General features: G+C 58.4%; 46 protein-coding genes and 1 other RNA gene (1 of these 47 running past the window's edge). 30 read left to right on the top strand and 17 right to left on the bottom strand.

Going from position 1 to position 57,671, the window contains the following annotated elements; all coding sequences use genetic code 11:
* Window positions 1–272 precede the first annotated feature (272 nt).
* Window positions 273–680 (top strand): GFA family protein, encoded by a 408-nt coding sequence (locus tag LC059_RS17120; RefSeq protein ID WP_226705093.1) that lies wholly within the window; start codon window positions 273–275, stop codon window positions 678–680.
* Between the two features lie 109 nt (window positions 681–789).
* Entirely contained in the window at window positions 790–1,485 is a 696-nt protein-coding gene (locus LC059_RS17125; protein WP_226705094.1) for an aspartate/glutamate racemase family protein, read from the top strand.
* Window positions 1,486–1,516: 31 nt separating this feature from the next.
* On the opposite strand, the gene phnE is transcribed toward LC059_RS17125, so the two are convergent.
* The 6 genes from phnE to selD all read right to left on the bottom strand — a co-directional run bounded on the left by phnE (window position 1,517) and on the right by selD (window position 7,229).
* On the bottom strand, window positions 1,517–2,320 hold the full coding sequence (gene phnE / locus LC059_RS17130; RefSeq protein WP_226705095.1) for a phosphonate ABC transporter, permease protein PhnE: 804 nt from the start codon (window positions 2,318–2,320) through the stop codon (window positions 1,517–1,519).
* Window positions 2,317–3,171 (bottom strand): PhnE/PtxC family ABC transporter permease, encoded by an 855-nt coding sequence (locus LC059_RS17135; RefSeq protein WP_226705096.1) that lies wholly within the window; start codon window positions 3,169–3,171, stop codon window positions 2,317–2,319. Before LC059_RS17135 ends, phnE begins: the two co-directional genes overlap by 4 nt.
* Before the next feature lie 18 nt (window positions 3,172–3,189).
* Complete coding sequence (locus LC059_RS17140; protein WP_226705139.1) at window positions 3,190–4,026, bottom strand: phosphonate ABC transporter ATP-binding protein; 837 nt, start codon at window positions 4,024–4,026, stop codon at window positions 3,190–3,192.
* Window positions 4,027–4,031: 5 nt separating this feature from the next.
* A complete protein-coding gene (locus LC059_RS17145; RefSeq protein WP_226705097.1) occupies window positions 4,032–4,922 on the bottom strand; it encodes a putative selenate ABC transporter substrate-binding protein in 891 nt (296 codons plus the stop codon).
* A 91-nt stretch (window positions 4,923–5,013) separates the two neighbouring features.
* Complete coding sequence (gene mnmH, locus LC059_RS17150) at window positions 5,014–6,138, bottom strand: tRNA 2-selenouridine(34) synthase MnmH (protein ID WP_226705098.1); 1,125 nt, start codon at window positions 6,136–6,138, stop codon at window positions 5,014–5,016.
* Entirely contained in the window at window positions 6,135–7,229 is a 1,095-nt protein-coding gene (gene selD, locus LC059_RS17155) for a selenide, water dikinase SelD (RefSeq protein WP_226705099.1), read from the bottom strand. Before selD ends, mnmH begins: the two co-directional genes overlap by 4 nt.
* Before the next feature lie 214 nt (window positions 7,230–7,443).
* Here selD and LC059_RS17160 point away from each other — a divergent pair, with 214 nt between their 5' ends.
* Window positions 7,444–9,516, top strand: coding sequence for a protein-disulfide reductase DsbD family protein (locus tag LC059_RS17160; protein ID WP_226705100.1), 2,073 nt, complete (start codon window positions 7,444–7,446; stop codon window positions 9,514–9,516).
* Between the two features lie 31 nt (window positions 9,517–9,547).
* Window positions 9,548–10,180: a thioredoxin family protein gene (locus tag LC059_RS17165; RefSeq protein ID WP_226705101.1), complete on the top strand. Its 633-nt coding sequence runs from the start codon at window positions 9,548–9,550 to the stop codon at window positions 10,178–10,180.
* A 67-nt stretch (window positions 10,181–10,247) separates the two neighbouring features.
* Here the strand turns inward: LC059_RS17165 and bioA are convergent, their stop codons facing one another.
* The 3 genes from bioA to LC059_RS17180 form a co-directional block, all read right to left on the bottom strand.
* Window positions 10,248–11,519 (bottom strand): adenosylmethionine--8-amino-7-oxononanoate transaminase, encoded by a 1,272-nt coding sequence (gene bioA, locus LC059_RS17170; protein ID WP_226705102.1) that lies wholly within the window; start codon window positions 11,517–11,519, stop codon window positions 10,248–10,250.
* A gap of 233 nt (window positions 11,520–11,752) precedes the next feature.
* Window positions 11,753–14,206: an ABC transporter permease gene (locus tag LC059_RS17175; protein ID WP_226705103.1), complete on the bottom strand. Its 2,454-nt coding sequence runs from the start codon at window positions 14,204–14,206 to the stop codon at window positions 11,753–11,755.
* Window positions 14,206–14,946: an ABC transporter ATP-binding protein gene (locus LC059_RS17180; RefSeq protein ID WP_226705104.1), complete on the bottom strand. Its 741-nt coding sequence runs from the start codon at window positions 14,944–14,946 to the stop codon at window positions 14,206–14,208. Before LC059_RS17180 ends, LC059_RS17175 begins: the two co-directional genes overlap by 1 nt.
* Before the next feature lie 57 nt (window positions 14,947–15,003).
* On the opposite strand from LC059_RS17180, the gene LC059_RS17185 reads away from it, so the two are divergent.
* The 5 genes from LC059_RS17185 (at window position 15,004) to LC059_RS17205 (ending at window position 20,480) form a co-directional block, all read left to right on the top strand.
* On the top strand, window positions 15,004–15,729 hold the full coding sequence (locus LC059_RS17185) for an arylesterase (protein ID WP_319005130.1): 726 nt from the start codon (window positions 15,004–15,006) through the stop codon (window positions 15,727–15,729).
* A gap of 318 nt (window positions 15,730–16,047) precedes the next feature.
* On the top strand, window positions 16,048–16,977 hold the full coding sequence (gene ttcA / locus LC059_RS17190) for a tRNA 2-thiocytidine(32) synthetase TtcA (protein ID WP_226705105.1): 930 nt from the start codon (window positions 16,048–16,050) through the stop codon (window positions 16,975–16,977).
* A gap of 834 nt (window positions 16,978–17,811) precedes the next feature.
* Complete coding sequence (gene putP / locus LC059_RS17195) at window positions 17,812–19,287, top strand: sodium/proline symporter PutP (protein WP_226705106.1); 1,476 nt, start codon at window positions 17,812–17,814, stop codon at window positions 19,285–19,287.
* A gap of 65 nt (window positions 19,288–19,352) precedes the next feature.
* A complete protein-coding gene (locus LC059_RS17200) occupies window positions 19,353–19,865 on the top strand; it encodes an O-acetyl-ADP-ribose deacetylase (protein WP_226705107.1) in 513 nt (170 codons plus the stop codon).
* A gap of 150 nt (window positions 19,866–20,015) precedes the next feature.
* On the top strand, window positions 20,016–20,480 hold the full coding sequence (locus LC059_RS17205) for a DUF962 domain-containing protein (RefSeq protein ID WP_226705108.1): 465 nt from the start codon (window positions 20,016–20,018) through the stop codon (window positions 20,478–20,480).
* 55 nt (window positions 20,481–20,535) lie between these two features.
* Here the strand turns inward: LC059_RS17205 and LC059_RS17210 are convergent, their stop codons facing one another.
* From LC059_RS17210 to LC059_RS17220, 3 genes are all read right to left on the bottom strand, one after another.
* Window positions 20,536–23,712, bottom strand: a complete 3,177-nt coding sequence (locus LC059_RS17210) for an efflux RND transporter permease subunit (protein ID WP_226705109.1) — start codon at window positions 23,710–23,712, stop codon at window positions 20,536–20,538.
* 16 nt (window positions 23,713–23,728) lie between these two features.
* Window positions 23,729–25,042, bottom strand: coding sequence for an efflux RND transporter periplasmic adaptor subunit (locus tag LC059_RS17215; RefSeq protein WP_226705110.1), 1,314 nt, complete (start codon window positions 25,040–25,042; stop codon window positions 23,729–23,731).
* Window positions 25,043–25,144: 102 nt separating this feature from the next.
* On the bottom strand, window positions 25,145–25,630 hold the full coding sequence (locus LC059_RS17220; protein WP_226705111.1) for an Lrp/AsnC ligand binding domain-containing protein: 486 nt from the start codon (window positions 25,628–25,630) through the stop codon (window positions 25,145–25,147).
* Between the two features lie 291 nt (window positions 25,631–25,921).
* Here LC059_RS17220 and ald point away from each other — a divergent pair, with 291 nt between their 5' ends.
* Window positions 25,922–27,067, top strand: coding sequence for an alanine dehydrogenase (ald, locus tag LC059_RS17225; protein WP_226705112.1), 1,146 nt, complete (start codon window positions 25,922–25,924; stop codon window positions 27,065–27,067).
* A gap of 152 nt (window positions 27,068–27,219) precedes the next feature.
* Here ald and LC059_RS17230 read toward each other — a convergent pair whose 3' ends face one another.
* Both LC059_RS17230 and LC059_RS17235 read right to left on the bottom strand, forming a co-directional pair.
* Entirely contained in the window at window positions 27,220–27,963 is a 744-nt protein-coding gene (locus tag LC059_RS17230) for a 16S rRNA (uracil(1498)-N(3))-methyltransferase (RefSeq protein WP_226705113.1), read from the bottom strand.
* Between the two features lie 6 nt (window positions 27,964–27,969).
* On the bottom strand, window positions 27,970–28,812 hold the full coding sequence (locus LC059_RS17235; RefSeq protein ID WP_226705114.1) for a 6-carboxytetrahydropterin synthase: 843 nt from the start codon (window positions 28,810–28,812) through the stop codon (window positions 27,970–27,972).
* Between the two features lie 283 nt (window positions 28,813–29,095).
* On the opposite strand from LC059_RS17235, the gene ffs reads away from it, so the two are divergent.
* The 3 genes from ffs to LC059_RS17250 all read left to right on the top strand — a co-directional run bounded on the left by ffs (window position 29,096) and on the right by LC059_RS17250 (window position 32,175).
* Window positions 29,096–29,192, top strand: an RNA gene (gene ffs / locus LC059_RS17240) — signal recognition particle sRNA small type.
* 331 nt (window positions 29,193–29,523) lie between these two features.
* Window positions 29,524–31,446, top strand: coding sequence for a M2 family metallopeptidase (locus LC059_RS17245; protein WP_226705115.1), 1,923 nt, complete (start codon window positions 29,524–29,526; stop codon window positions 31,444–31,446).
* 258 nt (window positions 31,447–31,704) lie between these two features.
* Window positions 31,705–32,175: a Dps family protein gene (locus LC059_RS17250; RefSeq protein ID WP_226705116.1), complete on the top strand. Its 471-nt coding sequence runs from the start codon at window positions 31,705–31,707 to the stop codon at window positions 32,173–32,175.
* A 134-nt stretch (window positions 32,176–32,309) separates the two neighbouring features.
* Here LC059_RS17250 and LC059_RS17255 read toward each other — a convergent pair whose 3' ends face one another.
* Window positions 32,310–33,200 carry a LysR family transcriptional regulator gene (locus LC059_RS17255; RefSeq protein ID WP_226705117.1) on the bottom strand — a complete coding sequence of 297 codons (891 nt, stop codon included), beginning with the start codon at window positions 33,198–33,200 and terminating at the stop codon, window positions 32,310–32,312.
* 299 nt (window positions 33,201–33,499) lie between these two features.
* Here LC059_RS17255 and LC059_RS17260 point away from each other — a divergent pair, with 299 nt between their 5' ends.
* The gene (locus LC059_RS17260) at window positions 33,500–35,473 is read left to right on the top strand and encodes an acetoacetate--CoA ligase (protein ID WP_226705118.1); all 1,974 of its coding nucleotides are present in this window, start codon (window positions 33,500–33,502) and stop codon (window positions 35,471–35,473) included.
* A 124-nt stretch (window positions 35,474–35,597) separates the two neighbouring features.
* Here LC059_RS17260 and LC059_RS17265 read toward each other — a convergent pair whose 3' ends face one another.
* Window positions 35,598–35,771, bottom strand: coding sequence for a DUF3149 domain-containing protein (locus LC059_RS17265; RefSeq protein WP_226705119.1), 174 nt, complete (start codon window positions 35,769–35,771; stop codon window positions 35,598–35,600).
* 186 nt (window positions 35,772–35,957) lie between these two features.
* On the opposite strand from LC059_RS17265, the gene LC059_RS17270 reads away from it, so the two are divergent.
* The 4 genes from LC059_RS17270 (at window position 35,958) to LC059_RS17285 (ending at window position 42,997) form a co-directional block, all read left to right on the top strand.
* Window positions 35,958–36,338 carry a hypothetical protein gene (locus tag LC059_RS17270; protein WP_226705120.1) on the top strand — a complete coding sequence of 127 codons (381 nt, stop codon included), beginning with the start codon at window positions 35,958–35,960 and terminating at the stop codon, window positions 36,336–36,338.
* Window positions 36,339–36,537: 199 nt separating this feature from the next.
* Window positions 36,538–38,307 carry an autotransporter assembly complex protein TamA gene (locus LC059_RS17275; protein WP_226705121.1) on the top strand — a complete coding sequence of 590 codons (1,770 nt, stop codon included), beginning with the start codon at window positions 36,538–36,540 and terminating at the stop codon, window positions 38,305–38,307.
* A 2-nt stretch (window positions 38,308–38,309) separates the two neighbouring features.
* Window positions 38,310–42,284 carry a translocation/assembly module TamB domain-containing protein gene (locus LC059_RS17280; protein ID WP_226705122.1) on the top strand — a complete coding sequence of 1,325 codons (3,975 nt, stop codon included), beginning with the start codon at window positions 38,310–38,312 and terminating at the stop codon, window positions 42,282–42,284.
* A 47-nt stretch (window positions 42,285–42,331) separates the two neighbouring features.
* On the top strand, window positions 42,332–42,997 hold the full coding sequence (locus LC059_RS17285) for an NTP transferase domain-containing protein (RefSeq protein WP_226705123.1): 666 nt from the start codon (window positions 42,332–42,334) through the stop codon (window positions 42,995–42,997).
* Here LC059_RS17285 and LC059_RS17290 read toward each other — a convergent pair.
* A complete protein-coding gene (locus LC059_RS17290) occupies window positions 42,888–43,775 on the bottom strand; it encodes a zinc-dependent peptidase (RefSeq protein WP_226705124.1) in 888 nt (295 codons plus the stop codon). The genes LC059_RS17285 and LC059_RS17290 overlap by 110 nt on opposite strands.
* Before the next feature lie 218 nt (window positions 43,776–43,993).
* Here LC059_RS17290 and LC059_RS17295 point away from each other — a divergent pair, with 218 nt between their 5' ends.
* From LC059_RS17295 to alaS, 12 genes are all read left to right on the top strand, one after another.
* A complete protein-coding gene (locus LC059_RS17295; RefSeq protein WP_226705125.1) occupies window positions 43,994–45,526 on the top strand; it encodes a hypothetical protein in 1,533 nt (510 codons plus the stop codon).
* The gene (locus tag LC059_RS17300) at window positions 45,523–46,893 is read left to right on the top strand and encodes an SLC13 family permease (protein ID WP_226705126.1); all 1,371 of its coding nucleotides are present in this window, start codon (window positions 45,523–45,525) and stop codon (window positions 46,891–46,893) included. The genes LC059_RS17295 and LC059_RS17300 overlap by 4 nt, the downstream gene beginning before the upstream one ends.
* A gap of 180 nt (window positions 46,894–47,073) precedes the next feature.
* Entirely contained in the window at window positions 47,074–49,269 is a 2,196-nt protein-coding gene (locus tag LC059_RS17305) for a prolyl oligopeptidase family serine peptidase (RefSeq protein WP_226705127.1), read from the top strand.
* 183 nt (window positions 49,270–49,452) lie between these two features.
* A complete protein-coding gene (locus tag LC059_RS17310) occupies window positions 49,453–50,361 on the top strand; it encodes a MaoC/PaaZ C-terminal domain-containing protein (protein ID WP_226705128.1) in 909 nt (302 codons plus the stop codon).
* Window positions 50,362–50,452: 91 nt separating this feature from the next.
* Window positions 50,453–50,968, top strand: coding sequence for a CinA family protein (locus LC059_RS17315; protein WP_226705129.1), 516 nt, complete (start codon window positions 50,453–50,455; stop codon window positions 50,966–50,968).
* Between the two features lie 148 nt (window positions 50,969–51,116).
* Window positions 51,117–52,145 (top strand): recombinase RecA, encoded by a 1,029-nt coding sequence (gene recA / locus LC059_RS17320; protein WP_226705130.1) that lies wholly within the window; start codon window positions 51,117–51,119, stop codon window positions 52,143–52,145.
* A gap of 2 nt (window positions 52,146–52,147) precedes the next feature.
* The gene (locus LC059_RS17325; RefSeq protein WP_226705131.1) at window positions 52,148–52,768 is read left to right on the top strand and encodes a regulatory protein RecX; all 621 of its coding nucleotides are present in this window, start codon (window positions 52,148–52,150) and stop codon (window positions 52,766–52,768) included.
* A 76-nt stretch (window positions 52,769–52,844) separates the two neighbouring features.
* Window positions 52,845–54,335: a glycerol kinase GlpK gene (glpK, locus tag LC059_RS17330; RefSeq protein ID WP_226705132.1), complete on the top strand. Its 1,491-nt coding sequence runs from the start codon at window positions 52,845–52,847 to the stop codon at window positions 54,333–54,335.
* Window positions 54,336–54,483: 148 nt separating this feature from the next.
* Window positions 54,484–55,371: an alpha/beta hydrolase gene (locus LC059_RS17335; RefSeq protein ID WP_226705133.1), complete on the top strand. Its 888-nt coding sequence runs from the start codon at window positions 54,484–54,486 to the stop codon at window positions 55,369–55,371.
* A 164-nt stretch (window positions 55,372–55,535) separates the two neighbouring features.
* Window positions 55,536–55,724 (top strand): Trm112 family protein, encoded by a 189-nt coding sequence (locus tag LC059_RS17340; protein ID WP_226705141.1) that lies wholly within the window; start codon window positions 55,536–55,538, stop codon window positions 55,722–55,724.
* Between the two features lie 66 nt (window positions 55,725–55,790).
* Window positions 55,791–56,147, top strand: coding sequence for a histidine triad nucleotide-binding protein (locus tag LC059_RS17345; RefSeq protein ID WP_226705134.1), 357 nt, complete (start codon window positions 55,791–55,793; stop codon window positions 56,145–56,147).
* A gap of 68 nt (window positions 56,148–56,215) precedes the next feature.
* Window positions 56,216–57,671, top strand: the 5' portion of a protein-coding gene (gene alaS / locus LC059_RS17350) for an alanine--tRNA ligase (RefSeq protein ID WP_226705135.1). Its footprint extends 1,157 nt past the window's final position; only the first 1,456 of its 2,613 coding nucleotides appear in the window; the start codon lies at window positions 56,216–56,218; its stop codon lies off the right edge, out of view.

Raw genomic sequence — 57,671 nt, forward strand, 5'->3', positions numbered from 1 at the left:
TTAACGGTCTCTCGACAGAGGAGCCATACAGGCATCGAACTACCGCATAAAAGTCCTCTGGTGGCAGCCAGAGGTGGGCCTCAATTTTGCCCGTTTGAGAGAGCATGTAAACCATACAAACGCAGGCAGTATGCTACGGCCCTTTGGGCCTCCGCGGGACGCCCAACGCTAAGCACATTTTGTGTGGGTCGCTGCGCTCCCAGTTTTGCACAAAATGTGCATAGCATTGGTCGGCCCTACTGCGGGCGTTATGTGAGCACAAGGAAGGAGCAATGAGCGTAAACCTGAAAGAGATTGATGGGGTAAAAGTCCAGCCAAAACACTTAGCGTCATGTCATTGCGGCACTGTAAAAATCGAGCTGGATTTACCTGATGGTCTTATAGATCTTCGGCGTTGTGATTGCTCTTTATGCCGTAGGAGAGGCGCAATTGCTGCGTCAGTTTCGCTAGATGGTATTGCTGTCTTAGAAGGACATGAGAATTTAAAACTCTATCAATTCAACACCAACACGGCAAAACACTATTTTTGCGGAAATTGCGGAATTTATACACATCATCAGAGACGCTCCAATCCAACTCAATACGGGTTCAATGTGGCGTGTCTGGAGGGTATAAACCCGCTAAAGGTAGAGGGTATTCCAACTTACGATGGTGTAAACCACCCGGCGGACCGAGGGTAACCCATATAACAATCACGGGCAGTGATGCTCCGGCTCTTCGGGCCTCCGCGGACCACTTGTTTAGTACACACTCAACTCCGGAAGAACGGACACTTATCGGGCATAAGGTATGAAGACAATTGGCTTGCTTGGTGGTATGAGTTGGGAGAGCACCCTCGGTTACTACAAGGCAATAAATGAGGGGGTCAAGAGTAAGCTCGGCGGACTGCATTCGGCGAAGATCGCCATGTACAGTGTGGATTTCGAGCCTATCGAGAAGTTACAGCAAGCGGGAGATTGGAACGCCACGGCAGCAATGCTGTGCGAAGGCGCACGGCGCGTGGAGTCGGCGGGGGCGGATTTTCTGCTGATTTGTACTAACACAATGCACAAGGTCTCGGCGGACATCGAGCGGGCGATCAATATTCCGGTGCTGGATATTGCCGATGCGACTGCTGAGGTTCTGGTTGCCGAAGATATCCGCACCGTCGGCCTGTTAGGCACTGCGTTCACCATGGAGCAGGATTTTTACAAGGGCAGGTTGGCGGACAAGTACGGTCTTGATGTACTGATCCCGAACGACGATGACCGGGCAATTGTACACAGGGTGATTTACGAAGAACTGTGCCTCGGTAAAACCACGGCAGCGTCGAAGGCGGAATATTTACGAATTATCGAGGCACTGGCTTCCCGGGGAGCGGAGGCGGTGATTCTCGGCTGCACAGAGATCGGTATGTTGGTGTCGCTGGCGGATACTGAGGTGAAACTCCTGGATACCTCGGTTATTCATGCACAGCAGGCGGTTGAGCGCGCCACCGCTCAGTAACTCTTACCAAGCTTCCGGGTATTTTTCGCCCTCAGGGATTCAGGTAACGCTCGCGCAGCCATTGGCTGAACCCGTCTACTAACAGCACCAGTATTAACATCGCGAGAATAACCGTGGCGGCCTGTGCTTGCTGGAACAGGCTTAGGTGCACATACAGCATTTGCCCGAGGCCGCCGGCACCCACAAAGCCGAGTACGCTGGAAATGCGGATGTTGTTTTCCCACCGGTACAGTGTGTAGGCGGTCCACTGAGGCCAGAGGCTCGGCAGCAAACCGTAGCTGAAGGCGACGATGCGAGAGCCGCCGGCATTGCGAATTGCATTTGCGGGGGCCGCTGGTGTGTTTTCCAGGGCTTCGGCAAACAGTCGCCCGAGTACGCCGGTGGTGTGCAGTGCGATTGCGAGGGTGCCAGCATTCGGGCCGAGCCCGGCAGCGAGTACCATCAGTGCGGCCCATACCAGCTCTGGAATGGCCCGCAGGGCATTGAGCACACCGCGCGCGGCCTGCTTTGCCAGCCATCCGAAGTAACCGGCCGCGGGTAGTGAGAGCACGCACCCAAGCACTGCGGCGAGCAAGGTGCCGGTGGCGGACATGGCCAGGGTTTCCAGCGCCGCGCTGGCCACCGCCTGCAGGTGTGTGGGGGAAAAGTCAGGCTGCAGGAACTCGGCAAAATAGCTTTTGATCTGCTGCAGGCCGTCGGTCGTAAACAAGCCGGAAAAGTCGAGCGCGAGATAGCGGAAGGCGGCAACCACGGCAAAACTGACACTCGCGAGTAGCAGGAGCTTGCTAAACCCTGCAAAACGGTTACTGCGGTTTATTCGGGTTATTCGGTTCATAATAGTCGGGCACGCAGAAGCCGGCTGAGCTGGTCGGCAACCAGCACCAGTAACAGAAACACCAGCAGTATTGCGACGACTTCATCACCCGCGAACATCCTCAGCGACAGCTCCAGCTGTTGTCCCAAACCGCCAGCGCCGACAAAACCCATCACAACAGATGCGCGTAGCGCACACTCCCAGCGATAGACCGTATAGGACAGTATCTCACCGGCAGCGTTGGGGAGTACGCCGTAGAGGAATGCGCTCAAGCGGGGTGCGCCGGCAGCGAGTAGGGCATTGCCCGGGCGGCGATCAACGGATTCAAAAATCTCGGCGTACACCTTGCCGAGCATGCCGCTGTAGGTAATGGCGATCGCGAGTACACCGGCGCTGGGGCCGAGACCCAGGGCGCGCACCAAAAGCAGCGCCCACACGATCTCCGGCACGCTGCGCAGCACGATCAAACTTGCCCGCACTGGCCAGCGCGTTACGCGGGCAAGTGTGCTCGGTGAGCCATGGGATTCCATCGCCGAGCGCGAGAGCGCACGGGTTGCCAGCAGTGCTGCGCACAGGGCAGCAGGCAAGGCGAGTGCGATACCGGCCACAGCAATCGACAGGCTCTCCAGCGCGGCGCGCCACAACAGGGTGAGAAATACTGAGTCGTGCGCGGGCGGCCATGCGCCTTCGAGCAGGGAGCCCATGGCCTGCGTGCTGTCTCGGTCAAACAGCACGCTCAGATCGAGTTCGCTGAAATGTATTCCGGGCCACAGCAGTAATACTGCCAGCAGGGTTATCAGCGCCCGCGGCAACAGCGCCGGGTCGTGACCTGGCCACGGGTGAGGTGTCGCTGGCTGAATGCTGTTGTGCATAGTATGACGGTGTCTGCGTTAGCAGCGCGGGATGCTGGCTCTAGGTTTGTTGGTCTTAGGTTTGCTGTTTTGGGCGAGAATGCCCGGGCCACAATCGGCACTGCTCAGCTGTTCGTTGGCATAAAGATGGTCGAGCTCCTGTCGGCGGACGTCCGCAGTGGCCTTGTCGAACAGAATCCTGCCGTCGCGCAGGCCGACGACGCGGGGAAAATGTTTCAGCGCCAGCTCCAGGTTGTGCAGGCTGACCAAAAGTGTGGCGTGAGACTGCCGCGCCTCACGGCTAAGCAGCGTCAGGGTATGCTCGGCCAGTACCGGGTCCATGGCCGAAACCGGCTCGTCCGCCAGATAGACTTGAGGCTGTTGGTAGAGGGCGCGGGCAATGGCCACCCGCTGTAGTTCACCGCCGGAACACTGATCACAACGCTCAAACAGTTTTGTGGCCATATCGAGCCTGGCCAGGGTGCTGGTGATGTTGGCTGTATCCAGCGGGTAAAGCAGGTTGAGCAGGCTTTTCAGTCGAGACCACTGGCCAGCGCGTCCGGCAGCGACTGCGGTCAGCACGCGCTGGCGCGGCGGCAGTGGTGGGGATTGCTGAATCAGGCCGATACCTGCGCGCAATTTCTGGCGCGCACCCGAGGCCATTGCCCATGGATCACTACCGAGTACTTGCACCTGCCCGGAGGTTGGTTGTTGCGCGGTCGCCAGCAGGCGAAGCAGGGTGCTTTTACCGGCGCCGGATGGCCCGATGACCGCAAGCTGCTCACCGGGCTCCACCTGCAGGCTGACATCCGTCAGTGCGTGTTCGCGGCTGCGTTTCCCTTTACCGGGAAAGCAGACCTGCGCATCGCGCAGCATCAGACTCACTTCAGCAGGCCTACCGAGCGCGCGGCTTCTTCAATAGAGCGATAATTTTCTGGAGAGGTCGCGATAAAACGCTCCGCTGCCTGCAGGGCGAGAATGGCTTTGTGTTGCGGGTTGGCCGGGTCCAGCGCCAGAAACGCGGCTTTGATCTTCGCGGTAAGGGCCGGGTCCAGGTCGCCGCGTACGGTCCAGTTGTAGTCGAAGTAGGGCGGGGTAGTGGCCAGCACGCGCACCTTGCTTGTATCCACCTTGCCATTGGCCACCAGCTTGTCCCACACCGATGCGTTCAGTACACCGGCGTCGGCCTTGCCGGCCTGTACCCAGGCGGCGGTGGCATCGTGGGCGCCGGAGTAGGCAACGCGGCTAAAGAATTGCTCCGGCTTGATGTTGTCCTGCGCCATAAAGTATCGAGGCATCAGGCTTCCGGAGGTCGAGGAGATCGAGCCAAAAACAAAACTCTTGCCCTGCAGGTCCTGCAGGGTTTTGATGGCCGGATCGGCGGTGATGAATTTGCTGGTGAATGTCTTGTCCTGTTCACGCTGCACCAGCGGAATGGCATCGCCGGTTTTCAGTCGTGCCTGCACAAAGGTAAAACCGCCGAGCCAGGCCAGGTCGACGCGATCTGCAGCGAGGCTTTCCACTACCGCGGCGTAGTCGGTTACCGGGATAAAGCGCACGTCCATATCCAGCTGCTGTTCCAGATATTGTCCCAGCGGTGTGAATTTGCGCAGTAATTCGGTGGGGGCCTCATCGGGAATAGCGGATACCCGCAACACTTGTCGGGTGCTGTCTTTAGCAGGGTCTTCTGCATGAGCGGGCAGGGTAAGACCAAAGGCAAAAAGGATGGGCAGCAGGCACTGTGCTACCAGTGCCAGAGGGCGCTTAAACATGCGAGTTCTCCAGTTCAATAGTGGAAAAAACGATTAACGAATTTTCAGGGTCGGTTGTTCTCTCTGCCGTGTGACCGGGAGAGTGTGTTATTTATTTGGACGCTTGTGCACGCAGGTATTCAACCACTTCCCGTTGATTACCGCGAAACACGATACGCGCGGATTTCTGCTCCAGCTGATAATCGTACATGGGATCATAGTAGTCCCGCAGCAGTGCGGTGATCCACTCACGGTGGCGGTCCACGTTGCCGCTGGCCAGTTGCTGATCCAGTGCCGCCTGCATGATCGCATCCAACTCGCGGTAGCGTTCGCCACCAAGGCGTTTGGTAATGTTGGCGAGGTTCTGGCGCAGGGCGCTGGCGAAGATACCCGGGCCTTCATCGCTGCCGTGCTCGCTAACGAAGTCGTCGCACAGATCGATTACATAGTCTTTTAGAATACGCTCAACGCGTCCCTCCAAACTGTCATCGAGCCACACCAGCGGATATTCACGCATGCCCTGATGCAGGGACAACGGAATCGAACAGCGGCCGATCAGGCGGCTCTCGTCTTCCAATACAAACTGCTGCTGTCCTGCCGCGCGACGCTTGAGCAGGTCCACGGCGAGGTTGTTTTCAAAGGTGATCTGCGCCGGCTGCGGCGTTGCCCGCTTGCCGAAGGTTGAGCCGCGGTGATTGGCGTGTCCTTCCAGATCCACCGCATTGTCGAGCTGGGCGATTACTTCGGTTTTTCCGGTGCCGGTCATACCGCCCACCAGTGTGAACTGGCATTCGCGTACGGCACTTTCGATTTCTTCCAGCAGGAAGGTGCGCATTGCCTTGTAGCCGCCGGTGATGCGGGGGTATTCGATACCGGCTTCGGCGAGCCATTGCTGGCTGATCTGCGAGCGCAAGCCGCCGCGGAAACAGAACAGGTAGCCGTCGGGGTGGGCGCGGGTAAATGCCGCCCAGGCCGCGACGCGCTCGGCCTTCACTTTGCCGCCGACCAGTTCGTGGCCGAGGGCAATGGCGGCCTGCTGTCCTTTCTGCTTGTAGCAGGTGCCGACCTTCTGCCGTTCGATATCACTCATTAGTGGCAGGTTCACCGTATGCGGGAAGGAGCCTTTGTTGAATTCCACCGGCGCGCGCGTGTCGATCATCGGCACATCGTGCAGGAAGATCGCGCGGAAGTCGGCGGTGTCTGGTCTGGCTCGGCTTTTCAGGTTTTCCGCACTCATGCCACGCTCACCGCATAATCCTGTTCGGGGTTTTTGGCGTGCAGCTGGCCAATTGGCGCCAGTTGCAGGCCGAGTTCTGCGGCGGTGGCGAGAAATTCCGCTTCGCCTTCGGGCTCCACCGCCACCAACAGGCCGCCGCTGGTTTGCGGGTCCGAGAGCAGGGGTTGCTGCTGCGCGCTCGCGAGCTGCACGCGGTGGCCGTAGCTGGCGAAGTTGCGCCCGGTACCGCCGGGAATACAGCCCTCGGCCAGATAGTGCTCTACGCCATCGATACGCGGCACGGCGGCGAAATCGATGTGGGCCTGAAGGCCACTGCCATCTGCCATCTCGACAAGGTGCCCGAGCAAGCCAAACCCGGTGACGTCGGTCATGGCCTTCACCCCGGCGATGCGCGCGAAATGGCTGCCGGGGCGATTTAGCTGGCACATCAGGTCGCGGGCTACATTGGCGTCTTCAGTGCGCAGCTTGCCCTGTTTCTCGGCAGTGGTCAGCACACCGATGCCCAAGGGCTTGGTGAGGTACAGTTTGCAGCCTGCAGTTGCGGTGTCGTTGCGCTTGAGCAGGCGCTTCTCCACCACGCCGGTGACGGCGAGACCAAAAATGGGCTCCGGGGCGTCGATCGAGTGGCCCCCGGCCAGGGGAATACCGGCTTCCTCGCACACCGCGCGCCCACCGCGAATCACTTCCCGTGCCACTTCCGGTGCCAGCACATTGACCGGCCAGCCCAGAATGGCGATGGCCATCAGCGGATCGCCGCCCATGGCGTAGATGTCGCTGATGGCGTTGGTGGCGGCAATGCGGCCAAAGTCGAACGGGTCGTCGACGATCGGCATAAAGAAGTCGGTGGTGGACACCACGCCGCGCTCGTCGTCCAGCCCGTATACCGCGGCGTCGTCCCGCGACGCATTGCCCACCCACAAACGTGGATCGGCCAGCTGGGAGCCGCTGCCCGCGAGGATCTGGTCGAGTACCGACGGCGAGATCTTGCAGCCGCAGCCCGCGCCATGGCTGTACTGGGTGAGGCGCACCCGGGAGGGTGCTGTAGAGGCGGCAGGGGTGCCTGTTGAGGCTTCAGGCGTGGATTCGTTCATGGAAGCTCCGGGAGTCATTTGCACCGATTTTACCAGCCGTTGGCGCGTGGATACATTCATCGCCGGCATTTGTAAGCTCCGCTTGAATCCCCTGGAGCAATCCATTTGAATGACCGGTGAGTATATAGGCATTGCCGGCCAGTGCGCTGATCGTTAGGTGTGCTGGTTGCGGTGTTCGCTTTCGGCTTTTTCAGGCTACTTGTTGGGGTGCCATTTGTCGTTCTCGTTTCTGAACCGTGCTGTTTTTCTGACTTGCTGCCGGGTTTTACTGCTGGTTTTTGCCTGCGGTACAGGTAGCGCAATAGCCCAGGAAACCGCCAGTGGCGATCACGTCCAGGTTCGCTGGCTGGCACCGGATACTTTTGGCCCCGGCGAGGAAACCATCGGTTTCTATTTTGAGGTAGACCCAGGCTGGCATGTTTACTGGCGCAATGCCGGGGATTCCGGCGCGGCGCCGCGGTTTGATTTTGCCGGTGCCAGCGGCGAGATTGGCGACATTCTGTGGCCGTTTCCGGTGCGGCTGCCTATCGAGCACCTTACCAATCTCGGTTATGAAGGCGATGTAGCCTATCTGTTTTCCGCCACGCCCGATGCGTCGCGCATGGAAATTGTGGTGAGCCTGGAGTGGCTGGTGTGCAAGGTGGACTGCATCCCCGGTTACGGCAATATGACCCTGTCACGGCCGGTGGCGGATGCTGTGCAATGGCAGCCGCAGGACAAGGCACTGCGGGACCGTTTTGCGGCGCAGGTGCCCGTGACCGTAACCGGCGATAACTTTCCCTGGACCGTCGCCAATGTTTCCGCCGCACCCGATGGCGACACGCTGCAGCTGATACTTGAGGCGGGTGAGGGCGCGGCTGCGCCGGAGATCTTTCCGCTGGATGGCGGTTTGCTTACCGCCCGGGCGCCACAGGTAGAAAAATCAGGCGATACCATCCGCTATACCTTTCAGCGGGTGCCGGGGGCAGTGCTGACGCCGGACACCGGGTTTGTGGTCAGCGACGGTGAGCGCGCCTGGCAGCTGGACGACATTGAAATCCAAGCAGCCGCGACCAGTGCGCCCGGCTCCAGCAATGTGCCCGTGGACGGGGGCCAGCCCCTGTGGTTGCTGGTGCTCGCCGCCATTGCCGGCGGCGCTATTCTCAACCTGATGCCCTGCGTATTTCCGGTGCTGTCGATCAAGCTGTTCGGATTGGTGGGGCCGGAGGCTGCGGCTTCCGGGCGTCTCAAGGAAGGATTACGTTACGCCGCCGGAGTGCTGGTGACCTTCGCCGCACTGGGCGCGCTGCTGCTGGTACTGCGTGCGGGTGGTGCGGCCATCGGTTGGGGTTTCCAGTTGCAGTCAGCGCCGGTGGTGCTGGGGCTGATCCTGTTGTTCTGGGTCATGGCGCTGTCGTTCAGCGGCCTGTATGAATTCGGCCACCACCTGATGAACCTGGCGGGCAACAGCCGCGGTGGTGCCTTTGTCACCGGGGTACTGGCGGTATTCGTCGCCGCGCCCTGCACCGGTCCGTTTATGGGCGCGGCGCTAGGGGCGGCCACGTTATTGCCGGCCTATGGCGCCATGGCAATTTTCCTCGGTCTTGGTGTCGGCCTGGCGCTGCCGTTTGTGTTGCTGTGCGCGTTTCCGGCGTTGCTCAATCGCCTGCCGGCACCGGGCCCCTGGATGGAGACATTGCGACAGTTCCTCGCCTTCCCGCTGTATGCCACGGTAATCTGGTTGCTGTGGGTGCTCGGCCGTCTTGTGGGTGAGAGCGGCTGGCTGATTGGCGCCATGTTGATGCTGGCGGTAGTGTTTGCCTTCTGGCTTGGGCGCCACCAATTCCGCGGTAGCCGCTGGCTTGCCTGGGGCCTGGTATTGGCCGCGCTGGTGATGAGTTTTGGCGCGGCCAACAAACTGCAACAAAATGGCAGCGGATCAAAGGCTGCTCAGGTGACCTCAGATCAAGGCTGGCAGCCCTACAATCGCAACGCGATTGGCCAGGCGCTGGCGCGGAATCAAGCGGTATTTATTGACTATACCGCTGCCTGGTGCATTACCTGCCAGGTGAACAAAAAGCTGGTGCTGGAGTCCGAAGAAGTCGAGACACTGTTCCGCGAAAACGATGTGTATCTGGTGCGTGCGGACTGGACCGATCAGGACCCGGAGATTACCCGAGCATTGGGGGAACTGGGACGCAACTCGGTACCGGTGTATGCCTGGTATGCACCGGGAGAAAGGGAGCCAGTGTTGCTGCCGCAGATTCTGCAAGCAGAAATGATAGAAGCACTTTTCACCGATGAATAATTGTTTGTTCAACCAAAGAGGATACGCAATCGTGAATACTCAGGGTACGAGTGGTAAACGTTCTTTCCGTAAACTCCTGGGCGGCGTCGCCCTGTTCGCGTTACCGGCGCTGGCACTGGCCGTTGCGGTGCCGGGCGAAAAAGCACCGGATTTCAGTGAGGTGGATGCGGCCGGTGAAGTCCGCAGCCTGAAGGACTACGAGGGGCAGTGGCTGGTACTGGAGTGGTTCAATAAGGACTGCCCCTATGTGAAAAAACACTATGGCAGCGGCAATATGCAGGCGCTGCAGAAAAAATACACCGACCAGGACATTAACTGGCTGACGGTGATTTCCTCTGCGAAAGGCAAGCAGGGTTATCTGGAACCGGCGCAGGCGCTGGAAGTGGCAAAAAGCCATAACCTGAGTGCCAGCGCCCCCTTCCTGCTGGATGCCGATGGCAGCATGGGGCGCGCCTATGGTGCCAAGACCACGCCGCATATGTTTATCATCAATCCGGAAGGTGAGGTGGTTTATGCCGGCGCTATCGATGATAACGACTCTGCCAACCCCGCGGTGATTCCAAAATCCGCCAACTATGTGGCGACGGCACTGGACGAGTCCATGGCTGGCAAAGCGGTGAAAACTGCTTCATCGCGTGCCTATGGTTGTAGCGTAAAATACTGATTATTCAGGCATGTAAAGAAAAAGGGCTCCGCTTGCGGAGCCCTTTTTTGTTTGTAGCGTTCGCGCGTTACAGAGTACTCAGGGTTTCGGTCATGGCGCGAGTCAGGTGCGTCAGGTCTTCGGACTCGATAATGTACGGCGGCATGGTGTACACCAGCTTGCCAAAAGGTCGTAGCCAAACGCCGCGCTTGATCAGGCTTTCCTGCAGCGTACGGTTATCCACAGGCTGTTTCATTTCCACGACACCAATTGCCCCGAGCACGCGCACGTCGGCTACGCCAGCCGCACTTTTCAATGGTTCCAGCTCTTTTTTCAGCTGGGTTTCAATCTTCTGTACTTGCTGTTGCCAATTGCGTTGCAACAGCAATTCGATGCTTGCATTGGCTACCGCACACGCCATGGGGTTACCCATGAATGTTGGGCCGTGCATAAACACCCCAGCTTCGCCGGTACAGATACCGTTGGCGACCTTATCGGTGCAGAGGGTGGCGGCCATGGTCATGGTGCCGCCGGTGAGGGCTTTGCCGAGAGTGAGGATGTCGGGGCAGATATCTGCGTGCTCGCAGGCAAACATTTTGCCGCTGCGGCCAAAGCCGGTGGCAATTTCGTCGGCAATCAGCAGCAGGTCGTATTGATCGCAGAGGTCGCGGACTTTGCGTAAATACGCCGGGGAATAAAAGCGCATGCCACCGGCGCCCTGGACGATGGGCTCGAGGATTACTGCGGCCAGTTGCGGGTGGTTCTGTTCGATCAGTTGTTGCAGTTCGGCGATGTCTTCATCACTACAGGGTTGGTCGAACTTTGGTTCTGGCGCGGGGGCAAAAATATGCTGGGTAAGCTGGCTGGCGAACAGGTGGTGCATGCCGTTTACCGGGTCGCAGGTGGCCATGGCGCCAAAGGTGTCGCCGTGGTAGCCGTTGCGCAGTGCCAGCAGCCGGTTTTTTTCCGGTTTTCCCTGGGATTGCCAGTATTGCAGGGCCATTTTTATGGCGACTTCGACGGAGACGGAGCCGGAGTCGGCGAGAAAGACTTTCTGCAGGGGCTCGGGAGTGAGCTCGACGAGCTTTTTGCAGAGTTCGATGGCGGGTTCATGGGTGAGGCCGCCGAACATGACGTGACTCATTTTTTCCATCTGGCTTTGCATGGCGGCGTTCAGTTCGGGAACGTTGTAGCCGTGCAGGGTGCTCCACCAGGAACTCATGCCGTCGATCAGTCCGCGGCCGTCTTCCAGAAAGATTCTTATCCCCTCTGCTTTTGCGATGGGGTAAACCGGTGGGGGATTGATCAGGGAGGAATAGGGGTGCCAGATATGGTTTTTGTCGAACTCTAAATCCATCATGGTTTTTGTGGGTGGTGTTCTTTTACAGGTGGATGGCGGCCGGTCGCCGGGTATTCATTTTCAGAACCGCTGTGTATACATCCCTGTACGCTGCGTCGGCGACGTCCCTGTCGCCGACGCTTCTGAAAATGAATCCCCAGCGCCCGGCCTTCTCATTTAAGTCTTGTACTTCGTAAGCGGGTTCTACGTCGTCATTCTGGCGAAGGCCAGAATCCAGCGCTACGAAAGTCGTGTCACGCTAGCTCGCGCAACACTTTCAGCGGTGGCTGACTAACCGCACTGCGACACGCCAGCGTTCCGGCGGTGCCAACAAGCAACGCACCCACAAGCGGGCCGAGTATCCACAACCCCGGGTGAAAGTTAAACGGCAACTCAAACACGCGCTGTGAAAGCACCGCCAGTGTCGCCTCAGTACCAAAAGCTGCAAGCAGTCCCGCGGCAATTCCCAGTAATCCGAATTCGATCATCAGGCTGCGAATAAGCAGTTGCCGGCGGCCGCCCAGTGTGCGGATGACGGCGGCTTCCTGCAAGCGTTCGGCGATGCTGGCGCGTACGCCGGCGATCAGCACCAGTACCCCGGCGATGAGCATGAGGGCAAGGACGGATTCGATGGCGATGGCGACCTGGCCGATGGTTTCGCGGATGTTTTCCAGGATCTTGTCCAGTTCGATGATGCTGACGCTGGGGAAGTTTTTCACCAGTTCGTTGACGAACAGTTTGTCTTCCGGCGGCAGGTAGAAGCTCTGGATGTAGGTGGCCGGGAAGTTGTCGAGGCTTCCGGGGGCGAACAGCATGAAGAAGTTGGGGCGCATGCTGTTCCAGTCGAGGGTGCGCAGGCTGGTGATGGTGGATTCAGTCTCCAGACCGCCAATGGAGAAGCGCAGCACATCGCCCATTTCCAGGCCAAGGCGCGCGGCGACTTCGACTTCGACCGATACGCCCTCGGTGAGATTTTCATTCCACCATTCGCCGGCGACGATTTTGTTGTCGGCGGGGAGGGTGTCGGTCCAGCTGAGGTTGAGTTCGCGGCGGATGGCGCCGTCGGTGTTTTCGCGCTCGGTGACCGGGGTGCCGTTCACGGCGATCAGGCGGCCGCGCACCATGGGATAGAACTCGGTGCCCTCGAGATTCTTGTCTTCCACTTTCTGTTTTACACCGTCCAGTTCGTAGGGGGCGATGTTGACGAGGAAGTGGTTGGGGGCGTTTTCCGGCAGCTGCATTTTCCATTCGTCGATCAGCGCGGTGCGCGCGTAGAACATGGCGAGCATGGCGAGCAGGCCGGTGCCGAAGGCGGCGATCAGCAGGGTGTTAAAGCCGGCGCGGCGCTGCAGGCTGCCAAGTGCGATACGCCAGCTGCCGCCGAGGGCGGCGAGTCTGCCGCGGACCAGCAGGCGATTTACCACGGCACTGCCGGCGACCAGCAGGCCGAGTCCGGCGAGCAGGGCGGCGGTGGTGGCGAGACTGCCGGAGAGCCACCAGATCAGCAGCAGCATGGACAGCGGCCCGGGGATGAGCCCGAACCATTCGCGTTTGTCCGGGTTGCTCCAGTCCTGGCGCAGGGTCTGCATCGGGTCGGTCTGGGCGAGACGGAACAGGGGCGGCAGGGCAAAGCCGATAACACAGGCGAGGCCGGTGGCGATACCCACCAGCAGTGGCTGCCAGCTGCTTGGCGGTGGCGTGACCGGGAAGAAGCCGGCGAGCAGGTTTACCGCCTGGGACTGCACGAAGGATCCAATGGCGAGGCCGGCTACGGTGGCGATGATGGCGAGCGCGCTCATCTGGCCGAGATAGATACCGAGGATTTTGTTTTTGCCGGCGCCGAGGCTTTTCATGACCGCCACATAGTTGGCATGGCGCAGGCCATAGCGGCGCGCGGCGAGGCCGACGGCGACGCTGGCCAGCAGCACTGCGAGGCTGGCTGCCAGGTAGAGGAAGCTCTCGGCGCGCTCGAGGGTTTTGGCAACCCGTGGCTGGCCTTCTTTCAGGTCGGTGATGTGTTCGTGCAGGGTGAGTTTGGGGCGCAGCCACGTGAGATAGCTTTCCAGTGCGGCGTCGTCACCGGCCAGCAGGTAGCGGTAATTTACGCGGCTGCCGGGCTGCAGAATGTTGGTGGCGGCGAGGTCGCTGGTGTGCATCATCACTCGCGCACCCATGGAAAACAGGTTGGCGCCACGGTCCGGTTCGTGGTCGATGATGCCGTCGATAGTGAAGCTGCCGTCGCCCAGCTGTAGCTGGTCACCGATCTCCAGTTGCATCAGGGGTAGCAGGCGGGCCTCCAGCCAAACGTTGCCTGGGCGCGGGCCTTGCTGCACGACTTTTGATTGGGCTTCGACCTGCGCACGCATTTCCAGGTGGCCCACCAATGGGTAGCCGTCACTTACTGCTTTTACCGAGGCAAACTGGAATTCGTCGCCAGCGGAGAGCATGGAGGCGAAGGTGACGGTTTTGGCGCGTTCCAGCCCGAGGTCGTCAGCCTTGTCCAGCCATTCCTGGGGTACTTCCTTGCTGCTTTTCAGCACCCGCTCGGCGGCCAGAAAACTCTGGGACTGGATGTGCATGGCCCGGGTCAGGCGGTCGGAGAAGTGGGCGATGGCGGTGACGCAGCTTACCGCCAGGATCAGCGCAGTGGCGATCAGCGCAAGCTCGCCGCCGCGCCAGTCGCGGCCGAGTAGTCGGAGTGGCAGCATCAGGCGGACACCTCCGCCTGATCACCGAAGTAGCTGTCCGGGATATCGGCAGTGGTAATTTCGCCCGCGGCCATGCGCAGGTGGGCACCGCAGCGTTCGGCGAGTCGTTGTTCGTGAGTTACCAGCACCAGGGTGGTGCCGGTCTCGGCGTTGAGGTTGAACAGCAGGTCGATCACCTTTTCGCCGTTGTGGGCGTCGAGGCTGCCGGTGGGTTCGTCGGCGAACAGAATGCCATTGCCGGTGTCTTTATCATTGCCGGCGATACTACAAAACGCGCGGGCAATGGCGACCCGCTGTTGCTCGCCGCCAGAGAGCTGGCGCGGGTAGTGGTGGAGGCGGTGGCCGAGGCCAACGCGCTCGAGGAATTCCTCGGCCCGTTTGCCGGCGTTGCGCTCACCGCGAAGTTCGCTCGGCAGCATGACGTTTTCCCGCGCGGTGAGGCCGGGCAGCAGCTGGAAGGTCTGGAATACGAAGCCGACACAGCGGGCGCGCAGTGCGGCGCGCTGCTCTTCGTCCATGGCGGTGATGTCTTCGCCGGCGAGCCAGATCTTGCCCTCGGTGGGGCGGTCGAGACCGGCGAGCAGGCCCAGCAGGGTGGATTTGCCGGAGCCGGAGGCGCCGGTAATGGCAAGGCTCTGGCCGGCAGGGAGTTGCAGGGAAATGTCGTTCAGCAAGGTAAGTGGGCCTTCACTGGTGCTGACGCGGTGGTGGAGATTTTCGGCTTTGAGCATCACTGACATGGAAAGTCCCTGAAAATTCGGCAAAATGTGCTTTAGATTCGTAGTGGAGAGTATGACATGGCGGCAGTTTTTTTCCGGGCTTTTGCGGCCGATTTTGTCCCGCGTGGCCTGCTGTTCGTCGCGCTGGTCACATCTTTGTACGCAGGCTTTGTGCGGGCGGATGGCTCAGTGGGTGCGGCGGATGCTGCCGATGAGAAACAGACACTGGTGATTCTGGGGGACAGTATCAGTGCGGCCTACGGCCTGGATGAGCGCGAGGGCTGGGTACAGTTGTTGCGCAAGCGGCTGGCGGATAGGAGTCTGGCGGTTGATGTGGTGAATGCCAGTATTAGCGGTGAGACGTCCGCCGGTGGGCTGACCCGCTTGCCGCGGCTGCTGGCCGAACATTCGCCGGACTACCTGGTGGTGGAGCTTGGCGGTAACGATGGCCTGCGCGGCTACCCGCCACGGATGTTACAGAGCAATCTCCAGCAGATGGTGAAGCTGGCCCGGGAGGGCGGCGCTGAAGTGCTGTTGCTGGGTATGCAGATGCCGCCGAACTACGGCAAGGCGTATACCAAGGCGTTTGCGGCGGTGTACCCGAAGGTGGCGGCGGCAGAGCAGGTGCCTTTGATTCCGTTCTTCCTGGAGCCGGTGGCGCTGGAGGAAGGGGCGATGCAGACGGATGGCATTCATCCGACGGCAAAGGCGCAGCCGGCACTGCTGGAGCATGTGTGGCCCTGTCTGGAAGCCATATTGAAAGGCAATGAGGACGTTCGGTCCGATAGCCTGTGCACTTCTTGATCGGAAAGCGTACAATCGCGACCTGATTTTTCCCGGGGCCCTTTAATTTGGGGCTCCGTAGGTGGTTTCGCTTCGTAGCTGGTTCGGTGGCGGCACTGCTGCCGGGCAAGCCTTTGCGGGACACGCTACGAGTTCATCCATGAACGCTCGGCTGTGGCCATCCATGGCCACAGACGGTCCCGCAAAGGCTTGCCCGGCATCAGTGCCTTCGCATCCGAGTTTGAGCTTCGTACTCATATTTTTGTAAGTTGGGCAAAGCGGTAAGCGCCCCCAACTTCGCGCCCAACAAATTGCTGTTCTGTATTTGAGATTTACCCCATGTCTGATCTGGAAAACCGCCGCGAGCGGCTGGAATTCAACAAGCTGCAAAAGCGTCTGCGCCGCAATGTGGGCAAGGCGATCGCTGACTTCAATATGATTGAAGAGGGCGACAAGGTGATGGTGTGCCTGTCGGGCGGTAAGGATTCCTATGCGATGCTGGAAATCCTGATGAACCTGCAGAAGACGGCACCGGTGCACTTTGAGCTGGTGGCGGTGAATATGGATCAGAAGCAGCCGGGTTTCCCGGAGCATATTCTGCCGGAGTATCTGCAGTCCATCGGGGTGCCGTACCACATTGTGAATAAAGACACTTACAGTGTGGTGAAAGAGGTGGTGCCGGAAGGTAAAACCACGTGTGGACTCTGCTCCCGTCTGCGCCGCGGCACCCTCTATGGTTTTGCCGAGGAGATTGGTGCGACCAAGGTGGCACTGGGGCACCATAAAGACGATATCGTCGAGACGCTGTTTCTGAATATGTTTTACGGTGGTCGCCTGAAGGCGATGCCGCCGAAACTGCGGGCGGATGATGGGCGCAATATTGTGATTCGTCCGCTGGCGTATTGCCGCGAGTCGGACCTGGTGGATTTTGCCGAGTACAAGAATTTCCCAATCATTCCGTGCAACCTGTGCGGGAGTCAGGAGAATCTGCAGCGGCAGATGATCAAGGGTATGTTGAATGACTGGGACAAGAAGTTTCCCGGTCGTAGCGATAATATCTTCGCGGCATTGACCAGGGTTTCGCCGTCACAGCTGGCGGACCGGGATCTGTACGATTTCGAGAGCCTCGAGCTGGACCGTTCTAAACCCGCGCCTGAGGTGGACGCGCGCGCGATCGAGCAGTACGTGGACTCCTGGATTCCTGCCGATGCGCGTGAGGAGAAGGTTGAGCCGGTGCAGCCGATGTATATCGAGGCGCGCAACCTGTAGTCGACGGCGGTTCGTCTTCTTCGATTAACAGGGTATCGTTGTTCGCAGCCGTGGCATTTGCCGCGGCTGTTTTGGTTTTGGGGTCCAGTTTTTTCTCGGGATTGATCAGTTTGCTATAGCTGTCCACAAAATCCCGCAAGCTGGCGCTGGGGCCGTGGTGGAAGTGTTTTTTCCACAGTTTTGCCATTTTAGGCAGATCGGTACTTTCCACTTTGTCCACACCGGCGGCGCGATAGATCAGCCAGGCGATGGCAGTGGCGTAGCGCAGGTTGGTGGCGAGCTCTGCGTGGGGGTGTTGGAGGAAATCTCGCTGGCTGGCGAGTCCGCGCACTTTGGAGGCGAGAGCCGGGAAGTTGATCAGGTATTTATCCCAGACTTGTCGATGGGTGCTGGGAAGTATCTGGAATATCCCCATGCCGTGGCGGCTACCCAGTTTGAGGTGAAACCCGAGCTCGGATTCCTGCGCTGCGGTGCCAAGTAAAAGGGCTTCCATACCCGGTGACCAGGCACGTAACTGCTTTAGTGTGGGACGAACGACGAGCATGCGCAGTTCGTTCAGACAAATACCCATAATGCTTTTAAGGTTCCCTTACTACCTGTTCGGAAAGTGCCGCTCCATAGCGTTTTCAATACGTTATCGAAGTTCGTGTTTTACATGTTCATCGCGTTGCCGAGGTATGCTTTCACGCAACTCATACCCATGGTTTAGTTTGCGGATTGAGCAAACGCCAGCAAATGGGTAGATTTACGCGCAATAAAGACCAATAACGCCGGATTCAGCATACGCTTCAGCGAAGCGTGGCTTTATCTGCCAATTCTGACGGGGAAATCTACATGTCCGGACAGTGGCTTGTCGCCTTAACGTTTATTGCCTATCTGGCCCTGATTGTTGTCATTGGCGTTTACGCCTACCAGCGCACCAAAAATGCCAGTGATTACTTTCTGGGTGGCCGCTCTCTGCCGCCGGCGGTAGCGGCGCTCAGTGCGGGGGCATCGGATATGAGCGGCTGGCTGCTGCTGGGCCTGCCCGGCGCTGCCTATGCGAGTGGTCTCTCTTCCGGGTGGATCGCCATTGGCCTGTTCAGCGGCATCCTGCTGAGCTGGGTCACCATGGCGAGACGCCTGCGAATTTATACCTATGCGCTGGACGATTCGCTGACGGTGCCGGCCTACCTGCACCGTCGTTTCAATATGGGGCACCCTTACCTGCGTACAATCTGTGCGTTTTTCATTCTGCTGTTTTTTCTGTTTTATGTGGCGTCCGGACTGATCGCGGGCGGCAAGTTGTTTGAAACGGTATTTGGCTGGGACTATCAGTGGGCGGTGGTGATTGGTGCTATCGCCGTCATTTCCTACACGCTATTTGGTGGCTTCCTGGCGGTGAGCTGGACCGACGTATTTCAGGGGCTGTTGATGAGTCTGGCGCTGGTGATCGTGCCCGTCATGGTGATTTCGGACGAGGGTGGCCTGGGCAGCGCGGTTGCATCCATGCGTCAGCAGCATCCGGAGCTGATGCACTGGATGACCGACAGCTCCGGCACGGCGCTGGGCGTCGCGGCCATTCTGAGTTCTCTTGCGTGGGGCCTGGGTTATTTCGGCCAGCCGCACATTCTGGCGCGCTTCAAGGCGCTTAGGCACCCGGACGACATGCCAGTGGCCGCTACGGTAGCGGCGGTCTGGTCTCTGGCGGGTTTTCTCGGCGCCATGTGTGTCGGCCTGTTTGGTCATCTGGAGCTGGCGCAGACGCTGCCGGACGGCGAGCGTATTTTCATGGCGTTGGTGGAGTCCCTGTTCCACCCCCTGGTTGCCGGCATTCTGCTGGCGGCGATCCTGTCAGCGATCATGAGTACGGCGGATTCCCAGCTTTTGGTATCGTCGGCGGCGCTGGCGGAAGATATTTACCACGTGTGGTTTGGCAAAAAGGCCAGTTCGGAAAGTATCGTGAAGGTGGGCCGCTGGGCGGTGGTGGCGTTGTCGCTGATTGCGGTCGGTGTGGCCATGGACCCGGATTCCAAGGTGCTCGACGTGGTGGCCTATGCGTGGGCAGGGTTGGGCGCGGCATTTGGCCCGACGATACTGATTAGCCTGTTCTGGTCGCGAATGACCGGTGCAGGCGCGATTGCCGGGGTACTCGTCGGGGGTATAACCGTTGTTGTCTGGAAACAGCTCTCGGGTGGCCTATTCGATATATACGAGCTGTTGCCCGGCTTTGTGCTCTCCGCAGCTGCTATTGTTTTAGTAAGTGCTTTGACGCATTGCCCCGACGAAATATCAACGCGCCACCGTCAGTTGCTGGGGCAAAAGCAGTAATCGATCATCGCACATGCGCAGGACTGCGCGTATGACCGGTGGTGCCTGTGGTTGGAGTATAGAGAGTGATCGAAGTACACCTCGGTGATATCACTCGGTTGCACGTGGATGTAATCGTCAATGCAGCCAACCAGAGGCTACTCGGCGGCGGCGGTGTCGATGGTGCCATTCATCGCGCCGCCGGCCCGGAGTTGCTCGAAGCCTGCCGCCAGATTGGCGGTTGCCCGGTGGGCGAGGTTAGGGCCACACCGGGTTATCGCCTCCCGGTTAAGCGAATTTTTCACACTGTTGGCCCGGTCTGGCGCGGCGGTAACCTGGGCGAGCCGGAGTTACTGGCCAGTTGTTACCGCCAGTGTCTGGCTCTGGCCCGCCGCGAACACATCCACTCCATTGCGTTCCCTGCCATCAGTTGCGGTGTTTACGATTATCCCCCGGAACTCGCCGTCGAAATTGCCGTGGAGCAGGTTCAAAATCACCTGGACCGCGACGATGGACCTCGTCATGTCATATTTTGTTGTATCGATGAAGATATGGCCGAGCTGTATCGCATGCAGTTGGATGCGTGTGTAAGACGCTGATACAACTGAAAATGTAACCCGCTTTGCGACCGTCATCTGCGACTAACGGTTAAAGGTGACGGCACCTCTGTGACTATTTGGTCAAATCTGGTTCTGCTGTACCATTCCTGAAGCCATCCCAGTCCAATAACAATCAAGGCGAGGTAGACCATGCGCACAGCAGAGCAGTGGTTCAGCGAATATGGCGAGAGCCACCAGAATTCCACCAACAAGGCCATTCATTGGGTGGCGGTTCCGCTGATTTATTTAACAGTGGTGGGGCTTTTCTGGTCTATTCCCCAACCCGAATGGATGGCGGTCTTGCCCTGGCTCAATTGGGCCGTGGTCGCGCTGGTACCTGCAATCCTGTTTTATGTAGTGATGTCATTCCCGCTGGCGCTGGGGATGATTGCCCTGTCTCTGCTCTGCCTGGGTGCCTGTAGTGCGCTGGAGCGTGCCGGTTACAGTGTGCTCTGGTGGTCTGTGGGCGTGTTTGTGGTGATGTGGGTGTTCCAGTTTATCGGGCACCATATCGAGGGCAAGAAACCATCCTTCCTCAAAGATATCCAGTTCCTGCTGATCGGCCCGGCTTGGGTGATCGGCTTTTTGTATCGCAAGCTGGGAATTTCCTACTGAGCAAGTTCAGGAGGTAGCAGGGCGCTGCTACCTGTAAACGTTCTTGTGCCCGGGTTCAGTGGTGGGATGTCTGTTCGGGATCTCCCGCCGAACCTGTCTGTTCTTCTTTCTTTCCTCTGTGTATTTTTTCGCGAGCGCCCTGGACGATCTTGAAAAAGATCGGCACCAGTAGGGTGCCTGCGATACACGCCATAATGGTTCCGCCCATCACTGCGGTGCCGAGTGAAACCCGGCTTGCAGCACCGGCACCTGACGCGATGACCAGGGGAATGGTGCCCACCACAAACGAGAGGGTTGTCATGATCACTGGGCGGAAGCGCAATTTTGCCGCGGTTACTGTTGCCTCGTGTAGCGGCAACTTTTCCACTTCCCGTTGTGATTTACCAAATTCGACAATCAGGATTGCGGTCTTCGCAGCCAGTGCCACCAACAGCACCAGACCAATCTGACCGTACAGGCTGAGAGGCTCGCCGGCAATTATCAGTGCGCCAATGGCGCCGACAATGGCGATGGGTACCGACAGGATAATCGCGAACGGCGTCATGAAGGACTCATAAAGCGCGGCCAGGAACAGGAAGGTGAAGATCAGGGAGAGTACCAGGGCGATGGTGGAGGCGTTCCCGGCCTGGCGCTCCTCGTAGCTGGAATCGGACCAATCGAATTTGAAGCCGGCGGGCAGTGTTTCTATCGCCACCCGTTCGAGTGCGTTCATCGCATCGCCGGAGCTGTAACCTCCGGCGACATTCGGCCCGCCGCTAATTTTCGCTGCGTCATAGGTGTTGTAGCGTTTCAGGGTAACCGCGCCGAGTATCGGCTCGGTGCTGAGAATGGCGGGCAGCGGCACCGGCTCGCCTTTTTTGTTGGTGATATAGATTTTTTCCAAATCCCTTTCCTGCTGCCGGAATCGGGATTCAGCCTGCACCATGACCTTGAAGGTTTTGTTGTACAGATTGAAATCGTTGACATAGATGGCGCCGAGCTGGGTTTGCAGGGTGAGAAAGATATCGCTGATTTTTATCCCCAGCGTTTTCGCTTTCACACGGTCAATGTCCAGGCGGATCTGTGGCGAGCCAGCTTTGAAGATTGAGAAGGCGCGAGCGATTTCCGGTTGTTCGGTGGCCGCCGCGGAAAAGTCTTGAACTACCCGGAACAGTTCCTGGGCGCCCACACCTTGCGTATCTTCGAGCATAAAGGAGAAGCCGGCCATGGCACCGAGACCGGGAATTGCCGGCGCTCCGAATACCAGCACCTGAGCCTCGGGTAGCTGCGCGAACTGTGCTTGGTATTTCTTTTGCAAGGCCTGCTGCGATACCTCGGGTGATGTGCGCTCATCCCAGGGCTTCAGTTTTGCGATAACCATGCCGGCATTGGATTGCAGCATCACGTTCAGCAGGCTGAAGCCATTCACTGACAATACTTTGTCGATAGCCGGATCTTGCATCAATGCTTCGTTGATCTCATCGATCACCGCAGCCGTGCGCTCCAGGGCAGCGGCCTCGGGCAGTTGCACGTCAACCATGAAAAACCCTTTATCCTCATCGGGGATAAAGCTTTTGGGAACAGACTGGAACAACAGGAACAGGCAGACGAACAGGCCGGCAATAATGGCGAGGCTCAGTAAAATATGGCGGGCGAGCCAGTCCACAATTTTGAGGTAACCGCCGGCAATTTTCTCAAATCCCCAGTTGAAGCCGCGGATCACCGCGTTAGGCTTGTGATGCCCCTCTTTCAGTACGGTTGAGCACAAGGCCGGGCTCAGTGTCAGGGCATTGATCATGGAGATCAGTACAGAAACCGTAATTGTGGTGCCGAACTGACCGAACATGCGGCCGGTCATCCCCGGTAACAGCATGGTCGGTCCGAACACTGCAAGCAGGACCATAGATGTGGCGACAATGGGGCCCGATACCTCTTGCATGGCCTTGGCCGTGGCCGCGCGCTTGTCGAGACCTTCCTCGTGCATGATGCGCTCGACATCCTCAACCACGATGATGGCGTCATCGACCACTACCCCGATGGCGAGGATCAAGCCGAACAGCGTAACCGTATTGATGGTCATGCCCATGGCATAGAGGACGCCGAGTGTGCCGATGATGGATACCGGCACCGCCAGGGTCGGCACCAGCGCGGCGCGCACGTTACCCAGGAACAGGTAGGTGACGATAATCACCAGGATCACCGTCATGATCAGGGTCATGACGGTTTCTTCCAGTGAAACGGCAATAAACTCGGTGGTGTCGTGACCAATGACCGCTTCAACGCCTTCGGGAAAATATTGGGAGAGCTCCTCCACCTTGGCCTTGACGTTCCCGGCCACTTCCAGTGCATTGGCGTCCGACAATTTGTAAATGGCGAGCAAGACACCGGGCCCGTTATTGTATTCGCCGTACCCTTTGTAAATCTGGGCGCCGAGCTCCACCCGCGCGATATCCCTGACGCGGACCACACCGCCACTTTCATCGGCGCGCAGTACGATATCGCCGAATTCTTCCTCTGAGTTCAGGCGGCCTTTGGTGGTGAGTACGTACTGGAACTGGGTGGATTCGGGTGATGGCGGCGTGCCCAGCTGACCCACAGCGGCCTGGATGTTCTGCTCCCGTATCGAAGCGAGCACTTCCGGTACCGAGATTTCCAGGTTCGCCATCTTGACCGGGTCCAGCCAGATCCGCATACCGTAATCGAGCGGACCGATGATTTTCGCCTCACCAACTCCGGGTACGCGCGCAAGTTCGTTGAGCAGGTTGAGGGAGGCAAAGTTGGACAGAAAGACGCCGTCAAAGCGATCGTCCGGGGAGAAGAGGTTTACCACCATTAACATGTCGGAGGAGCGTTTGCGCACCTTGATGCCGCGCTTCAACACCTCCGGGGGGAGGGAGGGCTCTGCCAGTGCGACCCGGTTCTGCACGTCCACCTGCGCCATGTCGGCATCGGTATCCATGTCGAAGGTCATGAACAGGGTGTAGGTGCCGTCGCTGCCGGAGTTCGAGGTCATGTACACCATGCCTTCGGCGCCATTGACCTGCTCTTCGATGGGAATTGCGACGGCGTTTTTGACCGTCTCCGCATCCGCCCCCGGATAAACGGCGACCACCGAAATTTTCGGTGCAGCGATATCCGGATACTGGTCCACCGGCATTACGATCGCCGCAAGCGCGCCCATAAATGTGATCAGAATGGCAATCACAAACGCGAAGCGCGGACGCTTGATAAACAGGTGGGTAGGCTCACTCACAGATCACGGTCCCGAGTTACTTGCCGGTGTCGTGGGGGGTATATACATCCCCCGGCTGATTTCGCTGTCTCGCTTCCATCGTCGCCTTCTGGTACTCGCGGAACGCTTCGCGCTCTTTGCGCAGTTGCTCGCGCAGGGAATAGGGCGGGGGGCGCAGGTTTGGTGGCGCCGGGTCATCCAGTTGTTTGATGTCGACAGCGGTCATTTCCACTTCATCGCCCGGGCTGACTTTTTGCAGGCCTTCGACGAGCACACGGTCGCCCACCTTGAGTCCTTTCCGCACCGCCCAATTGGGCCCTATGCGCAGACCGACTTCGATATTTGCCCGTTTGACCTTTTTTTCATTGTCCAGCAGATAGACATAATGCCCCTGTTGATCCTGGGAGACGGCTTTCTGCGGAATGACGATGCGCACCACTTCCTCCAGCAGTTTGCCGCGCAGAGTGACATTTTCCTTGGGGAGCAGCAGACCGTCAGGATTGTGGAACAGGATGCGTGCAGCGACGGTGCCGCGAGTAGCCGCGGCGGTGGCATCCCAGGAAAAAAACTCTCCCTTGAATGGGTACACGGTACCCCCTGGTAACTCGATGTAGAGCTCCATATTCGGGATGGCGCGACCCTGCTGTTCCAGCTTCTCCACCGCCGCGTAAAACTCGTTGTAGGCTTTCTGGCCAATGTGGGCGAGGACATAGACCGGGTCTATTTTGACCAGCTGCGTAATCGGCACAGAATTGGGCAGGATGAAAAAGTCTCCCACAGCGTAATTGGGGTGGCCCGTGCGCCCGGAAAATGGCGCGTATATCGATGTATGGGAAAGGTCCTGCTTGGCCTGTCTCAGCGTGGTCTGGGCTGTGTTGAGCTGTGCCTCCGCCGCCTGCATATCGGATTTGGCGGTGTCGAAGTCTTTTGCCGAGATGTATCCCTGCGGACGCAGGTCCCGTGCACGCTCGAAGTTCGCCCGTGTTTCCTCGAAGTTAGACAGTGCTTCAGTGACCTGGGACTCAGCCGTGGCAACGGCCGTTTCAAAGGGATAGGGGTCCAGTCTTACGAGCTCTTCGCCCTGTTCGAAAAATTTACCCGGCTCGATGTTCTGGTACAGAATCCTCGAAGCGACAATGGGGAAAATCTGCGCCGTTTCCACTGCTTCCACCACCGCAGGTACTTCAAAACTCGGTCTGAAGCTCATGCGCTTGGCTTCGACAACCTCCACCTTTTTCGGCGGGGGTGTGGGTTTCGCCGCCTCCTTATCCCCGCAGCCAACGGACAACAGGCAGGCGGCGAATACAAGATTCCGCAAGCGGCACGTGTTACGTAAGGATTGGTACATCATTTCCCGCAACTTGAGTGAATAGATCTATCTCTATTTATCCTAGAAGGCGGGGACCGAACCGGTGGCGGGCAACGCGGCAGTTGGCGCGTTATTTATCCGTATTCAGCGGTTGTAGTGTACCGGTACCTCCAAAGTCTCCTTGACCTGCTCCATTACTACGTAGCTGGTGCACTCCTGAACCTCCGGCAGGGTCAGCAGTGTTTCTCCGTAAAATTTTCGGTAGGCCGTCATATCTGCGACTCGAGCCTTGATCAGGTAATCAAAACTGCCCGATACCAGATAGCACTCTTGTACTTCCGGAAGTTCAGAGACCGCACTGCGAAACGCCTCGAACGCGTCTTGCGCGGAACGATTGAGGCGGATCTGCACGAACACCACCAGAGCGGCATCCAGGAACTCGGGATTGATCAGCGTGGTGTAGCCCTGAATGACACCATCGGATTCCATTTTCTTGACCCGTTCTACGCAGGGGGTGGCGGTCAGGCCCACCTGGCGGGCCAGCTCGGCATAGCTGGTGCGGCCGTTCTTCTGCAGTACGCGAAGAATGTTGCGGTCGATGGTGCTGAGTTCGTTGGCGCGGCGTTTCATGGGCTCTGTTCACTCTCGGGCTGACTGGTGGATTCCACTACTTTGTTCTGGCGTTGGATACCTTTTGCGCAGTGGATACCCAGTGGAATCTGCGGCTTGACTTGGCTGTAGCGCAATTTTCGGTTCTGTTTGGCTAAAAAGCGTACTTTGCGCCAAATAACTAGTGGATTCCACTGATGATATCCAAAAATTTGTAAAGATCCACTTGAAAGAGGTGCTTATACTGCGGGAATCCAACAAAAGAAGACGCGTATTTGATTACGCGGATGCAGAGTACTAGGAGAAGACGTTATGTTGATCGGTGTTCCAAAAGAGATTAAAAACCACGAGTACCGCATCGGCCTGACTCCCGCCAGCGTTCGTGAGCTGGTTGGTCACGGCCATGAAGTAGTCGTGCAGAAAGACGGCGGTTCAGCCATCGGCTTTACCGACGAAATGTATGAACAGGCTGGCGCCAAGATCATCGATACCCCGGAAGAGATCTTTGCCACCGCGGACATGATCGTGAAGGTAAAAGAGCCTCAGCCGCACGAGTGCGAGATGCTGCGCCCGGGCCAGCTGCTGTACACCTACCTGCACCTGGCACCCGATCCCAAGCAGACCGAGCTGCTGGTTAAGTCTGGTGCCACCTGTATTGCTTACGAAACCGTAACCGACCGCGCAGGCGGCCTGCCGCTGCTGGCACCGATGTCTGAAGTTGCCGGTCGTATGTCCGTACAGTGCGGTGCGCACCACCTGGAAAAAGCTCAGGGCGGTCTCGGCGTACTGCTGGGCGGTGTACCCGGTGTAGCCCCGGCCAAAGTGCTGATTATCGGCGGTGGTGTAGTAGGTACCCAGGCGGCCAAGATGGCGCTGGGTATGGGTGCCGATGTGACCATCCTCGATCGCTCCCTGCCGCGCCTGCGTCAGCTGGACGATATCTTTGGTGGCGCTGTGCGCACCGAATACTCCACCAACGATGCCATCGAGAAGCACGCGCTGGAAGCTGACCTGGTTGTCGGTGCGGTGCTGATCCCGGGCGCTGCGGCACCGAAGCTGCTGACTCGTGACCATATCAGCCGTATGAAGAAAGGCGCTGTGGTTGTGGATGTGGCGATTGACCAGGGTGGTTGCTTCGAAACCTCCAAGGCCACTACCCACCAGGAGCCGACCTATGTTGTGGATGGCGTAGTGCACTACTGTGTTGCCAACATGCCGGGCGGTGTTGCTCGTACCTCCACCATGGCCCTGAACAACGCCACTCTGCCGTTTGCCGTTGCACTGGCCAACAAGGGTGCCAAGCAGGCACTGCTGGACGACGCCAACCTGCTGGAAGGCCTGAACGTACACGCCGGTATGGTGACCTACAAGGCGGTAGCGGATGTGCTGGGTTACGAGTACGTAGATCCGAAACTCGCCCTGCAGAAGTCTGCAGTGGACTCTGAAGTAGCCGCGTAAGGCTGCTTCAAAAGGACTGAACAGAAATTTCTCAGTTCTCTTCGGGGCGTCCCCACGCCCCGGCTCTGTGAGACCCGGCAGTGTCTTGACTGCCATTGTAGCCGCGCTTTTTGCGCGGCTTTTTTGTGCCAGTTTGCAAGGTATTGGAAAGGCTATCGGCCGGGGAACAGGCGACTGAGTAGAACCGGCAGGGCGGTTTCCACCCGCAGGATTCTCGGCCCCAGGTGTACGGACTCGAAGCCCGCATCCTGAAGCTTCTCGACTTCGTAGGGGATGAATCCACCTTCGGGACCTACTGCGAGGGCAGTCTGGCCGGAAATATCGATGGGGCAGGGGGTGTCGGTAACAGGATGGGCCACCAGCTTGCGGGAATTCGCGGTGATGCCCGGCAGCTCGTCTTCTACAAAGGGTTTGAAGCGTTTGCGCAAGTGGATTTCCGGCATGCCGGTATCCACTGCCTGTTCCAGGCCCAGCACACATTGTTCCCTGAGCTTGTCTGCGGCCAGCCAAGGGCTCTGCCAATAGGACTTTTCTACCCGATACGCATTGATGAGATACAGCCTTTTTACCCCGAGCGCGGTGGCATGCTGGATGGTGCGCTTGAGCATTTTCGGGCGGGGTAGGGCGAGGATCATGGTTAGGGGCAAAGCCGGCGGTGGCGCGCTGTGCAGTGATATCTCCAGCGCAATGTGGCGGTCACCGCGTTCGATCACCTTGCCATCGCCAATCTGCCCATCAATGAGCCCAACCTTCAATACATCGCCCACCTCCGCGCGATGGACTTCCGCAACATGCTGGAAGCGGCGTTCGCGCAGTACGGCAATGGCCGGGGCATGAGGTTCGGCGGTTGTGCCGGTTGTGGAAAAATCGCCGGGCTCGAGAAGAATCAGGTTCACGATGAGTTACTGCCTGGCAGAGGCGACGGCGCCCTTGCCAATACCTTCATAGGCGCGCACACGAATCTCGTGTCCGGGGTGGTCGGCGGCGAGCTGGTCGGCCATGTACTGTGCCAGCTGTTCCACTGTGGTATCGCAGTCGAGGATTTCACAGCGGTCGGCGGGAATCGTCAGGGTGAACTCACCCTGGCGGGCACTGTAGGCAAAGTGCAATTGCCGTCCTGCGTCTTTTTGCAGATCCTCGCGGGTGCCGAGATAGATGTCGGCCCAGCGCTCAGCCCACTGGGTTTCCAGTTGCGGGGAGCGTTCGCCATCAACGTCGATGCGGATACGCGAGCGGTGGCCGTGGGCAATCCGCTGGCAGTTGCCGTCGTGTTTTTTCAGGCCGTGGCTGTAGTGGTAGTAGGGGGTGTCGATTGCCTCACTGACAAAACCCAGTTGCAACTGGTCGACACTGGTTGGGAAAATTCCGTGGAGTTCCTCCACGCACCAACGGGCCACCGACTCCGGGGTGATGGATTCCACTGCTACCAGGGCGAAAGCCTGGGCCGGGCCGGTTACTGAAATGGTTTCGCCGCTATCCAGCTGCCAGTCCAGGCGGAGGCCGTCATCGCTCTCGGTCAATTTTAGCTGCGGCGCCAGGGTCGGTACCAGCAGGCGGTGATCCAGCTGGGTATCCAGCCAGTTGCGCAGGGTCTTTTTGACGATGCCGAAATCACACACCATCCCCTGTTCGTCCAGTGTGCCGTCGAGCGCCGCATTGGCCAGCCAGGTCTCGCCGACAATACCGCGGCTGCGGTGGAGATAGCTGAAATCCACGTTGGTGAGGCTGTCGACAAACAGATGCATAGGTTTACCGGGTAAAAAGTGGCTGACTGGGTGACTGAACAGCCCGGGTTCGGGCGCGGCACAGTATAGCTTTTTGCCGTGGCAAATTGGCGCCCTGGCTTGAGGATTTTCTCGGCGAATGCTGCCCGGCAAAAGCCCGGGCGGTAAAAGATTGGAAAATTGGGGCTGGAACCTGGCGCCTTGAGTCTCTATAATCGCGCCCTCTTCGAGTGCAGGCCAACCAGTTTGGTCGCGCTGGTACCTATGAGGTGCTAGCCTGAGTGCTCGAGCGTGATGGCGGCCCTTCCGGTCTCCTCGCAATGATCAGCTGTGAACCCCGCCAGGCCCGGAAGGGAGCAACGGTAGCAGTGACATCATGTGCCGAGGGTGTGCTGGTTGGGCTGCCTCCAGTTTCCTTCCTGGGCTGGTCCATACGCCTGCCTTTCCTGGCTCTCTACTCTTCACTTCCTCTTGATTCTCTGCCGACAAGCGCTGCATGTTTTCTGTGCATATTGGGCTTGCTGCGAATCTGTCGTTCTGCTTCTCTGGCGAAACTTTTCTCCAAAACATCGGTGAAACAGGGAATTTTGTGCCGATGTGTTGCAGTGGTTTGTCGCTCCGTCCCGGCGCGAGAAAGCCCTGTGCTATAAACCGCGACAGTAAAAGATTTTCTCTTCACCGAATACGGGCTTGCCCCAGCGGATAATTCGAAAAATCGATCAGAGGATGCCAATGAAAAAAATAGCCCTGGTTATCGCTGTTGCTGCAGTCGCGGCAGCGGGCTGCGATAGCGGAAATGACAAGCCAGCCTCGGACATGGTCGCACCGCCCTCGAGTGCAAAAGTTTCCTACGCAGCGAATACCACCGATGCGGGCACCGTGGCCCAGGCCAACGATGCCAGTAGTGACCTGGATGCGGAGGGCGCCAACGCTTTTCTAGACAGTGCCCAGGAGCGGCTGGCGACCATGGCAGAAGAAGTTAGCCACGCGAGCTGGCTTGCTTCTACCTATATCAATGTCGATTCCCAATTTACCGAGGCGCTGGCGGTCGAGCGCTACACCGCGCTGGCGGTGGAGCTTGCCCAGGAGGCTGCCAGGTTTGACGACGTCGAGCTGGATCCCGAGACCCGTCGCATGCTCACCATGCTGAAACAAGGGTTGGTGTTTCCCGCGCCCAATGATCCGAAGCTGACCGCCGAGCTGGCGCAGATCGGATCGAAGATGCAGGGTATGTATGGCGCTGGAAAATATTGCCCGGAGCAGAAAGCGGGCAGCGATGAAGAAGGCAAGTGCTACACCCTGACCGAAATGGGCCAGATGATGGCTAACAGCCGCGACCCCAACCTGCTCAAGGATTTGTGGGTAGGTTGGCGCAAGGTGTCGCCTCCCATGAAGCCCCTGTACGAGCGACAGGTCGAGATCGGCAATGCGGGTGCCAAGGAGCTGGGTTACGACAATCTCAGTGTCATGTGGCGCTCCAAATACGATATGCCTGCGGACGCCTTTGCCGCAGACATGGACCAGCAGTGGAGCAAGGTAAAGCCACTCTACGAAGCGCTGCACTGCCATGTGCGCGCGCGACTTAATGAACACTACGGGGATGACGTGGTGCCTGCGACAGGCAAAATTCCCGCGCATTTACTCGGCAATATGTGGGCGCAGGAGTGGGGCAATGTGTATGACATCGTGAAAGACGATGACATGGAAGCGCCCTACGATCTTACTCAGCTGGTGGTCGACTCCGGTATGAGTGAGAAAGACATGGTGAAGGTGGGGGAGAAATTCTTTACCTCCCTCGGTTTCAAGCCTCTGCCGGAAACCTTCTGGGAGCGCTCGCAGTTTGTGCAGCCCCGCGACCGGGACGTAGTTTGTCATGCCAGTGCCTGGAACCTGGATGGCAAAGACGATATCCGCATCAAGATGTGTATCAATAAAACAGGTGAAGACCTGATTACCGTGCACCACGAGTTGGGACACAACTTTTACCAGCGCATCTATAACCAGCAGCCTTTCCTGTATAAGGAGGGGGCCAACGACGGTTTCCACGAAGCAGTGGGCGATACCATTGCGCTTTCCATCACGCCAAAGTACCTGAAAGAAATCGGTCTGATGGATGAAATCCCCGGTGCCGATAAAGATATCGGTTACCTGATGCAGCAGGCGCTGGACAAGATTGCCTTCCTTCCCTTTGGGCTGTTGGTGGACAAGTGGCGCTGGCAGGTATTCAACGGCGAAGTGCAGCCGGGGGATTACAATAAAGCCTGGTGGAAACTGCGCGAAGACTATCAGGGCATTCAGGCGCCGGTAGCGCGCAGTGAGGCAAACTTTGATCCGGGCGCCAAGTACCATATCCCGGGTAATACGCCTTACGCGCGTTACTTCTTGGCGCGGATCCAGCAGTTCCAGTTCCACCGCGCCCTGTGTGAGGCGGCGGGCGAAACCGGTCCGCTGCACCGCTGCTCCATTTTCAAAAATGACGCAGCGGGCAAAAAACTGCGCAACATGCTCGCCATGGGCGCAAGCAAACCCTGGCCAGATGCCATGGAGGCGCTGACCGGTCAGCGCGAACTGGATGCCTCCGCGATTGTGGATTATTTCGAACCACTCATGGTTTATCTGCAGGAGCAAAACCAGGGTCGGGACTGCGGCTGGTAACAGTTGGCATTCTTACGATTGGCTGAGGCTATTGACCATATATTCACGCTCAATGGCCTTGAGGGTTTGAAACCGGATCTTTGACCATAGTATTGAAAGTGACTTGATGTGTATCAGGTGGTCGCGCAACTTTATGCGCCATCGTCTGCACTCAAATCCGGGGGGAGGGCATCCGGCCGTACATCGGCCGGTAAGATGCCAGCCTTCGATAAATGGACGATTAATGGAATAAACCCCAGCCAAAAAAAGAGGTTGCTAATGAGCAATATTGATATCGGTATTGGTGAAAAAGATCGCGAACAGGTTGCAAAGGGCTTGAAGCGTCTGCTCGCAGACTCCTACACCCTGTACCTGCAGACCCACAACTTCCACTGGAACGTTACCGGCCGTCTGTTCCGCGAGCTGCACCTGATGTTCGAGGAGCATTACACCGAGTTGGCTGTTGCGGTGGACGATATCGCCGAGCGAATTCGTACCCTGGATGTCGTTGCTCCGGGTACCTACAAGGCGTTTGCCGAGCTTAGCTCCATCAAGGAAGTTGAGGATGTCCCTGCGGCAGAGGAAATGGTGCGCATCCTGACCCAGGGGCACGAGCAGGTGGTGAAGACCTGTCGTGAAGTGCTCAAGGCGGCGCAGGACGCGGACGACGAATCCACCGCAGCGCTGGTGGGTGACCGCATGCGGGTGCACGAAAAGACGGCGTGGATGTTGCGCGCGACTGCTCAGTAAAGGTATCTGGAAAGTCACCTGACAATACGTTTCGCAAAACCGGCCATTGGCCGGTTTTGTCGTTTCTGGCCTTTGCAAATTTTAGTGGAAGGGACTTGCTGAAGAACCTGCGCATACCACTGCGGGAGCGCCCGCTAACCCGCGGTAGCGATTTGCTTGAATGCCGCCGCTGCGGCCGAAAGCCCCCCGCTGCTGCGGGTGAGAATACCGACTGGGTGCACCATCTCCGGTTCTTCCAGTGGCTTGCAGACAAGGCCGTAACTGCGCATCTGATCTTCACACAGGCTCGGCATGGCGCTGACGCCAAGACCGGATTGGACCAGCCTGCCGATGGTGCTCAGCTGGTTGGCTTCACACAGCAGGCGCGGCGATTGGTCCGCTGGAAGGCTCTGCGCGAAGGCACTGTCGGTCCAGCGTCGCACCGCCGACCCCCGGTTCATGGCGATAAATGGATCGCTGGCGAGATCGCGCCAGCGAACAGATGTTCTTTTTGAGTTTCGGTGCCCGGGTGGCAGTACCGCGATAAAGCGGTCACTGGCGATCGGGGTAAACGACAGGTTGCCCAGATCGTCCGGCCTGAAGCTGATCCCAAGCTCGGCGCGCCCCTCCTGAACGGCGTGCACTACGCGCTCCATCACTATGTCTTCCAGCACGATATTGATATCCGGGTGCCGCCGGTGAAAGGTCTCCAACAGGGGTGGCAACTGATTCAGGGCAAAGGCCGGAATGGCGGCAATGGAAAGTTGTCCCTGTTTCAGCCGGAACCGCTGCTGCACCGCATCGAGAGTGTTGTCCCAGTTGTGCAGTAGTTGCTGGGCGCGCTCCACAAACCGGCTGCCCTCCGGCGTCAGTGCTAGTTGCCGGCCATCACGGCTGAACAGGTCCCCGCCGAGGGACTCTTCCAGGCTGCGGATGGCGATGGATATGGCGGGCTGGGACACGTGCAGCTGTGCGCTTGCCTCGGCTAGACTGCGGGTGCGTGCGACGGCCACAAAGGCCCGCAACTGTTTGATGGTGGCGCTCACGGAATGCCCTGCCTTGTTTGCGAAGGGGTGCCGGTCCCGGGGTTACCGCACCGGTTAACTGTTAAGAAAAATTTAACATTTATAAATAAGTTTAAATTAGTCTTAACATTAAGACCAAGGCATGATTGTTCCCGCGGCGAGAGCGCGAATAATAGTCAGCCAGTATCGCGCCGTTGTGACTGCTGAACAGGGGGTCGTATTCCCGCCAGTAGACCTTCGTAAACCAATAAGAATCGCCATACTTGCTGGGTGAGTTCACCGGCAGGTCCGCAAAGCAATAATCTAGAGAGTTATTCGAGATGAGCAATCCCGTAGCGCCCCTTTGGCAGCCCAGTCCTGAAGCCGTAGCGGCCACGCAGATGGATCAATTCCGTCGCCGCGTGAATGACAACCACCAGCAATCACTGCCGGACTATGCGGCCCTGTACCAGTGGTCGGTGGATAACCGCGAGTCTTTCTGGAGCGAACTGTGGGACTTCGGCGAGGTGGCAGCCAGCGCACGCGGTGAGCGGGTGCTGGGCAAAGACACCATGCCGGGGGCCGAATGGTTTCCGGAGGCGAAGCTGAACTTCGCCGAAAACCTGCTGCGTTTCCGCGATGATCGCGTGGCACTGATCGAGCGTCTGGAAAATGGCGGTCGTCGCCAGCTCACCTATGCACAGCTGTTTGAGCAGGTGGAGCGCCTGGCGTCTGCGCTGGTCGGTGCGGGTATCGGCAAGGGAGACCGTGTGGCCGGTTTTATGCCGAACATTATGGACACGGTTGTGGCAATGCTGGCGACGACCAGCCTCGGTGCTATCTGGACTTCCTGCTCGCCGGATTTCGGTATCAATGGTGTGCTGGACCGCTTCGGCCAGGTAGAGCCGAAGGTGCTGTTTGCGTGCGAGGGCTATTTCTACAACGGCAAGACCATCGATTCCCTGCCGCGTCTGGCGCAGATCGTCGAGCAGATTGAGTCCATCCAGCAGCTGGTAGTGGTGCCGGTCGCCCGCAATGCCGTGCAGACAGCGGATGCCATCGCCGGCCTTGATCGCGCGACCACCCTTGGCGCCTTTACCGAAACCGCTCCAGCGCGCGCGCTGACGTTCGAGCAGACCGAATTCAATCATCCGCTGTATATCATGTACTCATCCGGTACCACCGGTGTGCCCAAGTGCATCGTGCACGGTGTGGGCGGCACGTTGTTGCAGCATATCAAGGAGCACCGGCTGCACACCGACATATCCCGCGACGACACCCTGTTCTACTTCACCACCTGTGGCTGGATGATGTGGAACTGGCTGGTGAGCGGGCTGGCCTGTGGTGCCACCCTGGTGCTCTATGACGGCTCTCCCTTCTATCCGGCGGCGCAATGCCTGTGGGATATGGCGGATGAGGAAAACATCAGTGTGTTCGGCACCAGTGCCAAATATATTGCCGCGCTGGAAAAGGCCGGCTGCAAGCCGCGCGAGAGCCACAAACTGGAGCGCTTGCGCGCGGTACTCTCCACCGGCTCCCCACTCGCCCATGAAGGGTTTCGATACGTTTACCGGGATATCAAATCCGATGTGTGCCTGTCGTCCATATCGGGCGGTACCGATATCGTTTCCTGCTTTGCCCTGGGCAATCCGACGCTCCCTGTATACCCGGGCGAGCTGCAGTGCCGTGGGCTAGGTATGGCGGTCGAGGTCTGGAATGACGATGGCAAGCCGGTATTGGAAGACAAGGGCGAGCTGGTGTGCGCCAGCTCCTTCCCCTGTATGCCGATCGGTTTCTGGAACGACCCGGACGGCAGCAAGTATCACGGGGCCTACTTCGACAACTGGCCCGGCGTATGGGCGCACGGGGACTACGCGGAAATCACCGAGCACGGCGGCGTAATTATCTACGGCCGTTCCGATGCGGTGCTGAATCCGGGCGGCGTGCGCATTGGCACCGCAGAAATCTACCGGCAGGTGGAAAAGGTCGAGGAAGTGCTAGACAGCATCTGTATCGGCCAGGAGTGGCGGGATGATGTGCGTGTAGTGTTGTTTGTTGTGCTGCGTGAAGGCGTGGCCCTGGACGACGAATTGATCCAGAAGATCCGCTCCACCATCCGTGCGAACACCACACCGCGCCATGTGCCGGCAAAGGTGATCCAGGTAGCGGACATCCCGCGTACCATCAGCGGCAAGATCGTGGAGTTGGCAGTGCGCAACGTGGTGCACGGCAAACCGGTCAAGAATCAGGAAGCGCTCGCTAACCCGGAAGCTCTGAAGTTATACGAAAACCTCGCGGAATTGGCCGGAGAGTAATCTCCATCATTTTCCACCTCTACACAGGTAACAGCGGTGCCGGGTTCAGGGGATACCTGACCCGGTAAACGGTTTGGGTAGCCAGTCTTACGGCCTTTGCCGGAGAGCTGGCTATCGCGCCAAATCAGGCCGCTTTCAGGTGCTGACCAGACTGGGCCTTTTCAAGACGCGCCTGCTCTTCATCCATCTTGCGCAGCGCCATGCGGGTAAAAAAACCGCCCATCACACACACAAATGCGATAATCCCCAGGCTCAGCAGGCCAGAAAAGCTGGTGAAAAGGTCGATCATTGCGTCCATGGTTGCCTCCGGGCTTAGTTGGCGCCGGGGATAGGTTCTTTCCGGCGACTTGTCTTTAACTGAGGCCAGTGTAAAGTGACGCCGATTGCCGGGCTTGATCCAGGTCAAGCTCGCGAGCGATTCTGCGCTAAGCTGTTGGTACCTGATTCCAGTGTCCATAAACCAATAAATTCACGGAAGATAAGCATGATTACCTACCTCTATTGGGCCGCCGTTATTGCTCTGGTTGTACTGGCCCTGTTTGCGGGCAGCCGTTTTGGCAGCCTGGGTAAAGGGGCCATTGTCGGAGCTGTCATCTTTCTGACTGGCTGGCTCGCCTACTACTTCCATTTCGAACAGGTTTTCGTCAAACGCTTCGGCGGCGTGATGCGTATCAGTGTGCCTGAAGGGCAGCGTCACCTGGGCTCTACCTGGAAGGACGATAACCTTTGGGTGGAAAACTACGACCCCGAAAGCAACGAGTGCATCTTCAGTGAGTACTCGAAAGGTAACCTGCTGGAAGGCCGGGTCATTATTCGCAACTGCAACCCGCTGATGGAACGTACCGGATCGGTTCCGGCGCGCTGAGGTCAGTGCGCCCTGGCCGACTGTGCCGACGCCGGCGGCGCACATATGTAAGACCGGTTAATGACCGGTAAAAGTACGCTGCTTCGCGCAACTTTTACTGGTATTCGGCGTCGCAGTGGTAGTAGTTGGCAAACGGAACTTTGTCTTGCGCGTTTCTTGTTTCGCTCCTCGAGCTTCGGTTTTTCCTTTCGCAACCCTGGTGTTGCTTGCATCTATGTTCCTGCTGGTACCGCAGCTTGGGTACGCGCTACCGTTTTTTGACAAGTTGCCCAAATTTAAGGTGCGAGTTTCCGAAAACCGGGAGCTGCAGGAATGGCTGAAAGATCAGCTGAACGAGCAACGTAAATCCAGCAGCGTACTCAAATCCTACGAGGATCCACTGGATGTGGCCCGCTATGAGCATGGCACCCTGGAAAAGTTGCTGCGCTCCCGCGGCTATTACGACGGCCGCGTGCGTCAGTCCGTCAGTGACGGTGAAATTCTTTACCGGGTGGTTCCCGGTCACCTCTACCGTATCAGCAGTCTTGAAATTCGCATGCCTCCGCGCCTCAGGGTGGGCTTTCCCGGTGTCGGACTGAGTGTCGGCGATCCGCTGGAAGCGAAGAAAGTGACCGAGGGCGTAAAACAGATCGAAACCTATCTGGCGGAAAACGCCTGCCTGCTAAATGTGGATGTGGACTACCAGGCGACGGTGATCCACAGCGAGCACGCCGCCAGGCTCGAGTACCGAGTGGCGCAGAGCCCGGAAGTACGCATCGGACAGATCTACGTGGAAGGCGTCACAACCATCGACGAAGAGTTTCTGCGCAAGCGCCTGAAGCTGAAGGAAGGCGACTGCTTCTCTCGCGGGAAGATGGACGCGGCCAAGTTGCGATTGCTGCGCACAAACCTGGTAGCCGGGGCCAATGCGGAGGTGTCCGAGCCCAACGCCGGCATCGTCGACATCACCTTTATAGTGACAGAGCGCAAGCACCGGACCGTTCGCCTGGGGGTGGGGTATTCTTCCGATGATGGTGGCGGTGCATCTGCGGGCTGGGAGCACCGCAATATTCTCGGCCGTGGTGAAAGAATCGAAGTTGAGACCCGGGCCTATGAGGTCACCCAATCAATCAAGGGCAAGCTACTGGTGCCGCGCTTTTTCCGTGACGACCAGGAATTCTCCGCAACCGCAGAGGCCGAGAATGAAGAGCGGGAGTCCTACGATGCCGAGTCCATTTCTGTCGGTGGCGCCATCTCCCGGCGGCATACCAAACACCGCACATTCAGTATCGGTAGTGAGCTCAAATTCAGCCAGGTACAGGAAGAAGGCGAGGAGAGCGAAAACTACAACCTGCTCTCGTTTCCGTTGGGGGTCAAGATCGACACGACGGACAACCTACTCGACGCAAAACGCGGTGCCACTGTTGCTCTGGAAGTAAAACCGTATTTCGATCTCAGAAGTAGTGGCACGCAATTTACCAAAAATACCCTGGTGATGACGGGTTATCACACCTTTGAAGAAACCAAGTTTGATCCCACACTGGCGTTGCGCATAAAGGCTGGAGTGATCTCCGGAGCCGACAACCTGGAAATCCCCGCAGATGAGCGTTTCTACGCGGGTGGCGGTGGTTCCGTGCGCGGCTACGCGTATCAGGCGCTGGGGCCGAGGCGACTCATCCCATCCACCGTTGTAGGAGAGCCTCCGGAATTGTCGGACCCTATTGGCGGCCGCAGTCTCAGTGAAATTTCCCTGGAGGGGCGCTTTCGCATTACCGAGTCCTGGGGCGGCGTGCTGTTTGTTGATGGCGGTAATGCCTATGCCGATGCGAAGCCCGGTTTTGATGATCTGTACTGGGGTGCCGGGGTTGGCGTGCGTTATATGACATCATTTGCGCCGCTGCGTTTTGATATCGGTTTTCCCCTGGATCGGCGTGAAGGGCTCGACGATAGCAGTTACCAGATCTACGTCAGCCTCGGGCAGGCATTCTGACCATGGCTGCCTCCACTGGGAAACAAACTGCCCGCAAGCGCTGGCTGCGTGCGCCGCGCCTGACTTTTATCGTTGCGACGCTGGTCGTTCCGCTACTGATGGCCATTTTTCTCGTCGGATCAGATACCGGCCGCGAGGCGATTACCCGAGGTGGCCTGGCCATTGCCCGACACTATTTGCCTGATCTTGAGATCACTGCGGACGGGTTGCGGAGTCCAGAACTGGGGCACTGGTATTTCGACTTGCTACAAGTGCGCTACAGAGAGCGTCCGATGGTTGAGGCGCGGCAGTTGACCCTGCGTCTCGATATGCAGCGCTTGTGGCGTAACCAGGTCCATATCCCGCAACTCAGTGCCCGGTCGCTCCTGTTCGACAACACTCTGCTCGGTGAGTATCTACAGGCCCATGTCAGTGAAGAGGAAGTGGAGGACGCCGCAGAAGAGCTGGACGACCCAACCATGCCGGCGATCTGGCTTGAGCGCCTCGCGCTGGAAAGGCTGACCATTATCGATGCCGCGCTGAAAGATTTCCCTGTTGTGTCCGTGAACGGCAACGGCAGCTACCGCTGGCCCGATCGCGAGTCCGCGTTGGCTCTGGAGGTTGCCGAAATAGCGGGCAAGGAACTGCGCCTGCAACTGGACGGCAACATGCAAAGCGATACGGTCTACGCGCTGTCGCTCTCTGCGAACGAAGATGCTGGGGGATTTCTGAGTCGCACACTGCAGCTGCCGGAAGGCGAGCGTCTCGACGCCGATGGCCGGTTCCTGCTTGAGCTTGCGGGAGAAAATCAGCTGAAGGTGACCGTGGAGCGCTTTTCGCTACCGCTGGTACATCATCGCTTTGGACTGAGTGGACATGCGGAGGTTGCGCTGTCGCCATGGTCTGTTGTCACCGATGATCTCTCGCTCACCGTCGACGAAACCCGCCACAGCGTGCGCGGCGCGATTGATGGCGAAGCCATGGATCTGCACGTAAGGCTGAACCGGTTGCCTGTCGCCATTTCCCAGCCCTGGCAGGATTACCTGCAGGGCGGCTGGCTGTCGGCCGATCTCGCCGTGAAAGGCCCCCTCAATCTGCCCAGTACTAACGGCACCCTGGAACTCAAGTCCAGCTACCAGCAACAACCGGTGCATCTCACCGGTAAAGTAGAAACCGTCAAAGACGTCATTCATATCCGCACCGGCCAACTTGCGTTTGTCGGCGCAGCGCTCGATGTCAGTGGCAGCGTGGATATTGGTGGTGAATCCATTGACCTGAAAGGGCTGATTGAACAACTCCCTTTGTCCGAGATCCGGCGGATTCTGGCGGCGTTAAAAGAAACCCGCGAGGTAGAGATTCCCGCGGAACTGGATGGCACCATTGAGCGGCTGCAGGTGACCGCGGTCGGCCCCTGGAATAATCCACAGCTGCGCGTGGAGCTGGCCAGTGCGGTGCAGTACGAGGAACTCGAGACATCACTGCAGGCGCGCGCCGCCGGCGACCTGAAGAAATTTGCCATCAGTGACCTGTTGCTGGAGGGCGAGGGCGTCCGCGTAAGCGGCAGCGGTGAGGTAAACCTCGAAGACGAGGCACTGCAGTTTCAGCTGGATGTGGCCGCACGGGGCTTGCAGCCCGCCGAGCAGTTCGACTTGCCCGTGGACCCGGGCACCAAGATCGACCTGGATGCGGTAGTTGCGGTCACCGGCCCCTTCGACAACCCGAAGATGTCTGCGCGCCTGTCATCGGACGGCCAGTATCGCGAGTATCGTTATCGACTGCGCGGCGGTGCGGCAGGCAATGCACAAGAGCTGACTTTTGACCGCTTGCGGCTGGATCTCTACTCCGCGGGCTCGGCACCGGCGGCTTATGACAGCAGCGACCAGTCCCTGCTGCCGGACCAGGTGACGGAGCCGGGAGAGGATTACCCCCTGCAGCAGTCCCGCGAGCAAGTCAGTGGTGCCGCTGCGCTGGCGGCGGATTCCGAGCAGGCGCGCCAGCGCGGACACGCATGGCTTGAACTCAATGGTGTCGTAGAGCCGAAAGCCCAGCGTATGAACGGGAGCGTTGCCGGCCGCAATATCCCCCTCGGGTTGGCGGAGCTGGCGGGCGTGGAGTTGCCGCCTTCCCTGCGCGGTGAACTCAGCCTTGACGGCCAGTTTGCCGGTCCATTTAGCGCCCCCGAGGCGAGCGCGAATATTCTGGGGCTGGGCGAGTTTCGTGGCGAGCCCTGGCATATTCAGGGCGATGTCAGTTACGGCAAGGCGCAGGTGGTGCTGTCGGAAGTGAAGCTGTTGTGGGCGGGGCGCAACCAGCTTACCGCTGACGGCAGCCTGAGTGAGCAGGCGCTGGACCTGGAAGTGCGTGGACGCGCGGTGCTGATGGACTTTGAGGAGTGGATTAACGCGGATATTGCCGACAGCGGTGAACTGTCTTTGTGGGCAACTGCCAAGGGAACCCCCAAAGACCCGGACCTGGCCGGGGAGCTAAAGATTGGCGGGCGCGCGCCGGCGCTGCGGGATGATGCACTGGTGCAGTCGCCGCTGACACTGCTGCTGGCCTGGCAGACCCGCGCCGGCAACCTGGACATGCGCCTGGATGCTAGCCACGGCAGCCGCAAGGCAGCCGATGCCGAAGCGAGCCTGGCGATTGCGCCGATCCTGGAGCAGTTGTTCCAGGAAAAGCCTGCGGGCGAGTCACCGCCATTACCTGTAGATTTGCGTGCCAATGGTCAGGCCGACCTTGCGGCGCTCGGTGCCTTTTTCGATCCGGAAATTCACACCATGCGCGGACAGCTGGATTTCAATTTCACCGCCGATGGCACCAGTGCGGCCCCAAACGCGCGCGGCAATATCAACCTGCGGGATGGTTACTATGAACATCGCCCCAGCAATACCCGCCTGCGCAGTATCGTGTTTGTAGCGGAGCTGAGCCCGGAGGCCTGGCGCATTGTGGAAGCGAGCGCGCGCGACGCCGACCGCGGTCGCGTGGAGTTGCAGGGGGCGATGACCTTCAGTGCCCCCGAGCCCCCCGCGCTCAACTTCTCCCTTACCGCACGCAATGCCCATCTGCTCAATATGCCCGGCGCCAAGGGTGCGTTTAGCGGTGAAATGCGCCTGTCCGGTACTACGCAAGACGCACTGTTGGCGGGGACCATCAACCTGCGGCCACTTGCGGTACAGGTGGAGCATTTTATTGGCAGCAGCGTGCCGGAAATTGATGTGATCGAAGTGGAGGTCTACGGCGGCGAGCGCGAGCAGGGATCGGCGCTGATGGAAAACATCGAACTGGCGCTGGCGGTGGTACTGGATAAGCAATCCTACGTGCGCGGCCTGGGGCTCGACTCCCAGCTCAAGGGCAAGGTGGATATTGCCGGCACGGCCGCTGACCCGCAGGCATCGGGCAAGCTGACCATCGTGCGCGGTAAGTTTGATTTGCTCGGCAAGAAGTTTGAGCTGAAGGAGGGGGAAGTACAGTTTGAAAACAATGTCGCCGCCATCTACGTGAAGGGAGTACACACCTATGCAGACGGCGAGATTACCGCCGAAATTTCCGGCACCACCGATGACCCCAAAATCGAATTCAGTTCCAACCCGGCGGCGGCGCAGGATGAAATTTTTGCCCAGCTGCTGTTCGGCAAGTCCCTCACCGATATCTCACCACTACAGGCCGTGCGCCTCGTCGGTGTTGTGCGCACCTTGCAGACCGGCAGCACCGGGTTTGATCCCCTCGCCAGTACTCGGGATCTGGTCGGCCTGGATACCCTGGATTTCGAGTCCGAGGCCACCGAGAGCGGGGAGGATCAGTACTCCCTGAGCCTCGGCAAATATATTACCAGCCGCATCTATCTGGAGCTTCAGCGCAGTACCGACCCGCTGAACCCCTGGCAGGCGGAGATGCAAATCGAACTGCGCAAAAACCTGCGCCTGGATATCAAATCGTCCGATGACAACGAAAGCGGTGCCGGAAGTGTGGAGCTGCAGTGGAAGAAGGATTACTGAACAACTATAAAAATTGGATCTAATTAAAAACGATGGGAGAAAACGAAATGGAATATTCAATCGTTGTATTGGCCGCTGGATACTCTCATCGTTTTGGCAGTGATAAACGTCTCGCCAGTATTCAGGGTGAGCCGATGTTATTGCGCACCCTGCAAACGGCACTGGAAGCCGCATCGGCACTGGAAGATACGGAAATTCAGGTAGTTTTACGCGCCCGTGACCCGGTGATTGCCAACGGCCTCAAAAAAATGCCCGTGCAGGTATTGCACGCGCCCGTTTGGCCGGTAGGCATCGGCACCAGCCTCGCATTTGCGGTGGAAACCCTGCAGCGTTCCGGTGCCAACCCCAAGGCGGTGCTGGTGTGTATGGGGGATATGCCGTTCGTCGAGCCGGAAACACTGGTGTCAATTCTGCAGGCGGCCCGCGAAGATCGCATTCATGTGCCGGTATGTGCCGGTACCCGCGGTTATCCCATCGCCATTGGCCGCAAGTATCTTTCCGCACTGTCCCGCCTGCGCAATACCGGTATGGAAAAGGTATTGCGTATTTTCGCCGATGCCGTAGTGGATATTGAAGTGAGCGACCCCGCAATCAACTGCGATATCAACCGCCCGGACGATTTCCACGCAGCAGTGCGGCAGGATCTGTTCGGTAAAATTTTTGCATCTCCCGATAAAGTCGCGGGTGAGCCGCTTCCATCGCCGCTGGAATAACAAAGTAGGCTTCCGTGGCCACCGCAAAGAACTCCGCAGGAGATTGCGCTCCATAGGTATCCAGTACGGATGTTTTCTGGGGCGAAGGTGTCTGGCTTTCTCCACTCTCTGTTGTTTCCGCATCGGCGTGTAGCGCGTGCAGCCGTTGGCGCAGTTCAGCAAATGCCTCGCGCATCACTGGTGCCCAGTTTTTTCCGTCCTCGCCGCGCGCAAAAGGCGGGCGTCCGTCCACATGGCCGTCCTCCTCATCGAGCTTGTGTGCAAACTCGTGGATCGCGACATTATGCCCCTGTTCGGGGTACATCAGCCCTTTTTGAATATCGTCCCAAGACAGCACAACAGGCCCGCGGTAGTGCGCCTCACCGGCGCGAGCGCTCAGGTGTGTGGACTGTACATGGCCTTGATGGCGCGTCTCTTCCGCCACATAGGCATCCGGGTACAGCAAAACTGTGCGCAGATCCGGGTAACAGTTATTGTCGCGTTCCAGCAGCAGCAGGCAAGCGTGAGCAGCGATTACCACACGCATCTCTTCGGTCACTCGTAGGCCATTACATCCCACAAATTCCTTGTCGCGCAGGAACAGGCTGGTGTTCTGCTGCAGTTCCTGTTGTCTGTCCGGCGGCAGTAGTGGGTAGAGGGCCAGCCGACGGTGCAGGATCGCTTCCTGTTGCTTGCTCAATGGACGAGAGCGCAGATAACGCCGCCTGACTCGTTGCCAGGCGATGGGGATCACCCACACCAATACCGCAAGAACGATAATCGCCAGAAAAGCTTCCAATACCCTGCCTCTGTCCAACTGTTGTAATCATCTTCGGCGATTAGTGTATCGCACGGACGGGCAATATTGACCTCTGGTGTTATTCTGCGACCATATTCGCCGTTCGGAGGCTGGCGCCAGCGCAGGTTTCGCGAAAGAAAAGCAAAAAGTAAGAATGAATAAGGCAAGGGTGTCAGGGGATGGACGCAGCAGGTATCGCAATACCGCTTACAGAGGCAATGGAAAATCTGCAAAAGAGTGGGTCGGTAAGTAACCACTTTATGCTGGTGCCCCATGGCTATGAGCAGGGTGCCGCATCGCAGGTTTGGATCGGGGCCCACGTCGACGAGCCCATAGAGCGCCTGTGGCTGCGCTGTGAACCGATTGCACCGGATAACGGAGAGAACATACCCCCAGTCTCTGAAACCTCCTGCCGGGATATTCCCTTGCAACTGGATCGCCGCGCCGAGGGGCTTCGTTTTACACTGTTATCCATACCTACTGCACCGGGGTGCCACTACCGCCTGTCGCTCTGGCGGTGGGAAAGTGAAGAATGCGGCGGTGCCTCGTTGCTGGCGGAGGCATGGTGCCGCGGCAAGCCGGGCTCACTGGGTAAGGGATTCAACCTCTGGTTTGGCACCTGTTTTTATCGCCACACGGACCATGGCGCGCTGGCGGAAGCGTTTGACGGGCTGCCGGCAGAATACCGGCCGGATGTTTCTGTACTGGGAGGTGATCAGGTCTACCTGGATACGGCTTTCTCCAACCGCGGATTGATTTTTACTCCGGGTTTCAGCAGCGCCAATTTTTCTCCACTGCTGTTTCGTGCACCCGCGAAGATCCGCCGCCTGCTCAACCGGATCTTTAGCCGGGAATATCGGGAAACCTGGAGCGGTGGACTGCGTACATTACTCAGCCGCGGCCAGCACTATTTTCTTGCCGGAGACCATGAGTTCTGGAACGACTACCCCAATCCGCCCGGATTCCTGCCCGCACTGTGGTCGGGAAAAGTGCGCGATATCTGGAGGGAATGTGCTCGCAAGCTGTTCGATGCCTACCAGTTGCCGTGCGGCAAAACTTCCGGCGTGTTCGATATCGGCCAGGACCTGAGTGTTTTCATTCTGGATACCCGCTTGCAGCGGGGCCGCGGGCGTGACAGTCAGTTTACCGATGATGCCACCATGGAGCGCTTGCAGCGCTGGCTGCGAGAATTGCGTAACCCCGGCGTGCTGGTGCTTCCCGCTCCAATACTGACTCGCTGGCAATCTCGCGGCGTCCGCGCGCTTATGGTCAGGCTGGGGCTGGGAGACCATACCCTGGCAGATACCGGGCAGTACGAGTTGCTGGTGCGGGCGCTGAATGACTGCCCTCAGGATATTGTGATTGTGGCCGGCGATGTCCACTTCAGTCGGCTTGCCCGGTTTAACCTGAATGGCAAGCAGGTGGTGGAAGTTGTCTCATCACCGCTGTCGTGCCTGCCCAGTGCGGCCGCGGCGGCAAATCAGGACCCGGTTTTGTTTCCCGACAGGCCGGCAGAGGGTATTGCTGCGGAGGTGGAATACCTGAAGGCCGGGACTACACGGCCGCACAAGCGCGCCGTTATCAGCAACAACAATTTCGTCACACTCAATTTCACCCGTGCGGACGCCGGGGTTGCTGTAGACGTGGTGTGCTGGAATATCAGTGGGCGAAACGAGCGCGGCGAACCGGCGGTGGACTGGGAAAGCCGACAATTGCTTTTGCGATCGAAAAATAACGAAAAATCATCATGACCAAACAACTGTTTATTCCCCTGGGCCCCGTTCTGGCTGCCGGGTTTTATTTTCTGCTGACAACGCTGGGGATGGCATATTTGCCCGCGGTTACTGCGGCGATCACCTTTCTGACGGTAATCTGGTGGATTACCGAGGCGCTGCCTATCCCCGCAACGTCGATTGTGCCTTTCGTGCTGCTGCCGTTGTTTGGAGTAACAGACCACAAGCTGGTGGCCTCTTCCCTTGGCAGCCATGTAATTTTGCTGCTGATGGGCGCCTTTATGTTGTCCAAGGCGCTGGAGAAAAGCGGGGCGCACGAGCGGCTGGCACTGTACATGCTCAAAGTGGTGGGCATTTCCAGCGGTCGGCGCCTGGTGCTCGGGTTTATGCTGGCGGCCGGTCTGTTGAGTATGTGGATCTCCAATACCGCGACCACCCTGATGATGTTGCCCATTGCCCTGGCGATTCTTTCGCGGGCAGACAACCACCGGCTGACGATTGCGCTGGTTCTGGGAATTGCCTACGCCGCCAGTCTCGGCGGTGTCGGCAGTCCACTGGGCACGCCGCCCAATGTCATTTTTATGGGGATCTATGAGGAAGTCACTGGACGGGAATTCAGCTTCCTCAGCTGGATGAAAATCGGCTTGCCGGTGGTGCTGATTACCCTGCCCATCATGGCACTTTGGTTGACCCGGGGTATTCACCTGCACAAATCTCTCGAGGCGCCTGTAGTTGGCGAGTGGCGGCCAGAGGAAGTGCGCACACTGCTGGTGTTTGGAGTGGCCATCCTGTTCTGGGTTACCCGCAACGAACCCTTCGGTGGCTGGAGCGAACTCCTGGGTGTCGACGCGGCCGGGGACAGTACAGTGGCACTGGGTGCGGTGGTATTGATGTTCCTTGTTCCCAACGGCAAGGGTGGGCGCTTGCTGGACTGGCAAACTGCCGAGAGTATTCCCTGGGGCATGTTGCTGCTGTTTGCCGGTGGTATCGCCATCGCCAAGGGGTTCACTGCATCGGGGCTCAGCGACATGATGGGGGAGGGGCTCAGGTTCCTGACGGCCATGCCCTTGTGGTTGATGCTGGTGTTGTTGTGCCTGTCGGTCACCTTCCTTACGGAAATTACCAGCAATACCGCTACCGCCACTCTGTTGATGCCAATCCTCGCGGTGGTTGCGACCAGTGCCGGATTTGATCCCATGGTATTGATGATCCCGGCAGCCATGTGTGCCAGCTGTGCGTTCATGCTGCCGGTGGCCACCGCACCCAATGCGATCGCCTACGGTACCGGCAAGGTACGGATCCAGGAAATGGTGCGGGAAGGGGCCGTGCTGAGTGTGCTTGCCTCCCTGATCATTGCCGGTGTGTGCTGGGTGATGCTCGTTTAAGGTGAAGTCGCAGGGTTTATGCTGCTGAAAATACGCTATGCATCAGTGTATCCATCTGATCGTTGATGTTTTTGCGCATTATTACTCTGCAAAATCGCGCGCTAGCCCTTGTTCTTGATCTCGCCCGGTGAATTGGGTTTCCTAGACGGTTTCAGATGAACCCCGGAGGAATACTTAATAATGAAAAAATTATCCATACTGGCGGTGGCTGGTGTGCTCGCTGCCTGCTCGGGCGAATCTCCGGATGTAGCCGAACAGAAGGTAACTCAGAAAATGAGTGACGCTCACGCCGAAGCCCAGAACCCGACTGGAGAGAAGGCCTCGCTCGCCTATCCGCAAACCCGCAAAGACGATGTCGTTGACAGCTACTTTGGCACCCAGGTGGCGGATCCCTACCGCTGGCTGGAAGACGACCGCAGCGAGGAAACCGAAGCCTGGGTCAAGGCCCAGAACAAGGTGACCTTCAGCTATCTGGACCAGATCCCATACCGCGATGACCTGAAGCAGCGCCTGGAAAAGCTGTGGAACTACGAGAAAGTGGGCTCGCCCTTTAAAGAAGGTGACTATACCTATTTTTACCGCAACGATGGCTTGCAGAATCAGTATGTGGTTTGGCGTAAGAAAGGCGACGGTGAAGCAGAAATTTTCCTCGACCCGAATACGTTTAGTGAAGACGGCACCACGTCTCTGGCTACACTGAAGTTCTCCAAAGATGGCTCCATCGCGGCGTACTCTGTTTCCGAGGGCGGCAGTGACTGGCGCAAAATCTATGTGATCGATGCGGAGTCCAAAGAGCTTCTTGAAGAAGCGCTGGTGGATGTGAAGTTCTCCGGTATTTCCTGGAAGGGTAACGAAGGTTTCTACTATTCCAGTTATGACAAGCCAGAAGGCAGCGAACTGTCCGCGAAGACCGACCAGCACAAGCTGTACTACCACGAACTGGGGCAGCCCCAGTCCAAAGACACCCTGGTATTCGGTGGTACTGACGAACAGAAGCGCCGCTACGTTTCCGGCTATGTCACCGAAGACGACCGTTACCTGGTGATCTCCGGTGCGACGTCTACTTCCGGTAATGACCTGTTTATCCGCGATCTCACCAAACCCGATGCACCGCTGTTGCAGGTGCTGGGTGACTTTGATTCCGATACTTACGTGATCGACAATCAGGGCAGCAAGCTGTTCCTGGTTACCAACCGCGATGCACCAAACAAAAAAGTGGTTACCGTTGATGCTACGGATCCCGCCCCGGAAAACTGGCAGGACTTTATCGCGGAAACCGATAACGTGCTGACTGCCTCCACCGGTGGTGGCTACTTCTTTGCGGAATACATGGTGGACGCCCTGTCCCGCGTGTATCAGTACGATTACAACGGCAAGCGTGTGCGAGAGATTTCCCTGCCGGGTCCGGGTAGTGTTTCTTCTCCCAGCGGCAAGCGCGAGGATAAAACCCTCTACTACTCCTTCACCAACTACAAAACTCCGTCCACCATTTTCGCGTTTGATGTGGAAAATGGGGCTTCTGACGTGTATCGCGAGTCCGGTGCCCAGTTTGATCCGGCAGCGTACGAATCAAAGCAGGTGTTCTTCTCTTCCAAAGATGGCACCAAGGTGCCGATGATGATCACCTACAAGATGGGTCTGGAGCTCAACGGTAAAAACCCGACGATCCTATACGGCTATGGTGGTTTCAATGTCAGCCTGACGCCTTCGTTCAGTATTGCCAATGCGGTATGGCTGGAGCTGGGCGGCGTGTACGCGGTTCCCAATTTGCGCGGCGGTGGTGAGTACGGCAAACGCTGGCACGATGCGGGCACCAAGCTGCAGAAGCAGAATGTATTCGACGACTTTATTGCCGCCGGTGAATACCTGATCGACCAGGGCTACACCTCGAACGATTACCTGGCTATTCGCGGCGGCTCTAATGGTGGCCTGCTGGTCGGTGCGGTGATGACCCAGCGCCCGGACCTGGTGAAAGTGGCACTGCCTGCGGTGGGCGTGATGGATATGCTGCGTTATCACACCTTTACCGCCGGTGCAGGTTGGGCCTATGACTATGGCACCGCCGAGCAGAGCGAGGAAATGTTCGAGTACCTGAAAGGCTACTCCCCGGTCCACAATGTGAAAGCAGGTGTGAACTATCCAGCCACTCTGGTCACTACTGCCGATCACGACGATCGCGTGGTGCCGGCACACTCCTTCAAGTTTGCCGCCGAGCTTCAGGACAAGCACCAGGGTATTGCGCCTACACTGATCCGCATTGAGACCAATGCTGGTCACGGTGCTGGTACGCCGGTATCGAAAACCATTGAGCAATATGCGGATATTTTCGGCTTCACCCTGTTCAACATGGGGGTGGCTGAACTTCCCGGCAGTTGATTTCTCACTGTTCGGATTGAACATGCAAAACCCGGCTTTCGCCGGGTTTTGTCATTTTTACGGCATCAAGTCCCGCCACAATGGACCCCGGGGTACCTTTTGATCCTCGATTCGACATATGATGCGGAGTCAATCACTTCCATGCCCAGATTTAATACTGCGCCCTGCGCAGAAAGCAGACCCATGCCACTACAGATTCAACTCAACACGCGCCCCTCGGTACTGCCGCTTTATTTCCGTGCACTCACTGCACGCAAACCCGGGCAGCTGACCGAAAAGCGGGAGTCAGTCCTCGCTACCGTCATTCTGCAGCGGCAATCCATAGACCCCGATCATTTACGCGAGTATCGAACCGTTTGTGGTTTTGAATCCGCTGCTGCTGTGCCGGCCACCTATCCGTTTGTGCTCGCTATGCCGTTGCAGCTGAACCTGCTGGTGTCCAAGGCGTTCCCGTTTCCGGTGTTGGGCGTGGTGCACGTGCGCAATCGTATTCGCCAGTATCGTGCGTTGGCGGAGCATGAGTTGCTGGATATTCACTGCGAACTTCTCGCGCCGGTACCGGTAAAACGCGGCTACGAGTTTGACCTGGTCACGCGGGTAACGGTGGCGGGTGAGCTGGTGTGGGAATGTGTGAGCACGCTATTGAGTCGTACCCGGCAGAGGAAGCCGGAAGGAGCGGGGGTTTCAGAACAGCGTGCGCGGGCGCGCGAAGTAGTTGAGTCTGTACAGGCTGGCAATGCCCGCTCCATGGAGTGGCAACTTCCCGCGGATATTGGGCGGCGCTATGCGCGGGTGTCCGGGGACAGGAATCCAATCCACCTTTTCGCTTCTACTGCCAAGCTGTTTGGTTTCCCGCGCGCCATTGCCCATGGTATGTGGTTGAAGGCCCACTGCCTCGCCTCACTGGCGGCCGCTGTGCCAGAAGCTCCGCTGTCTGCCGGATTTGAGTTCAACGTCGAGTTCAAGAAACCGGTATTGTTGCCCTCCCAGGTAGCTTTGCAGTTTCACTCGATTGAATGCGGATTGCGATTCAGTCTGGTCGATGGTGCCGGAAAACGTGCACATTTGACCGGGGGGATCGAGCCTCTCTAACCTCTCGGAAAATGGACTTGCTGCCGATGCGGGCCCCGCTGGCGGGCTGGGCAAAGGGCAAGACAAAAAGGGTAAAGGATAAAAAGGGTAAATGGTGGATTCAGAAAATCAGCAGCTGGCGGCAAAGCTTGGTGAGGTTCTTCAGCGCCTTGGGTGGAAGGCCACAGTTGCGGAGTCCTGCACCGGCGGCGCCATTGCCGCGGCCATCACTTCGGTATCGGGTGCCTCTGCCTGGTTTGATGGCTCTGTGGTGTCCTATTCGAATCGCATCAAGCGTGATTTACTCGGCGTGGACCAGCGCGACCTGGATGAGTTTGGTGCGGTCAGTGAAGCGGTAGTGCGTCAGATGGCTGTGGGGGTGCTCAACCGTCTGGACGCCAATCTTTCGGTCGCGGTGAGCGGTATTGCCGGGCCCGACGGCGGCAGTGACGAAAAACCGGTGGGTACAGTGTGGATTGGCTGGGCGCACGGTGAAGGGCAGGAACCGGTGCAGGCCGATGCGCGCCTGCTGCACCTTGATGGCAACCGCGCTCAGATTCAGTCCCAGGCTGTGAAGGAGGCCCTCAAGGGGATGCTCCAGATAGCCGAGTCTCACTGCAAGGACTGAGTCGGCCTGCAGGCCCTGGACTTATCAAATGTGGTCACCGGGAGATCTTCCTGGTACCGACCATCAATTCCGGATTACTGGTTGCTTATACAGTAATTTTTCTCTAAGCTCCCTCCCATAACCAATCTTCAAGTACATGGGAAGGGTCATGGATTCCAACAAAGACAAGGCTTTACAGGCGGCGCTGTCACAGATCGAGCGCCAGTTCGGCAAGGGCACCGTCATGCGCATGGGGGATAAGGAGCGCGTTCGTATCCCCGCAATCTCCACCGGTTCTCTGGGCCTGGACGTAGCGCTGGGTATTGGCGGTCTTCCCCGTGGACGTATTGTTGAGATTTACGGCCCTGAATCCTCCGGTAAAACCACCCTGACCCTGCAGGTGATCGCCGAAGCCCAGCGCAAGGGCGGCACCTGTGCGTTCGTGGATGCGGAGCACGCGCTGGACCCGATCTACGCCGAGAAGCTGGGCGTGAATGTCGATGAGCTGATCGTTTCCCAGCCGGATACCGGCGAGCAGGCGCTGGAAGTGGCGGATATGCTGGTGCGCTCCGGTGCCGTGGATGTGCTGGTTGTGGACTCCGTAGCCGCACTGACGCCGCGCGCCGAGATCGAAGGCGAGATGGGGGATTCCCACGTTGGCCTGCAGGCGCGACTGATGTCCCAGGCGCTGCGTAAACTGACCGGTAACATCAAAAATACCAACACCCTGTGTGTGTTCATCAACCAGATCCGTATGAAGATCGGTGTGATGTTCGGCTCCCCGGAAACCACCACTGGCGGTAACGCGCTCAAGTTCTACTCCTCTGTGCGCCTGGACATCCGCCGCATCGGCTCTGTGAAAGAGGGCGATGAAGTGGTCGGTAACGAGACCCGGGTCAAGGTGGTGAAGAACAAGGTGGCGCCGCCGTTCAAGCAGACTGAGTTCCAGATCATGTACGGAGCAGGTATCAACCTGCTGGGCGAGATCATCGATTACGGTGTGAAGATGGGCCTGATAGACAAGGCCGGCGCCTGGTACAGCTACAAGGGCGACAAGATCGGCCAGGGCAAGGCCAACGCGGTCAAGTTCCTCAAGGAAAATACCGATATTCGCGACGATATCGAATCCCAGCTGCGCGCTCAGCTTCTGGGGGATGTCGTGGCGCAGCCTGAAGAAGTGGAAGCTGCGGAAGACTGATCTTGTCTTTCCCTGATGACAAATCCGGCAGTCAGTCTTCCTGGCTGTCGGGCTCCTTTCCTGAGTCCGCTCCCCTCTCCGACTCGCCTGAGATTCCCCAAGCATCCGCGGAATCTTCAGAAGCCTTCCAGCTGATGTTCAGTCACGCGATGGAGCTCCTCTCCCGCCGCGAGCACTCTTGTCACGAATTGCGCCAGAAGCTTGGCAAGAAGCACCCTCTTGGTGATTTTGATGCTGTGCTACTGCGCCTGCAGGAGCTTAACTATCAGTCCGACCAGCGATTCGCCGAGGTGTTTTGCCGCTCCCGGGTGCAGCGGGGGCAGGGGCCACTGCGTATTCGGCAGGAGTTGCAGTTGCGCGGTATCCACACCGCTCTGGCGCAGGCGGCGATGGACCAATTGCAGCAAGAGGTGGACTGGTTCGAGTTGGCCCTGGAGCAGTTGCAGCGCAAATTCCGGCGCCCCATAGATCCCGCACAGGATCGCCTGCAGCAGGCAAAAGAGCGTGCCCGTCGCCAGCGATACCTGGCATACCGGGGCTTTTTCAGTGATGCCATCCAATTCGCCATTGCCGAGCTGGATGCCAGTGGTGGTGCAGAATCCGGGGTCGATACGGGGTTCTAGAGAGCGTATATACTGGCAGATGAGTAATCGGTCTGCGCTTTCAAATAAAGCGGACAATAACGAAAAGTGAGCCGCGATGATTCTCTCTATCGACCAGGGTACAACGGGTACCACGGCGTTTGTCTTTGATACCGAAGGCCGCTTGCGCGGTCGCAGTTATTCCGAATTTCCCCAGTATTATCCCCGTCCCGGCTGGGTTGAGCACGATGCGGAGGAAATCTGGCAGGTCACACTCAAGGTGTGCGCCGCTGCATTACAGCGCGCCGGTATAGAAGCTCGGGATCTGACGGCGCTGGGCATCACCAACCAGCGGGAAACCACCGTGCTGTGGGATCGCCATACCGGGAAACCGGTGCACCGGGCCATCGTCTGGCAGTGCCGCCGCTCTGCAGGAATCTGTAGCGAGTTGCGCGAGGCTGGTGCCGAGTCCATGGTGAGGGCAAAGACCGGTTTGCTGCTTGATGCCTATTTCTCGGCCAGCAAACTACGGTGGATCTTCCGACAGTCGCCGGACCTGTATCGCCGGGCGGTGGCTGGCGATCTCTGTTTTGGCACCATCGACAGCTGGCTAATCTGGCAGTTGACCGGCGGTAAAGCCCACCTCACTGACCACAGCAATGCCAGCAGAACCCTGTTGTATGACCTGGACCGGCGCCAATGGGACAGCGAGCTATTAAAGCTGTTTGACTGCCCACCCTCGATTTTGCCGGAAATTCGCCCCTCCGCGGGTTACTTCGCAACCACCGACCCCGCAGCGTTTCTCGGCGCTCAAGTACCGATTACCGGCGTCGCCGGCGACCAGCAGGCCGCGCTATTCGGTCAGGGCTGTGTTGCGCCCGGCAGCCTTAAAAACACCTATGGGACCGGTTGCTTCATGCTCGCCTGCGCGGGTTCCTCGCGGCCGCTGGTTCCAGAGGGGCTGCTCACCACCGTGGCCTGTGATGCTGCAGGTCAGCCCCAGTTTGCGATCGAGGGTTCCGTGTTTAATGGCGGCGCCGCCGTGCAGTGGTTGCGGGATGATCTCGGCGTGATCCAGCAGGCAGCAGAAACCGAGCAGATTGCACAGAGTATTCCGGACACCCGTGGTGTTTATCTGGTGCCGGCTTTCAGTGGATTGGGCGCGCCGCACTGGGATGCCGTAGCCCGCGGTTCCATCTTCGGTCTTACCCGCGGTGCGGGGCGTGCGGAGATCGTGCGCGCTACCCTGGAATCCATTGCCTTTCAGAGTCACGAGCTCGCCCAGCTGATGGCACAGGCGCTGGGCATGGAACTGCAGTGTCTGCGGGTGGATGGCGGCGCCAGCGCGAATGGTTTCCTGATGCAGTTCCAGGCGGACATTTCCCGCTTGCGGGTGGAACGTCCGCGCCAGATAGAAACCACCGCAGTGGGCGCGGCATTATTGGCGGGTCTTGGCGCGGGCGTGTGGCAGTGCGACGGCCTGCCGGAGTCGCTGGTGGACGTAGAGCAGGACTTCCTGCCGCAGATGGGCGAGCTGCAACGCCGGGAGCTACTGGAAGGGTGGACGCGCGCTGTGGCGTCCTGCCGAACCTTCCGGGAGGCCCAGTAAAATCTTGCGGGCGGGAAAGTCGCTGGCGGGAGAGCGCAATTCGTTGTACAAATTACCCAGTATCAGGCCGGTAATACTCCGCCGGTAATGCTCCGAGAGTATCGGGGTGGCAATATCCTCGAATAATCATAAGAATCAGGAGAGTGCCATGTATTTCGAGTCACGCGGTTTTCGTTTGCACTACCGACGCTGGTGGGTTGAAAACGCCCTGGCCGTGGTTGTGGTTTCCCACGGTCTGGGAGAGCACAGTGGCCGCTACCGAGCCATTGCCCGCGAGCTCAACGCGCACGGGTACAGCGTCTACGCGCTGGATCATTTTGGTCACGGCCAGTCCCCTGGACGCAGGGGCGATATCGAACATTTCTCCTGCTATTCATCAGATCTTTGCCAATTTATCCGTGCAGTGCACCACGAGAACCCGGGCCTGGGGCTTCATCTACTTGGGCACAGTATGGGGGCGGTCATCGCCTGCGATGCGCTGGTGTCTGACGAGGAGGGGGTATCCGACGAGGAGGGGGCGGCAGTAGATAGCCTGATTCTGTCTGCGCCCGCGTTTGCCGGTAGTAATGAGCCGGGCGCTTTCGAGGTGTCTCTGATCCGGTTGCTGGCGCGGGTTTGCCCCGGCCTTTCTTTGTCCAACCGGCTGCAGACTGAGGCGATCAGCCGTGATCCGGACATTGTTCGCGAGTACTGCGCCGACGATCTGGTGCACAACCGGGTAACGCCGCGCTGGTTCCTGGGGTATCGGGAGGCCCGTGAGCAATTACTGGCGCACCCGCAAACAATTGCGTTTCCGACCCTGACCCTGCTGCCGGAAGGGGATCGCCTGGTGGACCCTGCCGTCACTCATCAGTGGCATGATCGGCTGCAGGGGGAGCACCATCAACTGCGTACTTTTGCGGGGGCCTACCACGAGATACTGAACGAACCTGGCTCGGGGGAGGAGGCACTGGCCGCGTTGCTAGAGCATTTGCGCCTGTACACCCCGGTATCCACTCAGCAGTCTCCGCCTCAGCGGCTTGGTGCCGGTGCCTGATTGCCGGCTTTTTCCCGTACTGGTCTAACACCACCACAGTCTCTGGCCTCCCGCGCCGGGATTTCTCCCGTCGGCCGTGAAAACCCCTAAAAAGCGTTGTACCATACGCGGTCATTTTTGACCCGCAGCCCAGTCGTCACGGGCTGTGGGCTTATGCAGAGTGAATCATGGACAAAAAACTACTGAGTCTGCTGGTCTGTCCGGTCAGCAAGGCGCCGTTGGAGTATCGCGAAGAGTCTCAGGAGCTGGTTTGCAAGGCCAGTGGTCTGGCGTACCCGGTGCGCGATGGCATTCCTGTGATGCTGGAGTCGGAGGCGCGGCAGCTGACGGTAGACGAGAAGCTGGAAAAGTAACCCTCGGACAAGCGTTGCCCGGGGGCAATAGTGATGTCCGGTGGTGGCTGATCGCAGGAGGCGACTATGGAAGAGCGCAGTGTTTTCACGCGGATCATGGATGGCGAGGTGCCAAGTCGGCTCCTTTATGAAGATGACCAGTGTATTGTCATCGAGGACCGCGCGCCGAAGGCGCCCACCCACCTGTTAATCATTCCTCGTAAACCGCTGGTCAATCTGGCGGATGCGGAGGAGGGCGACGTGCCATTGTTGGGGCACCTGATGTGGGTGGCTTCGGAGATGGCGCGACGCCTGAACCTGGAAGCGGGCTTTCGCCTGGTGGTCAACAACGGCCGCGAAGCGGGGCAAACCGTATTTCATCTGCATATCCATTTACTGGCCCAGCGCGAGATGCCCGAAGCTGGCCTTGCCGAAGACCTGTAGGGCTGAACATTGGCGGCGCAGTCTGTGCGCCGACACAAATTTTTTCTGATGATGTGGAAGTTGGCTGAATGAAGAGCGCACAGATACGCGAAGCATTTCTCAATTATTTTGCCGAGCAGGGGCACACCCGTGTCGCCTCCAGTTCGCTGGTGCCGGGGAATGACCCCACGCTGTTGTTCACCAACGCCGGGATGGTGCAGTTCAAGGACACCTTCCTCGGCCAGGAGTCGCGCCCATATGTGCGTGCCACCAGTTCACAGCGCTGTGTGCGTGCCGGTGGCAAACACAACGACCTGGAAAATGTCGGTTATACCGCGCGCCACCACACGTTTTTCGAGATGCTGGGCAACTTCAGCTTTGGTGACTACTTCAAGCGCGAGGCTATTCAGTTTGCGTGGCAGTTCCTGACCGAGGTTCTGCAGTTGCCGCCGGAGCGCCTGTGGGTAACTGTTCATATCAGTGACGATGAGGCCGCGGATATCTGGCTGAAAGAGATGGGCGTCAGTGCCGATCGGTTCTCTCGTTTGGACGAAGACAATTTCTGGCAGATGGGAGATACAGGCCCCTGTGGTCCCAGCTCGGAGATTTTCTACGATCACGGCGAAGACGTGCCCGGCGGTCCTCCCGGTTCCGAGAATGACGACCTCGACCGCTATATCGAGATCTGGAACCTGGTATTCATGCAGTTTGAACGCTCTGCAGATGGCGAACTGCACCCGCTGCCCAAACCCTCGGTAGATACCGGTATGGGGCTGGAGCGTATTGCTGCGGTGATGCAGGGAGTGCACTCCAACTACGAGATCGACCTGTTCCAGGCGCTGCTCAAGTCCGCGGGCGAGATTGTCGGCTGCGACGACACCGAGGAGAAATCCCTCCGTGTGATTGCCGATCATATTCGCTCCTGCTCCTTCCTGATCGCCGACGGCGTGATGCCGTCCAATGAAGGGCGTGGGTTCGTACTGCGCCGGATTATTCGCCGTGCAGTGCGCCACGGTCACAAGCTGGGGCACAAGGAGATTTTCTTCCACAAGCTGGTTGCTGCACTGGTAGAGCAGATGGGTGATGCTTACCCGGAGCTGCGCGAGAAACAGTCCATTATCGAAAACGCCCTGCGCAAAGAAGAAGAGCAGTTTGCGAAAACTCTGGATAAGGGGCTGGCGCTGCTGGATGACGCGCTGGCTTCCCTTGAGGGAACCGAAGTGCCGGGCGAGCTGGTGTTTACCCTCCACGACACTTACGGCTTCCCCACCGACCTGACTCAGGATATTGCCCGCGAGCGCGGGCTCACTCTGGATATGGCAGGTTACGAAGAGGCCATGAATGCGCAGCGCGAACGCGCCCGCGCCGCCGGCAAGTTTAAACAGGACTACACCGGCAATATCGACCTCCAGGGCAGCACGGAATTTCTTGGCTACGCCTGCACTGAAGCCACCGGCAAGGTGGTGGCTATCGTTAAAGATGGCGAGCAGGTGCAAACCCTGGAAGAGGGTGAAGCCGGTGATGTGGTATTGGATCGCACACCGT

This window comes from Microbulbifer elongatus, from assembly GCF_020524885.1.
Lineage (GTDB): Bacteria > Pseudomonadota > Gammaproteobacteria > Pseudomonadales > Cellvibrionaceae > Microbulbifer > Microbulbifer elongatus_A.

Bases quoted from the DNA above. Each gene is read 5' to 3' on its own strand.
- LC059_RS17120 (WP_226705093.1), top strand. From the start codon at position 273: ATGAGCGTAAACCTGAAAGAGATTGATGGGGTAAAAGTCCAGCCAAAA.
- LC059_RS17125 (WP_226705094.1), top strand. From the start codon at position 790: ATGAAGACAATTGGCTTGCTTGGTGGTATGAGTTGGGAGAGCACCCTC.
- phnE (WP_226705095.1), bottom strand. From the start codon at position 2,320: ATGAACCGAATAACCCGAATAAACCGCAGTAACCGTTTTGCAGGGTTT.
- LC059_RS17135 (WP_226705096.1), bottom strand. From the start codon at position 3,171: ATGCACAACAGCATTCAGCCAGCGACACCTCACCCGTGGCCAGGTCAC.
- LC059_RS17140 (WP_226705139.1), bottom strand. From the start codon at position 4,026: ATGCTGCGCGATGCGCAGGTCTGCTTTCCCGGTAAAGGGAAACGCAGC.
- LC059_RS17145 (WP_226705097.1), bottom strand. From the start codon at position 4,922: ATGTTTAAGCGCCCTCTGGCACTGGTAGCACAGTGCCTGCTGCCCATC.
- mnmH (WP_226705098.1), bottom strand. From the start codon at position 6,138: ATGAGTGCGGAAAACCTGAAAAGCCGAGCCAGACCAGACACCGCCGAC.
- selD (WP_226705099.1), bottom strand. From the start codon at position 7,229: ATGAACGAATCCACGCCTGAAGCCTCAACAGGCACCCCTGCCGCCTCT.
- bioA (WP_226705102.1), bottom strand. From the start codon at position 11,519: ATGATGGATTTAGAGTTCGACAAAAACCATATCTGGCACCCCTATTCC.
- LC059_RS17175 (WP_226705103.1), bottom strand. From the start codon at position 14,206: ATGCTGCCACTCCGACTACTCGGCCGCGACTGGCGCGGCGGCGAGCTT.
- LC059_RS17180 (WP_226705104.1), bottom strand. From the start codon at position 14,946: ATGTCAGTGATGCTCAAAGCCGAAAATCTCCACCACCGCGTCAGCACC.
- LC059_RS17185 (WP_319005130.1), top strand. From the start codon at position 15,004: ATGGCGGCAGTTTTTTTCCGGGCTTTTGCGGCCGATTTTGTCCCGCGT.
- ttcA (WP_226705105.1), top strand. From the start codon at position 16,048: ATGTCTGATCTGGAAAACCGCCGCGAGCGGCTGGAATTCAACAAGCTG.
- putP (WP_226705106.1), top strand. From the start codon at position 17,812: ATGTCCGGACAGTGGCTTGTCGCCTTAACGTTTATTGCCTATCTGGCC.
- LC059_RS17205 (WP_226705108.1), top strand. From the start codon at position 20,016: ATGCGCACAGCAGAGCAGTGGTTCAGCGAATATGGCGAGAGCCACCAG.
- LC059_RS17215 (WP_226705110.1), bottom strand. From the start codon at position 25,042: ATGATGTACCAATCCTTACGTAACACGTGCCGCTTGCGGAATCTTGTA.
- LC059_RS17220 (WP_226705111.1), bottom strand. From the start codon at position 25,630: ATGAAACGCCGCGCCAACGAACTCAGCACCATCGACCGCAACATTCTT.
- ald (WP_226705112.1), top strand. From the start codon at position 25,922: ATGTTGATCGGTGTTCCAAAAGAGATTAAAAACCACGAGTACCGCATC.
- LC059_RS17235 (WP_226705114.1), bottom strand. From the start codon at position 28,812: ATGCATCTGTTTGTCGACAGCCTCACCAACGTGGATTTCAGCTATCTC.
- LC059_RS17245 (WP_226705115.1), top strand. From the start codon at position 29,524: ATGAAAAAAATAGCCCTGGTTATCGCTGTTGCTGCAGTCGCGGCAGCG.
- LC059_RS17250 (WP_226705116.1), top strand. From the start codon at position 31,705: ATGAGCAATATTGATATCGGTATTGGTGAAAAAGATCGCGAACAGGTT.
- LC059_RS17260 (WP_226705118.1), top strand. From the start codon at position 33,500: ATGAGCAATCCCGTAGCGCCCCTTTGGCAGCCCAGTCCTGAAGCCGTA.
- LC059_RS17265 (WP_226705119.1), bottom strand. From the start codon at position 35,771: ATGGACGCAATGATCGACCTTTTCACCAGCTTTTCTGGCCTGCTGAGC.
- LC059_RS17270 (WP_226705120.1), top strand. From the start codon at position 35,958: ATGATTACCTACCTCTATTGGGCCGCCGTTATTGCTCTGGTTGTACTG.
- LC059_RS17280 (WP_226705122.1), top strand. From the start codon at position 38,310: ATGGCTGCCTCCACTGGGAAACAAACTGCCCGCAAGCGCTGGCTGCGT.
- LC059_RS17285 (WP_226705123.1), top strand. From the start codon at position 42,332: ATGGAATATTCAATCGTTGTATTGGCCGCTGGATACTCTCATCGTTTT.
- LC059_RS17295 (WP_226705125.1), top strand. From the start codon at position 43,994: ATGGAAAATCTGCAAAAGAGTGGGTCGGTAAGTAACCACTTTATGCTG.
- LC059_RS17300 (WP_226705126.1), top strand. From the start codon at position 45,523: ATGACCAAACAACTGTTTATTCCCCTGGGCCCCGTTCTGGCTGCCGGG.
- LC059_RS17305 (WP_226705127.1), top strand. From the start codon at position 47,074: ATGAAAAAATTATCCATACTGGCGGTGGCTGGTGTGCTCGCTGCCTGC.
- LC059_RS17310 (WP_226705128.1), top strand. From the start codon at position 49,453: ATGCCACTACAGATTCAACTCAACACGCGCCCCTCGGTACTGCCGCTT.
- LC059_RS17315 (WP_226705129.1), top strand. From the start codon at position 50,453: ATGGTGGATTCAGAAAATCAGCAGCTGGCGGCAAAGCTTGGTGAGGTT.
- recA (WP_226705130.1), top strand. From the start codon at position 51,117: ATGGATTCCAACAAAGACAAGGCTTTACAGGCGGCGCTGTCACAGATC.
- glpK (WP_226705132.1), top strand. From the start codon at position 52,845: ATGATTCTCTCTATCGACCAGGGTACAACGGGTACCACGGCGTTTGTC.
- LC059_RS17335 (WP_226705133.1), top strand. From the start codon at position 54,484: ATGTATTTCGAGTCACGCGGTTTTCGTTTGCACTACCGACGCTGGTGG.
- LC059_RS17345 (WP_226705134.1), top strand. From the start codon at position 55,791: ATGGAAGAGCGCAGTGTTTTCACGCGGATCATGGATGGCGAGGTGCCA.